Genomic DNA, 57,671 nt, shown 5'->3' with positions numbered 1-57,671 from the left:
CTGGACCGGGGCCCATTGGCCGGAGATGTCGCGGAAGACCTCGAGCCACTCGTCGTAGGTCCGCTTCGCGATCGCCTCGGCGAACCAGTCGCCGATTTCCTGGGAGTGCTCGAAAATCGCTTCCATCGTGGCGAATCGGGGGTCGTCGACCAGATCCTCGCGACCGAGCGCGCCAACGAACTCGTTCCAGTAGCGAGTCGGTTGCAGCATCGAGAACTGCAGCCACCGGCCGTCGGAGGTGCGGTACGAACCGCTCAGCGGGTTGCCGGGCGCGGCCGTCGTGCGTCGCACCTTGGGTAGCGGGCCGCCGAGAAACAGCGACAGGTTGACGGAGAACTGAGTTGCCCATGCGCCGACGGCGAGCAGCGACACATCCACGACGGACGGCTCACCGGTGCGTTCGCGCCCGGCGATCGCGGCCGCGATACCTCCGGCGATCGTCATTCCCCCGATGTTGTCGCCGTAGGCACCGGCCGGCATGAACGCCATGTGATCGGTGTCCGGCGGCATGACGCCGTCGGCACTGCCGGCGCGGGCCCAGAACGCCGTCGCGTCGTAGGCACCCTTGTCCGCGTCCGGACCCTCGGAGCCGAAGCCGTTGCCGGTGACGTAGATGATGTCGGGATTGATGGCGCGGATGTCGTCGACGGTGAGGCGGAGCTTGGCGAGCGGACCGGGCAGGTAGTTCGTCAGGAACACGTCGCTGCTGCGGACGAGGTTCTCGAGAATCGGTCGCGCCTCGGGCTTGGCGAGGTCGAGTCCGATGCTGCGCTTGCTGCGGTTCGGGCCCTCCATGATCGGCGCGAACGACGAACCGGCCTGGCTCGCGGCGAGTCCGAGCACACGGACCAGACCGCGTTGCGCGTCGCCGGTCTCGGCATGCTCCACCTTGATGATGTCGGCGCCCCAGTCCGCGAGTACCGCTCCGGCGGCCGGAACGAAGGTGAACTGGGCGACCTCGAGGATTCGGATGCCCTCCAGGGGACGGTCCATGACGACTCCTGATCGTGGATGGGTGGAATGGTGGCCGGGTGGTGAGGCGATCTAGCCGGTGCGGAGCAGGACGGCGCCCGACGGCACGCCGCCGCCGGCGGTGACGACTGCGACCTCCGGGTCGGCGACCTGCAGTCCCGGCGCCTGCCCTCGCAGTTGCAGCACAGCTTCTCGGAAGAAGCCGTAGCCGTGGGTGCGGCCGGCGGACAGCTGCCCACCGTGCGGGTTGAGCGGGAGGCGTCCGTCGATCGCGATGCCACGCCCGCCGTCGACGAAGTCCCGGGCACCGCCGAACTCGCAGAATCCCAGTGCCTCGAGCCACGACAACGCGTTGAACGTGAATCCGTCGTACAACAGGGCGACGTCGACGTCCTCGGGACGCAGGTCGGTGCGACTCCACAGGTGCGCCGACGGACCGAGGGATTGCGGCAGGTGCGTGAGCGTGCCCTGATCCCACGACAGGTTCTCGAGGATCTGGGTGCCCACCGCCTCGACGAACACCGGTGCGTGGGGCAGGTCCGGGGCGGTCTCGGCGGCGGAGACGATCACCGCGACCGCACCGTCGACCGGGACGTCGCAGTCGTACAGCCCGAACGGCGTGGAAACCGTTCGGGCGCCGAGGTAATCGGTCATCGTGATCGGATCACGATAGACCGCTTCGGGATTCGAGCCCGCATTGGTTCGCGCGTTGACAGCGATTGCGCCGAGCGTCTCCTTCGCGTCGCCGTAGCGGTGGAAGTAGTGCGACGCCTGGCAGGCGATCCAGTTGGCCGCCGAGATGGCACCGAACGGATGGCGGAACTCGAACATGCCCGCCGCCCGCCCGATTCCGGCTTCCCACTGTCCGGACCGCACCAGTTCGGAATGGGTCGACTCCCACACGGTGCGGTAGCACAGGACGTGCCGGCACAGTCCCGACGCGACCGCCAGCATCGCGGCGACGATGGACCCGTTCTGCCCGGGCAGGTCGCCGCCGCCGTTGACCCAGGTCGGGCGGATCCGCAGGGACTGCTCGACGGGCATGATTCCGCCCTCCGAGATGCCGCCGACGGCGGCACCCGGATAGGTGGACAGTCCGTCGATGTCGTCGACGGACAGGCCCGCATCCGCGATGGCCTGCAGGCACGCGTCGACCGTCAGCGTCAGCGGATCGACCATGAGCCGACGGCCGATCCTCGACTGCCCGACCCCCGAGATCACGACACGGTCCTCGAACTTGCCGGAGGTGACCGGCGGGCGCAACCGGGCCCGGTAGTTCTCCGGTTCCGGCAGCGGGCCGGGCTCACCGTCCGCGTTCGGGTCCGGTTCGAACAGCGGTAGCCAGATCTCGTCGCTCACCTGCTCGAACACGACCCGCACCTTCGTCCCCACGGACACGTCCGCGGGTTCACACCCGACGATGTTGGTCGTCAGGCGGACGCTCGAATCCTCTTCGAGCGCAACGATCGCGATGACGTACGGAGGTGGGAGATCCGGGAGCCACTGCTGCACGTTGATCGTCACACCCACGACGACCGCGCGGCCCGAGACCGCTTGCAAGGAGATGTCGCGCCCCCTGCACTGCGGGCACAGCACCGTCGTCGGGTGCATTCTCTTGCCACAGGTGCCGCACTGCGCCACTCGCAGGACCCCGTCGGCTCCCGAGGTCCAGAACTCGGACGTCGCCGGGGTCGGCTGCGGCAGGGGCCGTCCTGTGGCGACGACGGTACTTCGGCTCACGCATTCTCCATCACCCGGTTGTCGGAACTGCACGGTCGTCAGAATTCCACGGAATTCGGTGCGCTGACGCGCTTTCGAACTTCGATCATCGCCGCGAGCCGCCGCTCCATGTCGGCGCGGGACATGTGGATGTCGTCCCCACCCTCTCCCCTGTCCAGCCGTGCGAGCCGGTCGCGTTCGGCGGCGATCTCTTCGTCCAGCAACTCGCCGGCCAGGTTCCGCGTGAGCAGGTCCTGGTCGACCCAGTCGTCCTCCGGCAGCTGGTCGATCGGTTCGGCCATGTCGATCCTCCGAGAGTGCGCGGGACGCGCCGGTGTGCCTTTGTGGCGGTGGGAGCCGCCGTTTCGGCACACCGGCGGAAATTCAGAGACGGGGGAAGTTAAGCAGCCGGCGGGCGTTCAGTTCGACCATCTTGTGCACGTCCTCGTCCGGAACGTCGAGCATGGCGTCGTGCACGCGCTTGCGGCTGTTCGGCCAGTTCGAATCGGAATGGGGGTAGTCGCATTCCCAGGTGATGTTGTCGATCCCGATGGCGTGCCGGTTGTCGATTCCGAACTGGTCGTCGATGAAGCAGCCGAAGATATGTTCGGCGAACAACTCCGACGGCCGTGCCGACTGGTCGATGTTCTGGTAGAACCGGTGCTTCTCCCAGGTCTGATCCATCCGCTCCAGCAGGTACGGCGCCCAGCCGATTCCGCCTTCGGACATCATCACCCTCAGGTTCGGGTGCTTGTGGAAGACCGGGGAGAACAGCAGATCCGCCGTCGCGTACATCGAGTTGCACCCGAACAGTGCGATCATCACGGCCATCGGGGCCTCGGGAGCGGTGATCGGCGCCTGACCGGACGTGCCGAAGTGCATGCACAGCGGCATTCCCGCCGCCTCCGCTGCCGACAGCACCGGATCCCAGTGATCGGTATGGAACGACGGCAATCCCAGCGGCACCGGATTCTCGGGGAAGGTGATCGCTTTCGCTCCCTTGGCCGCCGTCCGCTCGATCTCGCGCACGCATTCCTCCACCGACCACAGCGGGAGCATCACGATGGGGATCAGCCGGTCGGGGGCGGTCGGAGACCACTCGTCGAGCATGTAATCGTTCCATGCCTTGACGCACAGCAGGGCGAGTTCCTTGTCCTCGCCTTCGAGGAACACCGTGCCCGCGAACCGGGGGAACGAGGGGAACGCCAGTGCCGCCTGCACTCCGTCGATGTCCATGTCCAGCACACGTGCGCTCGGGTCGTAGCATCCCGGAAGCATGTCCTCGTAGCGTGTGGGTTCCACGCCGTACTGTTCGGGCTTCTTACCCGCGACCGCGTTCAGGCCGATGTACGGGTAGATCCGGCCCTCGTACTCCCATACCTCCGCCAGCCGGGTTCCGGCGGGTGCGCCGGGGACCGGGAAAAGACCGCTCGGCATGGCCTTTTCGATGATCTTCGGGCCGGCCTCGAGGAACTTCGACGGCAAGCGGTCCGACCACAATCGCGGGTGTTCGATCAGGTGATCGTCGGTGGAAATCAAATGCATGTGATCTTGCAGTGGCATGATGCGTCTCCCGGGTTCGAAAGGTGAGCTGGTGGAAACGGCACGGCAAGTCGGACTAGCTGTCCCACAGGAGTGGGAGCGAGGTCAGACCGAGCTGACCACCGGTTTCGAAGAGCTCCGCGTCCGGAGCGAGCCGGTAGTCCGGAATCCTCTTGTGCCATTCCTCGAGTGCGATACGCAGCTCGCGCCGCGCCAGATGCGAACCGAGGCAACGGTGCGGGCCCGCACCGAAGGCGATGTGATTGTTCGGCGACCGCGTGATGTCGACCTCGGTGCCGTTCTCGAAGACGGCCTCGTCGCGATTCGCCGCGGCGAGTGCGAAATTCACCATGTCGCCGGCCTTCAACGGGCAGCCCAGCAGCTCGGTGTCCTTCATGACCTTCCGCGCCGGCACCACGATGGCGTACGCCCGCAGGATCTCTTCGACCGCATCCGGGATCAGTTCGGGATCCTCGACGATGCGGGCACGATCCTCCGGATGCGTCGCGAGGTGGTAGAACGCCCAGCCGAGCGTCACCGACACGGTGTCGAGACCGGCCATGAACATCAGCAGGCAGAACGAGAGCAGGTCCTCGTCGCTGACGGGCTTGCCGTCGATCTCGAATTCGAGTGCCTTGCTGACGATGTCGTCCTTCGGCTCGGCACGTCGCTCGGTGATGGTCGTGTAGAACCGTCCCATCACGGCCTGCATCGCCGCGACCTGAGCGGCCTCGCGCGCTGCGAGATCGTCGTCCGAGGCGTGGAGAATCGCGTGTTCCCACTCCATGAACTGCGGCAGTTCCTCGACGGGGAGCCCCATCAGTTCCAGGAAGATCGAAGTCGGGAACTGCTGGGCGAACTCGGCCATGAACTCGGTCGCGCCGCCGCCCTTCGCCTGGATCCCTTCGACGAGCTCGATCGCCCGCTCCCGCACCTTCGCGTCCAGCTTCTCGGTGGTCTTCGGGGAGAACAGCGGACCGAGTTGCTTCCGCCACTGCAGATGCTCGTCACCGTCGAGCATCTCCGGAATCCACTTGAACTGCGGATTGGGCTCGAGCGGGGTCACGACGCTGTTGGAGAACGTCTCCGCGTCCTGCATCACCTTGAGGATGCCCTCGTAGTTGGAGACCGTGTAGTACCCCGGTCCGAATTCGTTCCGGAAGATCGGCGACTTCTCCCGGAACTCGTCGTAGCGGGCGAACCACTCGCCCACCGGCTTGTACTCGGCGTAGTTGAAGTTGTGTACGGGGCACCTGCCCGCGGGTGGCGTCGTGGGTGTGGGTTCCGTCTGGGTCATGATCGTCCTTAGGTGGAAGTCGACGAGAGCGCGGGCCGTCAGCCGCGGGCTGCGCTCCAGGTGATGGCCTTGGTCTGCAGGTACTCCTCGAGGCCGGCCTCGCCCCATTCACGACCCAGGCCGGACTGCTTGTATCCCCCGAACGGAATGTGCGGGGTGACTCCCCCACCACCGCCGTTGAGCGAGACGAATCCGGTACGAATCCGCCGGGCGATGGCGAGTGCCCGTACGGGGTCGGAGGCGTACACGCTGCCGCCGAGGCCGTACTCGCTGTCGTTGGCGAGGCGCACCGCGTGGTCGTCGTCGTCGAACGGGATGATGACGCCGACCGGGCCGAAGAACTCCTTGCGGGCGATGTCCATGGAGTTGTCGACGTCGACGAACAGCGTCGGTTCGACGAAGAAGCCCTTCTCGAGCGCCGGGCGACCACCACCGAACGCGATCTCGGCGCCCTGTTCCACACCCCTGGCGATGAGCGCTTCGACCTTGCTGCGCTGGGCTTCGCTGATCAGCGGCCCCATCACGGTGTCCGGTTCGGCGGGATCACCCACCTTGACCATCGACAGTCCTGCGCTGACGGCCGCGACGAGCTCGTCGTACCGGGAGCGATGCACGAGGGTGCGCGTGAACAGCGCGCAACCCTGTCCCGCATGGGTGATCATGTTGCCGATCACGGATGTGGTGACGGCGGCGAGATCGGCGTCCTCGCAGATGATGTTCGGGGACTTGCCACCGAGTTCGAGGACCACCTTCTTGAGGCTCGGCGCGGCCTGCTCGTAGACCTGGCGACCGACGGTGTCGGAGCCTGTGAAGCTGACGAGATCGACCTTCGGATTCGTGGTCAGTTCCCGGCCGGCGTCGATGTCGCCCGTCACGATGTTGAGCACGCCCGCGGGAAGGCCTGCCTCGTCGGCGATCTCACCGAGGACGAAGGCCTCGAGCGGGGTGGTCGGGGCGGGCTTGAGAACCACGGTGCAGCCGGCGGCGAGGGCCGGGGCGAGCTTCATGATGTTGAGGAACAGCGGGAAGTTGTACGCCGAGATGAGCACCGCGACCCCCGCCGGTTCGCGGACCACGATGCCCTGACCGATCCCGTCACCGATGGTCGGCAGAACCCCGCGCTCGAACGAGAAAGTCGGCAGGATGCGGTCGGCCATGTCGCGGAAGTGCTGCAGCGGAATGCCCACCTGCAGGTACTCGGCGAGCATCCGGGTCGAGCCGGACTCTGCGATGTTCAGCTCCACGAGCTCGGCGCGACGCTTGTCCAGCGCGTCGGCCATTCTCAGCATCACCTGAGCCCGCTCGCGGGGCGACATCGTCGGCCACGGGCCCTCGTCGAATGCGCGCCGCGCGGCGTCGATGGCGCGGCTCACCTCTCCGACGGTGGCCTGCGGAACCCGGCCGATCACTTCCTCGGTCGCCGGATTCAGGACGTCGAGGACGACATCCGACTCACTGTCGACCCACCGGCCGTCGATGTAGAGCTTCGAGATGTTCTGTGCCACGGGAGTTCTCCGGATTCTCGGTGGATCTCGTTCAAAAGGAGGGCTGCTGCGGGCGGTTGCGGACGTAGCCGCCGGCGTCCACGCGCATCTGCATGCCGGTGACGTAGCGCGACGCATCGGAGAGGAGGTACAGCACCATCTCGGCGACATCCTCGGGTTCGACGTACGGCACACCCATGTTGGTCATCACGGGGAAGACGGGCTCGGCGTCCTCGCGCGTCGGCGACTCGAGATCCGGACGGAACTGCCGGTACATGATCTCGCTGTGGAGCATGGGGGTGTTGACGTTGGTCGGATGGACCGCGTTCACGCGAATTCCCTTGGGGCCGAGGACCACTGCCAGGTCGTTCACGAAGGCGGCGATCGAGCGCTTGGCGAGCGCGTATCCGAGGCCACCGGCCCCGTTCGTCGGGTTGTCGGTCGACCCGGGAAGCAGGGCGGCGAGGCTGCCGGTCGCGACGATCGAACCACCGTCGGCCAGGTGCGGGAGGGCGGCCTCGACGGCGTTGACGACGCCGACGAAGTCGATCGTGAACGCGTCGAGGAAGGCCTGCGGATCGTCGGTTCCGAGGGGGCAGATGCCGGCCTGCGCGACGACACCGTCGATCCGGCCGAACTCGGCGACTCCCGCCTCGACCGCGGCGGTCAGCGCCTGGCGGTCACGCACATCGGCGATCGTGGAGAGCATGCGGCCTCCGGCTTCTTCGACCAGTCGCACCGTCTCGGCGAGATCGTCCGGCGTCGCCATCGAGTAGGCGTTGGTCTTGATGTCCTCGCAGAAGTCGACGCCGACGATCTTCGCGCCCTCCTGCGCGAGCCGGACGGCGTGCGCTCGGCCCTGCCCGCGGGCAGCGCCGGTGATGAAGACGACCTTGTCCTGTACACGTCCCATAGTTGTTGTCCTTGTTCGGATTACGGTGGGTTCGAAAGACACTGGCGGTTGGAGACGGGGCACTGCAGTCCGATGGGCCGGGAACCGGGGCGATGAGCCGGTGTCGCCGCCCGGCGGGAGATGGATCAGTGGAGGTGGATGGCGCGTTCGGGGCATGCCGCGATCCCCGCGGCGATCCGCTCGTCGATCGGTTCCTCGACCTCGCGGTCGAGCGGAAGGGCGTAGCCGAGATCGTCGATATCGAACACTTCGGGAGCCACGGCGTAACAGCGGGCATGTCCGGAACATTTCTTCGTGTCGACCGTGAGCTTCATTGGATCCTGCCGTTTCGACGTGGGCGGTGCGCGCAGCGAGCAAGACACACGACCGCGAGAAATCCGACTCATCGTGAGACTCAAACCACGCAAGATCGCACAGCTTGAGACTTTCATGGTCGATCGTAGCGAGAATCGTCCATATTGTCGAGACTTAGGTCACATAGATAGATAGGTAGTGACCCCACACACTCTTCGCGTCGAGCAGACGTTCCGCCGCTTCCGCCGTTAGAGTGACCGCATGCCGTCGCAGACATCCAACTCGCTCCCCGACTGCGATGAGAGCGTGCGGACACGGCTCGTACGGGCAGCCGACGAGGAGATGCGCATCCAGGGCACCACGGCGATAACCATGGCGGCGGTAGCCGAGCGGGCAGGGGTCTCGCGGGCGACGGCGTTCCGTCAGCTCGGCAACACGTCCCGCATGATCATCCTGGTCGGTATCCACCGCGCCCGGAACCACATCGCCCGTACCCGCGAGATCATCGCGGCGCAACCCGACATCCTCGGGAAGATCGAAGACGTCCTGGTCTACACGACACGCGAACTGCCCGAGGACCCGGTCATCAGGGCATTGGTTGCGCAGCACTCCGCTGCCGTGCTGGACGAGGACATCCGGTCGCTGACCGACGAGATCTCCGGTCCGGTCCTGCTCGCCGGTCAAGCCGCCGGCATCATCCGCACCGATATCCCCGTCCGCGAGATGATCGACTTCCTCCTCGAGCAGACCTATCTCGCGGCGGAATATCCGGACCGCTCCGAAAAGGCCGCGCGCCATCGGTTCCGGACGTTCGTCGCGCCGGCCCTGCGCCCCCAGCCCGCGTCCGACACCACAGCCGGGCCACCGCTGCACCCGAATGCGGAACTCGATCGGGCCCTCTCCGCTGCCGCCGACGCGATCGCCACCGCCCGGGACGCGGCGGTACGCATCCGTTTCCGCCTCGAGGGAATCGACGAGCGGTTCGGCGACCGCTGATCGCCCGCCGGCGTGCCGACTCATGACCGGTTCGAACGCGCCCGGCGGAACAACTCGATCGACCACACGTCCTGGTCCTCCCCGTAGACGGTCCGGCCGTCGATCTCGAATTCGAGCAGCGTATTGATGCACACGTTGGTCGCACCGGGCAGGATCATCCGGCTCCGAGCGGTCCCGGTGGCAACGACCTCGCCCCCGTGCTCGTCGGTCACCGCGATCTCGAGCCTGTCCACCCAGGCACGAGCCGGATCCCGGACCACCGTCCGCTCGCCGCCCACCAGGCGCGAGACCTCGTTGCCGCGACGCACATACCCGGTGTGCACGCTGTCGGTCGTGTCGGTGGGTACCGAATAGGTGAGCAGGCTGCACTCGGGGTCGGCCAGCCAGGTGTATCCCACGCGACCGTATCCCCGCTCGGTGCGCGGACCCCACGATCGGTCCCGCATCGCGCAGCAGTCGACCTCGATTCGTTCGCCGTCGAGAATCAGGTGCCCGGTGACCCGGCCGGTCTGGTCGTAGTGCGACGCCGCCGGATAGGGCGGGGCTCCCCGGAGAAGCGGAACGGGCCGCTCGAATCCTCGGAACGACAGTTCGACGGAGATCCGGTTCCGATCGTCGTAGCGGACGTCGTAGACCTCCCCCGGCTCGATCACTGCGATCGTCGCGCCGGTCGGGCTGATCAGCTTCGGTCCGTCGAAGGTCGGCATCTTCAGTGCCGAAAAACCCTCGTAGAAGGGCAGATCCCACGGCTCCACCGCGGTGTCGTCCCAGATCCAGAGCCCGCCGTGCGTGATTCCCGCGTTCTGCCGCACCCCCACGTAGATCCACGCGCCGATATTGCGCTCCGGGACGAAGAAGGAGAACCAGAACGTCTCGTTCTCGTAGAAGTTGTCGGAGACCGGATGCAGGTAGTCGTCGGCTTCGACGAAACCGATTTCCTGTGCGGTCATCATGGCGCCTTTCGCTAACGTCGTCGACACCCTGTCAGTTGATATGACTGTGCTACTGCAGATCTCGGTGAGGATACGCGACGGACACGTTCCTGGAGTTCTGTTCGACGCCCCTAGGTTTTCGGGACGCCCGGAACACCTCCGTGCACCTCTATCCGCTGGCCGGTAATCTGCCGGGCCCGCTCCGAAACGAGGAACTCAATAGTCTCCGCCACGTCTTCCGGTCGGGTGACGCGCCCGAAGGGCATGCGCGCATCGAGCTCCGCAGCATCCGCGGCACCGGTGACGGCACGGGCCAGACGATCCCCCATCTCGGTGACGATCAACCCGGGAGCCACGATGTTCACTCGGATCCCATGGCGGGCCTCCTCGGCAGCGACAGTCCTTCCCAGTGCCTCGAGCGCCACTTTTCCGAGAGTGTAGGGCCCGTTGCCGGGGGCGGGAGTCGCCGCGGCGGTACTGGAGACGAGAACCACCGCTGCCCGGTCGGACTTGCGCAGCGACGGTATCGCCGCCGAGAGCAGATGAAACGCCCCGAAGGCGTGCACCCCGACTACGCGGGTCACCTCCGCCGGGTCCGTATCCGCCACGGTCTTTCCGCGACTGGCAATTCCGGCGTTGTGGACCAGCACATCGAGGTGCCCGAAGTCGGCGACGACCTCGGCCACGCATTCCGCAACAGCCGATGCGTCCGCCACATCACACCGGTACATCCGGCATCGCACACCGGCCGACTCCACGTCGGCCCGGGTGGTGTCGGCCGCGGCATCGTCGCGCGCATACAGCCCCGCGATATCGAATCCCTCGCGGGCCAGCCGTAGCGCGATGGCGCGACCGGTCCCGCGACCCGCGCCGCTGATCAAGGCGACGGGGGTCTGTTCTGTCGTGTTCTCGTCGGTCATCGCGATCGCCGGTTCCCGTAGACGGGTGACCGCTTTTCCACGAAAGCTGTCATCGCCTCGGACTGGTCGGCGGTCACGGACGTGAGTGCCTGCTGCCGGTTCTCGAATTCCACGGCGGTGTCGAACGAGGGAATCTCGAGCGACAGCCACATGCCGCGCTTGGTCAGCGTCAGCGACAGCGGCGGCGCCGCAAGCAAGTCGTCGATGCAGGCGTCGACACGTTCATCGAGTCGGTCGTCCGGAACGACATCCGCGAGCAGGCCGATCCGCAAGGCCTCGCCGGAGCCGAACTTGCGTGCGGTGAGCATGAGCTCGTGCGCGCGGCCTGCACCGACGATCCGCGGCAACATCCACGAGGTGCCGATATCGCAGCCGGAGAAGCCGACCTTGATGAACGACACCGCGAACACCGCACTTTCGGCGGCGATACGCACGTCGCTTGCACACACCAGGGCGAGCCCACCGCCGGCGGCCGGTCCGTTGACGGCCGCGACGAACACCTGCGGCAGCCTCCGCATCTTCTGCACGAGCGAAGCGATGTCCTCCTGGCGGGCCATCGTCCGGTGTACAGGACCGGTCTGCTCGGTACCCGGCACGTCACCGTAACCGTCGAGGTCTAGTCCGGCACAGAACCCACGGCCCGTCCCGGCGAGGACGACCACACGGGTCGTGCGGTCCGACGCGAGCGCGTCGAATTCACGGTGCAGTGCCGCGACGAGTTCGAGGTCCAGTGCATTGAGCTTGTCCGGACGATCCATCCGCAGCACCTTGACTTCATCGCGCGGATGCTCGATGGACAACACGTCGGTCATGATTTCCTCGGTTCCGTGACAGATCGATCGTCTTCTCGAGATTCGAGATTTGCCAGCCGCACATTGCCCCGGGCCACGAGCCGGCCGTCGGATCCGACGATCCGGACCTGCCACAACTGCTGGGTCCGGCCGCGGTGGATGGGCGTCGCTTCTGCGGTCAGTACACTTCCCACGCCCACCGCGCGTATGAAGTCCGTCGAGTTGTTCGCCCCTACAACGCTGCGGCCGGGGCCCGAGAAATATTCGCCGGCAGCGATACTCGCCAGCGTCTCGACGATCGCACAGTGCACGCCACCGTGAACGATCCCGGCGGGCTGTAGATGTTCCTCCGCGATCACGATCGTCGCGACTGCACGGTCGGCGGTAACTTCGGTCAATGTCATGCCCAGACGCGAGTTGAAACCGCTGAGGGTGCGTGGGTCCAGGACGTTCGTCATGCTTGTTTCGCTTTCTTGCGCGCCACCGACTCGGCGAGCGCGGTTCGCCAATCGATCGCTTCGCGGGCAGTATCGAATTCGTGGACCAGCCTGTCGACCACACCCGCCACCGGTGGAATGTCGTGGATCAGTCCGGTCGAATGTCCGCCGCTGAACACCGTCTTCCACGGCTTCACCCCGGCGGGTAGGTTCGGCCGATGCCGAGCCAGCGGTTTCGGGAGATCGGCAGGGTCGAGCCCGTTCGCGGCGATCGACGGCGCGAGAAAGCTTGCCGGCAGGCCCGCGATGGAATCGGTGAACACCACGTCCTCACTGCGCGAATCGACGAGCATCTTCTTGTGGTCGTCGACCGTTCCCGACTCGAGGGTGGCGATGAACCGTGTGCCCATCACCACGACGTCGGCGCCGAGCGTCAGAGCCGCCGCGATGCCGTTGCCGTCCGCGATGCCGCCGGCCAGCATGATGGGTCCGTCGAACATACGTCGCACCTGCGGCAGGAAGGCGAACGGTGACAACGTGCCCGCGTGTCCACCGGCACCTGCGCAGACGAGCATGAGCCCGTCGACCCCGGCTTCGATCGCCTTTTCGGCGTGCCGGATGGTCGTCACGTCGTGGAAGACCGTTCCGCCCCAGCCGTGCGCGGCGTCGACGACCTCCTTCGGATCGCCCATGTTGGTGAGGATCAGCGGCGCCTCGTGTTTTGCGACGGTCGCGAGCGCACGGTCGCGTTTGTCCTTGTCGAGCGCGGACGACGCGAGCATGTTCACGCAGAACGGTGCAAACGGCTTCCCACAATCGACGCTCTCGCGTTCGGCGGCACGGATGGCGCCGAGCCAGCCGTCGAGCGTCTCGGGAGCCCGCGGGTTCGCGGACGGGAACGCTCCGATGACACCGGCGCGGCACGCTGCGATCACCAGATCGAGATTCGAGACGATGAACATGGGTGCTGCCATCACCGGCAGCCGCAGGTCTTCCCAGCGCACGTTCATCGGCTGCCGGCCTTCGGGAAGTGCGCGGCGCGAAGCTCGGCCTTGCGGATCTTGCCGAGCGCCGTCCGCGGCAGCGCCTCGACGATGGCGAGTCGCTCGGGGGTCTTCTGCTTCGCCAGACCGGATTTCGCGAAGTGCTCCCGAATGCTGTCGAGATCGATGTCGGCACCCTGCACCGGGACGACCACCGCAGCAACGACTTCCCCGTATCGGGGGTCGGGTGCCGCGACGATCGCGCCCTCGGCCACGGCCGGGTGCGTCGTGAGAACATCCTCGAGCTGACCCGACGAGATGGTCTCTCCCGCGCGGATCACCACGTCCTTGATGCGATCGGTGATCGTGAGACGACCGTCCGCGTCGAGATGACCCAGGTCGCCGGTGCGCATCCACCCGTCGGCGGTGAACGCCGCAGCGTTGAGGCTCTCGTCCCGGTAGCCGACGAACTGGTCGGGTCCGCGAGTCACGACCTCGCCGTCGACACCGACGGGTACGTCGGCACCGGTCTCGTCGACGATGCGGACCCGCACGCCCGGTAGCGGCGCACCGTCGGTGCCGAGACGCGCAGCCTCGGGATCGCCGGCAGTGCTGGACGTGACGGTGGGTTGTTCGGTCGATCCGTAGCACCGAAACGTGCTGATACCCATGTCTGCCGCGCGGCGGACCAGGTCCTCGGGCACCGTGGCTGCTCCGATGAGGAATTCTCGCATCGTCGCGAGCTTTCCCGCGACGTCCCCGAGGTCGAGCATGCCTGTGAGGTGGAAGGGGGTGCCCGAGGTGGCGGTGACACGATGCTGCGCGATCAGATCGACGGCCAGCGCCGGATCCCACGTGTCCATGTAGACCGTGTCCTGACCGTGCAGCAGCGGCCGCAGCACGCTGCCGACGCCCGCGATGTGTCCGGGCGGGAACGACACGAGCTGCACGGCGTCGTCCCCCGAACCCAGGTACTGCGGCGCCGATCGCTGCTCGGCGAGCAGCGAATTATGGCTGTGCTGAACACCTTTGGGAGCCGACGTGGTGCCCGAGGTGTAGATGAGCAGTGCGACGTCGTCGGCGTGAACTGCGGGCCGCGTGTATTCCGCGGTGGTGGCGGCGAGGTCGTCCCACGAACATGCGCCGTGGGCTACGGTGTCGCCGACCACCACGACGTGTTCGAGTGTGGTGATGTCGGCGTATGCAGCGACGCGGTCGGCATAGTCGATCGACCTCCAGCGGTCGGGCTGGATGAGCATTTTGGCACCCGACTGCTCGAGGATGAACCGCACCTCGTTCGGCCCGTAGATGTGCACGATCGGAACCAGGACCGCACCGGCCAGCAGCACCGCCGCGTATGCGATGGATGCTTCGATCCGGTTGGGCAACTGGACCGCGACCGAATCTCCGGGGCCGATACCCCGTTCCTGCAGGGCCGCGGCCACGCACCGGGCACGGGCGTAGATGTCACCGACGGTTGTGACGAGCTGTTCGCCCTCGCCTCCGGCGTAGACGAGAGTGGTGGACGCCCCTGTCGCGCAGCTTTCGGCGAGCACATCGGGCCACGTACGGTCGCTGTAGAAGCCTTCGCGATACCACAGTTCCCGTAGGGCATCGGGGTCGTAGGTGGTGATCTCTGGTGCTGTCATTTCGTGACGCCTCGGTTCGGTTGGTGGACGGATGGACGCCGCAGTGGATGGGAACTACCGACCCCGCCAGACGGGTGGTCGCTTCTCGGCAAACGCGCGGGGACCTTCTTCAGCGTCCTTCGTGGCCCGGTTCGCAGTCACTTCGATCAGGTTCCGATCCCATGCCTCATGTTCGGTGACGAACTCGCGGTCGACGATTCCCGCCACCATCCGCTTGGTGGCCTGCACTGCAAGCGGAGCCTGCCGGCCGACGATCTCGGCCATCGCAAGTGCTTCGTCCAGGGCACTGCCGGGAGGCACGACACGGTTGACGAGCCCCCACGAATGCGCTTCGGCAGCGGTGAAGCGGCGACCCAGCAACAGGAGTTCCATGGCGACGGGCCTGGGCACCCAGGCAGGTAGACGTACTCCTGCCCCGGACGATGCAAGAAGGCCGTTGCCGACCTCGGGAAGGGAGAACACTGCGTTCTCGTCGGCGACGACGAGATCGCACGCGAGCACCATCTGCGCTCCCCCGCCCACGGCGAAACCGTTGACCGCGGCAATGATCGGCTTGTCGATGGCGTGGCGGCACACTCCGCCGAAACCCCACGCCGCCTTGACGGGATCGTCGGGTTCAAGAGACTGCCCTTCGGACATCGCCACGAGATCACCGCCGCCGCAGAACGCTCTGTCGCCGGCGCCGGTGAGGATCACGACCCGCACCGCCGGATCGTGGTGGGCGCGTTCGAGAGCGTCCCCGACCTGTTCGGCCATGTCCGCATTCATCGCGTTACGGGCACGGGGCCGGTTGAGGGTGATGACGAGGACTTCCCCGCGGAGTTCGGTCAGCACCGCCGGGGCGGCGAGGTCGGTTCGTGTCGAGGTCACAGCGTCTCGTCCTCCGTCCTGTACATAGCCGACGCGTGGACTCCCCTCATCCGGGCTCGCCACGTCTCGAGACGAGCCGGATTCGCACCGCGGTCGAGCATCCACTGCACCGGTCCCCCCGGTGCCGACGTGAGCTGCTCGACGATCGGTGTGATCGCATCCGCCGGGGCGCGGAGGAACTGTTCGGCGAGCGGAGGCGAGTTGCGGGTGCGAATGCCCACCTCGAGCCACCGGTCGATGAGATCGAACAGCGCTTCTTCACTACGCACGTAATCGTCGACGACTGCGTCCGGTTCGACGCCCGCGGCCAGCAACAGTACGGCGACGAGGACGCCCGTGCGGTCCTTACCTGCTGTGCAATGCAGCAGCACGGGACCCTCGGGTTCGGCAACGAGTTCGAGGATCTCCCCTGCGCGGGTTTCGTTGTAGTGGAGCATGCGCGCGTAGAGCGACTGCAGATCGACCGGTCGAGCTCCCGGCGCCGCCGAGTCGAACAGGGGCAGGGGGTTCACCACGGTGCCGCTCGGCCAGTCGTAGGCGAACCTCTCACGTTCGGATTCGCCGCGCAGATCGACGACGATGCGGGGTGGCCAGGGATCGAGATCGGGTACCACCGAGTCGCCCGGGTACGGCGCATCGCCGCGGTACAGCACTCCGTGGGCGGTCATCCCACCGCCCACGAGTGGTAGTCCGCCCACGTCCCGGAGATTGGCGAATCCGCGTGCGGTCACTGCGACCACCGTGCTGCAAGGAAAGAGTCGGGTGCCATCGTGTCGACCGCAGCGATGCGGTTGATCTCGAGTTTTCCGTCCAGCGTGAAGCACTCGGCAAGCTCGGCGAGCTTGCCGCGGTCACCGTCTTGCGTGTTCCGGGCAACCGTGCCGCGGACACATTCGCGGGCGTGCAATTCCGTAAGGTTCATCGTCACGACACGGTCACCGACTCGTCGCTCTCCTTCGGTGCCGGCCGGTAGCAGGTTCCGAGCAGGATACCGGCCGCAGCCAGCCCGCCGAGCAGCGCGATACCGCCGCCCGCCCAGCCATCGAGCAGATTCTCACCGAAGATCAGCTGGTCGAGGCTGGCGCTGCCGGCGCCCATGATCGCCACGACCACAGCTCCCCCGGCGAGCACGAGGTTGTACTCCCAGCCGTCGGCGGCGACGAAAAAGCCCTTGCCTCGGTGCACTGTCCACGCGGCGACAAACATGAGCGAGACGAATCCGGCGGCGGCGAACGGTGTGAGCAGACCCAGCGCAAGCGCGACGCCCGCACCCACTTCGGTGAGAGCGGCGAGCCACGCGTGCATCCTGCCGGGTCGCATGCCGATGCTGTCGAACCAGCCGGCCGTGCCCGGAATGCGACCGCCCCGGAAGAGCTTGCCGTATCCGTGGGCCGCCATCGTCAACCCCAGTAGCACGCGCAGTATCACCAGGCCGGTGTCGATCGTGTCCACTTCAGCTCCGTTCCCTCTAAGGCGTCGGGGATAGGGTGCTGCTGCCTGCGTCACGCCAATCCCGATACACAAGTCTTACCTGTATAACTAGGTTGTCGGCAAGGCCACCACCGGGGCCGTCATTGCGCGGGACGTCCCGCGGTCATCATCGACCTGCCGTCGGGGGACTACGATTCGTTCACCGAAAACCCACCCCAGCGACGGTTTCTGCGACTTCCGCATGGCGTCGACAGCGTTCGGCTCGCGGTCCCGGGTCCATGTCGATTCTCGATTGCTCGCTACGAAAGGGTTGTTTCAGCCGATGCCGGCGCCCCCGTCGACACGCACGGTCTGGCCGGTGATCCAGTCGCCACCCATCCCACACAGGTACGCGATCGCCTCGTACAGTTCGCGACTGGTGCCGACTCTCTTGATTGCGTTGCCGGCGACGATCGCCTCGGCGGCCTCGAGCTGTCCTTGCGCTGCTTCGAAAGCCGAGATACCAGGCGCAATGCAGTTGACCGTGATCCCGCAGTCGCCGACCTCGCGTGCCATGCCCTGGGTCATTCGCTCGACCACGTTCTTGGTGAGTCCGTATACATTTCCGCTGTTACGGGAAGCCATCGACGAAACGTTCACGATGCGTCCGAAGCCGCCCTCCCGCATGATCGGGACAGCAGCCTGGAAGCACTTCAGCGTGCCGGTGACATTGACAGCCCATGCCGCGTCCCACATTTCGTCGGGGCAGTTGATCAAGCCGGCTTCGGCAAGTCCACGCCACAATCCGGCGTTGTTCACCAGGATGTCGAGGCGGCCGAACTCCGCCCGCACTTTTCCGATCATCGATTCGATGCTTCCACGGTCGGTCACGTCGACTTCGATCCCGACACAATGCGGACCTTCCGACGACGCTTCGGCGGCAGCCGACCGGGTATCGCGCACGTCCGCAACCACGACGTTGGCGCCGTCCTGGGCGAAATACCGGGCGTAGTCCCGACCGAGCCCTCGGGCTGCCCCGGTCACGATCACCACGCGTCCTTCGAATCGTTTCACAGCAATCCTTCTCTCGGTCTTGCCCACCAAGGCTCAATTGAAGACATCAGCGCTCGCGTCCCACACGTCCGCGGACCGCCCAGCCATCAGGTGACCCCACCCGTCACATGACTACTCACTGCATTCGAATCTGGAGCCGCCTTCTCGATTCGCTCATCGTCGATCAACGAAGCAGGCAGTCGGGCCGGCACCAACCGGGCTCATCGTCTGCCGATGCGCTGCTGTACAAAGCAGTTCTCAGGCGAAGCCGGCGATCGGCCGCGGATGGTAGGACGACTCGAGTACTGCGCACTCTTCGTCCGTCAATTCGAGTTCGAGCGCCCCGAGTGCATCGGTGAGGTGCTTGGATTCGGTGGCGCCCACGATCGGCGCCGTTACCGCCGAGCGCCGGAGCACCCACGCGAGCGCCACCTGTGCGCGCTCCACTCCCCGTTCGTCCGCGATGCGGCCGACGGCGTCGACGATCGACCGGTCGCCCTCGTCGTACAACCCCTTGCCGAATTCGTCGCTCTCGGCCCGCACACTCGACTCACCGAAGGGTCGCGTCAGCCGGCCCCGGGCAAGCGGACTCCACGGCAGAACCCCGATTCCCTGGTCTGCGCACAGTGGCAGCATCTCCCGTTCCTCCTCACGATAGAGAAGGTTGTAGTGGGGCTGCATCGAGACGAATCTGGTCCAACCGTGCAGGTCGGCCGTGTACAGCGCCTTGGCGAACTGCCACGCAAACATCGATGACGCACCGAGATAACGAACCTTGCCGGACCGCACGAGATCGTGCAGTGTCTCGAGTGTTTCCTCGATCGGGGTGCGACCGTCCCAGCGGTGGATCTGGTAGAGGTCGATGTAGTCGGTACCCAGGCGGCGCAGGCTCGCTTCCACTTCGGTCATGATCGCCTTGCGCGACAAGCCACTTCCGTTGGGGCCGGAACGAACCCGTCCGTACACCTTCGTCGCGATCACGACGTTCTCACGCGTGGTGTATTCCTTCAGAGCCCGACCGACGATCTCCTCGCTGGTCCCGCCCGAGTAACTGTTCGCGGTGTCGAAGAAGTTGATGCCCGCCTCGACCGCGGCGCGGATGAAGGGCTTTGCGGCGTCTTCGCCGAGTGTCCACGCGTGTTGTCCCGCGCCGGGGGTGCCGTAGCTCATGCACCCCAGCGCCAGCCGGGAAACCTGAAGTCCGCTGTTGCCGAGTCGGACGTACTTCATGTCGCTCCTCTTATCCGTCGGTGCCGCTCGGGGTACGCCGAGCAATGAAGAGTCCTTCGGCAGAAGCACATACCTCCCCGTTGGCGACCAACTCCCCGATCGTGAATCGTTTCCGGCCTTCGTATCTCAGCTGCTTGGCACGCACGGTGATGGGGCGATACAGCGGGGTGGGTCGCCGGTAGCTGATTTCGAGTTTCGCGGTCATACCGTTGTTTCCGGCGCGATGGTTTGCCACGGCAAGCGCGGCGTCGAGCAGTGCGGCACAGACGCCGCCGTGCACCGCAGCCGGTGGCCCCTGGTAGGGCAGGCCGAGAGTGACCTCACCCTCGACCCATCCGTCCTCCACGACGTGCATGACCAGAGGTGGAGCGAGGGTGTTCTCCGGTCCGGTCACCGGGTCGTGCCGGGCCACTCCGTCGCCCTCCCACATCTCTGTCAGTCGCTCGGACGGCGACTCCGTGCGCGCTTCGAGCTCGTCGGCGATACCCCGAAGCTGTTCGGTAAGCGACGGAAGATGATCCGCGTCGGGATTCGTCAGCGACAACGCTTCGACGATGCGGCGGAGCTGGCCCGCAGTGTCGTCGAGCCGAGACTCACCGGGGAGGGCCGTCAGGCACTCCTCCTCACCGGTGTAGAACCGCGACAGGTCCTTTCGCGTTTCCGGAATCTTCCATGTGATCACGAGTCCTCCCGACCATCCGATCCAACTGGTGCCTGTGCAGGCGTCGGGCGCGGTTCGATGAACAACCCCTCGGCCGACACTGCGACCTTCCCGTCGACCACGATTTCTCCGGTAGCCCAGAGCTTGCGTCCCTCGCGTTCCTTCAGGCGTGCCACCACGGCGACGGGAACGAACAGCGGCAGGGGACGGTGGTACCGGACAGTGAGCTGCGCAGTGAAGATTGTTCCGCCATTCGGGGCGGTGGCCACGCTGAGCACGTGGTCCATGACCATCGCCGAGATGCCACCGTGTACGAAGGAGTTGGGTCCCTGATACGGGAGTCCGAATTCGACTTCTGCTGTCAAGGTTCCGTCGGGGCCGGCCTCGAGTACGATCGGCGGCGCTATCGCATTCTCGACTCCGCTGACCGGGTCGTGCCGCCAACCGGGATTGCGGATAGTTTCGGTCACCGTGCGGGTCGGGTTCTCCAGATGTTCGGAAAGCACATCCAGCTCGTCGGCGACGTCGAGAAGCAGCGGGTCGTCGACGTCGACGCGCAGGAGCAGATCCACAATTCGGCGCAACTGCGCGGCATCGCGTTCGAGGGCACCGGCGTACGCGAGTTCCACATCCGTGACCGGCAACGAGAGATTGTCGACGACAGTCACAGACCGGGCTCCTTCGCGATGAACAGGCCGTCGCAGACCACGGTCGGCTCGCCGTTCACTTCCAGTGTCCCCTGCGACCAGACCTTGCGCCCCTCGGCACGCACGTGTCGTCCGCGCACTGTCACCTCCGTATACAGGGGTGTCGGCCGCAGATAGCGCAGCGTCATCTCCGCGGTGACCCCGGCTCGACCCGCCGCACGGTTTGCGACCGCCATCGCGACGTCGAGCACGAGACCCGAGACACCACCGTGCACGATCCCGGGTGGGCCTTGGTACTGCCGAGGGAATTCGGCGTGTGCCAGCGACGATCCGTCCTCGCACTGCTCGAAGTGGAGCGGCACGGCGACAGGATTCTTCGAACCGCTCACAGGACTGCGTGCGAGCACTCCGTCCTGCGATCCGGTTTCGCCGGTGACGCATTCACGGGGCTCTGCTGCCACGTCCTGCAGACGGTCCGCGAGCGCCGAGATCTTCTTCGAGATATCAGGATTCGCTGCACCGCGCACTCGGGCATCGAGTATCGCGGTGGTGAGCCGACGGACTGCTCGAGCAGCGACCTCGACAGCACGCGGATCACAGGGTGCCGAATCGACCTCGTTCATCGAGTTCCCTTCATCCCGCCGTGATTGCAGGATCGTCATCGAAGTAGACCATCTCCTGTGCGAGGCTCGCGATGCGTCTGCCCGCCGCGTTGAAGATCGTCCCGGAGTACCAACCGCGATTGCCGCCGGCCGCTCCGGGTTCGTAGTCGACCCGGAGCCACCCGTCCCACTCGGGCACGTCGTGGAACCACAGCGCATGATCGAGACTCGGGCCGAGAACTTCTCCGCCGAGATGCTTCGGAAGTCCCGCCGAGAAGTCCGACATGTACGTCAACGCTGCCGCGTGAACGAGCACGTCCTTCTCCGGCAAGCCGCCGATCGGCCGGACATGAAATCGTGTCGGGAAGAACTGTGTGCGGTTCGGCCACTCGTCGACTCGCACTTCCAGCGGTAACTCACTCGGTATGTCGCGGCAGTTCTCCGGCGGAGACATCGGAGGAGGTTGCTTCCCTGCCAGTTCTGCACCATCGGCACGGAGGCGGAACGATGCTGCCATGTTGAAGAGAACCTGCCCACCTTGCAGGGCGACGACGCGTCGCGCGGAGTAACTCCTGCCGTCCCGATCGCGTTCCACCCGGTAGACCACCGGCTGCGACGAGTCACCGCGTCTCAGAAAGTAGCCGTGCAGCGAGTGCGGTTCCCGACCCTCAGGAACTGTTGCACCGCAAGCAAGTAGACACTGAGCTGCGATCTGGCCACCGAAGAGGGGCCTACCGTCGTGATGTACGGGGAGGGCGCGAAACAGATCCCGGTCGAGGTTTTCGACAGTCAGGATGTCCAGCAGCGTCGTGCGGTCTTCCACTTCGGTTCTACTTGTACAGGCTTTGGTCATGGCGGTCCTTCCACCTAGAGCGTCCGTTACATCACTGCCGCTCTGCGTGGCGGAAGACGGGCTCGCGCTTCTCCAGGAAGGCAGCCTTGGCCTCCTTGGCGTCTGCGCCGGTGATGTTGTTGGCCTGTGCGTGCGCTTCGCGTTGCAGCGCAGCTTCCATACCGCCGCCTTCCGCGCTCGCGTCGAGCAGCTGCTTGGTGAGTGAAATCGCCTGAGCAGGCCCGTCTGCAAGGCGGCGGGCCATCCCCGTGACCACCTCGTCGAGTTCGTCGGGTGACACGAGGCGGGTGACCAGTCCCAGTTCGGCAGCCTGGGCCGCCGAGTACATGTCACCGAAGAACGCGATTTCCTTGGCCTTCTGGATGCCGACGAGCTTGGGAAGGAGCCACGACCCGCCCATGTCCACCGACAATGCCCGGCGCACGAAAATCTGCGAGAAACGGGCACGATGGGTGGCGACCACGAGATCACATCCGAGTGCGAGATTCCAGCCGGCGCCGACAGCGACACCGTCGACCTTCGCGATGGTGGGAATCGTCAAGGCGTGCAAGGAACGGGCAGCCTCGCCCGCATCGGCCATGTAACGGAGAGCGTCCTCCCGCATGCCCGCGAGATCGGCCCCGGAACAGAAGTCTCCCCCTGCTCCCGTGAGTACGAGCACCCGGTCCTGTTCGTTGCGGCGGACGTCCGCGAAAGTCTCGGCCAGCTCGCGCCACATGGTCTCGTCGGCCGCATTCTTTTTTTCCGGGCGGGACATCGTTACCGTCACGACACCGTCGTGACGGTCCACCTTCAAAGTCTCCACGGATGAACTCCCCTCACACGTTGCAGTCAACGTAGTTTACTACGTTATTTATGTGGCCGTGGCTAGCATCCTGTCCACTCAAGCGAACGCTTCTCGAAGAAGGCCCGCACACTTCGGTAGCATCCTCCAAACCGGCGATTGCGCACTTCGCCCGCTCGGTCGACTCCCACCCGGCTTCGTCCGCTGCCGCAGCCGCCTCGTTGACGGCAGCCAGTGATGCCCGCACCGCCACGGAGGCATTCGCGCAGATTCCCCGCGCGAGGCGTACCGCTTCCGTGCGCGCTTCACCAGCGCGGACGAGGACGTTGACGAAACCTGCCGCGCAGGCGCGCGATGCGCAAACGGACTCGCGGGTGAGAATCAGTTCGCGCGCGAGATTCAGCGGCAGCGTGGCGCGCGGAACAGCCCGCGCACGTGGGGACCGGTCCGCGTGCCACCTCAGGGAGACCGAAGACGGCAGCATCCGAGGCGACGACGAGATCGCACGCGAGCACGATCTTGAACCCACCACCCAACGCAGGCCCGTCCGGAGCAGCAATGAGCGGCTTGGTCCGGTTGCGTCGGATGATCCCGTACCCACCGCCGCGTTCGGTGAAGTAGTCACCGCCCGAGGCAAGATCACTGCCGGCGCTGAAGACAGATCCTGCCGCGGCGAGAACCCCGGCCCACAGATCGTCGTCTTCGTCGAACAGGGTCAATGCAGCATTGATCTCGTCGGCGAGTGCCCTGTCGGCCGCGTTACGCTTTGAGCTGCGACGCATCTCGACGACGAGAACATGCCCGTCCCGCGTGAGGTGACCAGGGATGCCCCGCATCCGTCACGGCTGCCCCGGCTTGAGTTCGATGAACAAGCCCTCGGCTTCGGCACACAGGACGTCACCGTGACGAAGCTCGGCTCGCAGGAATCGCTTGCGCCCCTCCTCCCGTTCGAACCACCCGGCGACGGTCAGCTCGACGTCGATGGGTGTGATCGAACGGAAGTCCACATGCAGATAGGCCGTACGACACGGCGTGCGGTCGGTACTCGCGAGCCGTCCCAGCACTTCGTCGAACATCAGCGGGATCGTGCCGCCGTGTGCGGCTCCGTTTCCTCCGAGGTAGTACCTGCCGAAGGTGACCGTGCCGGCGAGACCGTCACGGTCCCATCGAGCGGCCAGTATCGGCGGCGACATGCACTGTGCACGTCCCGGTACGTCGAGGTGCCCGAAGGGGCGATGACGTTCGGACACCTGATAGTCGGCAACCAGTGCCTGCACATCGGCAAAGTGAGTCGCAACCTTCTCGACGACGTCGAGGGGCGGGTTTGCTCCTGCCAGATCGTCGAGCATGGCCCGGGCAGTGGCGATCATGGCGTCGTACGGGCCGGGCCGCTCACGGTGGACGCCGGCGTCGAACCCGCGGTGACTCACGGAACTCCAGCCACCTCCGACGTCCGTACTCTCGACTGCAGCGTCGGGATGATTCCTGGACATTCCTTACCTCCGTGCTCGTATGGCCGCTCGATCCGAACCTAGAATCCCAGGAGACGAGCGTCGGGCGCTACCCAAAACGTAGGTGACATGGTTAACTACGTCAGTAATCACGACGTTGGAGGAGTGTCATGGACTTCGCGCTGAGCGACGAACAAGAAGCCCTCGCCGAGGCCGAGCGCGCCTGGCTCACCAAGAACGACCCGATCGCAGCCCGACGACCGGGAATCGACGACGGCCCGGCCCGTATCACCCCCACAGGGGTGCGACACCTCGCCGAATCCGGCCTGATCGGACTCCTCACAACGGATATGGGCGGCACACACGTCGACCTTGCCGTACTCGTCGAAGAGCACGGCCGCGCGGGTAGTGCGCTGCCGGTCGCGGAACTCGCGGTCGCGGCACGTCTGCTCGAACAGCTCGACCATCCCGCTTTCGGCGCCACCGAATCGGGTATCGAGATCGTGGTGCCGGCACTCGCCTCCATCGAGAACCCCGCGCTGCACGCGCAACTCGAGGGCGACGCACTGCGCCTGAGCGGCACCACGGCACCGGCGACCGGGCTGATCGACGCACACAGCGTCCTGATCGTCGCAACGACGGACAGCGGGGCCGAAGTTGCCGCCGTATTGCCCATCGATACGGTGTCCGTCCGCACCCTCGAGAACCTCGACCTGACCCGTTCGTGGTCGGTCGCCGACGTGGACGCCACCCTCGATGCCGGCGCCTGGTCGGCACTGCCGTCCGGCACCGCCGCATACCTGCACGATGCCCTGGCAACATTCAGAGCCATGGATGCATTGGGCGCCGCCGCGCGGCTCGTCGACCTCACCGTCGAATACGCCGGGCAACGCACCCAGTTCGATCGTCCGATCGCAAGTTTCCAAGCTGTCAAACATCATTGCGCGAACATGGCTCTGTCCGTAGAGGCTTCGCGCGCAGCATTGTGGGCAGCGGCGGTCGCGCTGGACGGATACGATGCGGACACCCGCACTCGCGCAGTCTCGGCCGCTGCGGCATTCACAGGTGAGGGCGCGAGCACCACCGCACAGACCGCGCTCCAGGTTCACGGCGGCATCGGCTTCACGTGGGAACACGATGTGCATCTGCTCATCCGCCGCATCAAAGTCGACGAGCTTCTCGACGGATCGGTGTCGTATCACCGGCGGCGACTCGTCACCGCCTGAGCAGCGGCCGACCCAAGAGGCGGGCAACGGTTCCGGAAACCGTTGCCTGCCTTTTGTTTTTGCGCTCGTCAGGCGCCGTCTGCGAGTCGGCGGAAGTACTTCTCGGTTTCGGCGATCAGGGCATCGGCCTCGGCTTCGGTTTCGGTGCCGAACAACGCGATCGTCGCTTCGTTGCGCATCGCGATGAGGAAGTCGCCGAACAGCCGTTCCCTGCGCGTGGGTCCGAGACCGAGGATCGCGATCTCACTGTCGCTGCCCACCCGACTCGCCCTGCGACGCTGAGCGTCGAACCCGGGTGGCGTGTCCCCCATCGCGACGACCCGGGCTTGGGCACGGTTCTCCCAAATCAACGACAGGTATTCGCGGGTGCCGATGATGAACAACTCGAAGCCATCGGTCTCTCCCTCGTCCCGGGCCGTTCGAACAACCTCGTCGACCCGGCTGCGCAGAAGCCCGACGAAGTCCTGCCAGATGGCATTGAAGACTTCGGCCTTACCGCCGAAATGGTGGTAGATGCTGCCGACGCTGACGCCCGATCGCTCGACGATCTCGGCCATGGTCGCCGCCGAGAACCCCCGTTCGCTGAAGACCTCGACGGCCGCGTCGAGCACCTTCTCCTTCGTCGCCGACGTGCTCGTCCACGTACGGGCGCGCGCACGTCCCTTGCTCTGCAGCATCGTTCCTCCGTCGTTGCACTGCCCGGGTTGACTTACCTCCCCGTCGTGGCCATAATCACTGTACATCCTAAAACGGGATTCTAGAATTTCTTCCAACAAGGCGTGGTGCCAGCAGAAACCCCGCTCGGCACATATCCCCTCGCCGCAACACCGCACCAACGAATGGAGACCGAAGTGTCCGAGAAGCTGTGGGCCAATTCCGGTGATTCGCACTTCCTCGAGCCCGACGACCTGTGGCGGTCGCGTCTGCCCAGGGATCTGGCCGAGCTCGTTCCCCGGTCGGAGAAGGATCCCGACGGCAAGTGGGAGACGGTGTTCGTCGACGGCCAGGCGTTCCGTCGCCGGCTGCCGAGCATCGCCCAGGAGGAGTTCTACGCAGCCAGCCACCGCGCGCCCGGTGCCAGCAACGTCGAGCTGCGTTTGAAGGACCTCGACGAGGAGGGCATCTGGACCGAGCTCATCTTTCCGTCCCTCGGCATGTGGTCCAGCTCGTTCCGCACTCCGAAGGTCCTGCGTGAGGCACTGCGCGTGTCCAACGACTGGGCCAAGGAAACGATCATGGATTACTCGCCGCGCCTGATCCCGACTGCCCAGGTCTCGACACTCGACATCCAGGACGCCTGTGACGAGCTCAAGCGTTGCGGCGAGATCGGTTACAAGGCCGTGTTCATGCCGGTCGCTCCCCACCCGGCGCAGAAGGACTACAACCGCGACGAGTGGGAGCCCTTCTGGGCGCTCGCCGAGGACATCGGCATGGTCATCGCGTTCCACATCGGCACCGAGCCCATCGACTTCGCGACCGGCGGCGCCTCCGGCGTCGTATACCGCGGCCCGGGCGGCGCGGTCCTCAACTACACCGAGACGACCTTCGGCGGCCAGCGTGCCGTCATGAAGCTTGTCGCGTCGGGCGCGCTGGATCGTCACCCCAATCTGAAGGTCCTGGTCTCCGAGGGCGGCGCGACGTGGGTTCCGTTCGTCGCCGACCGCATGGAGGAGGGCTACCGCCAGCACTCGATGGCCGTGCGCCCCAAGCTGAAGCGCAGCCCGAAGGAGATCATCTACTCCCAGGTATACGCCTCGTTCCAGCACGACGAGTCGGCTGTCGCGGCGCTGACCTCCATGGGCTACAACAACGTGATGTGGGGTTCGGACTACCCGCACATGGAAGGCACCTTCGGCCACACCCAGATGACCCTCCACAACCTGTTCGACAAGGAAGACCAGCGGGTCAAGGACCGGATCATGCACGGCACGTTCCAGGAGCTGTTCCCGGACGCCCCGAAGATCCCCGCCGCCGGCACCGAAAAGCCGGCGACCGCAACCGTCTGACGTGCACCGGTGACCATTCGGCCGGTCCGCATCGAAACCCGTGCGGGCCGGCCGACCCACTTCATCTCCTGAAAGAGCACTCCGATGAGCGACAGCGTTCTCTACGATCTGCCGGGCGAGTTCGTCTCCTCGATGGCCGAGGCCTCCGGGTACTGCGATGCCCAGGCGGTCCTTCCGACGGAAGATCACTACATCGCCTTCTGCACTTGTGGCCGGTGGCATACCACCGTCTCGACGCGCGACGAGGGATTGACCCTTGCGCGGGCACACACGGCCGAGACCGAAGCCCAGTAGTCGATCAGCCTTTCCACATGCAACATTCGGGTCCGGAGCCACATTCAGGCTCCGGACCCGAATAGCGTTCCGGCCGAACTCTACTCGGAGACCGTCATCTCCTTCCCAGGAGCAGCTGGGTCACCGACAGGAGGAGTTCGTCGATGAACACGGCACGGCTCGTCCGCACCGCGTCCGGGGAATTCTGTTCTGCGGCTTCGCGCGAACCAGGCGGTCGAATTCCTCCACCGGGATCAGGCGACTCGACGAATCCCACGCGGCACACGTGTGGATCAACCACGACCCCGACGACTGGAACCACTACGGTCCGGGACCGGTTGTCCCCGCAGTTTCCACAGAACGAGGAGCGACATCATGACCGTACGCGAAACCGTCCACGGGCGAACACTTGTCGTGCACATGGAGCGCGAGGCGAAACGCAATGCCGTCGACCGGGCGATGTCCGAGAGGATCGGTTCGGCGCTCGACCGACTCGAGGACGACGACGACCTGCGGGTCGGCATCATCACGGGAACGAACACGGTGTTCTCCGCGGGTTCGGACCTGACGAGCGGCGGCGAAGCGAAGACCGAACGCGGCGGCGAGTACGGGGTGATCCGACGACAGCGACGAAAGCCGCTGATCGCCGCTGTCGAGGGACCCGCGCTGGGCGGCGGCTTCGAAATCGTCCTGGCGTGCGACCTGGTGGTGGCCTCGACTACCGCTCGGTTCGCACTGCCCGAAACGCGCCGCGGCGTGATCGCGACCTCCGGTGCGCTCTTCCGGGCGATGCGAGTGCTACCGCTGCCGGTTGTGAAACAGCTTCTCATCACCGGTTTCGGACTGTCCGCGGAAAGGGCGTATCACTTCGGTCTCGTGAATGCGATCACCGAACCGGGCAACGCGATGAGTGAAGCGTTGGCAATGGCCGAGGACATCTGTCTGTCGTCCCCTGTCGCAGTCCGGGAAACCCTCGTCGCTCTTGCGGAACAGTTCGAGGTGGCAGACGAAAAGGGGTGGGCTGCAACCGGTCGCGCAATCGACACAGTGATGGGTTCGGACGACTTGAAGGAAGGGGTACAAGCATTTCTCGAACGCCGCATCCCGGAATGGAGAGGACGATGACGGCGAACAGCACCACGAGATAGCAGAGGCGTGGACGCGCGATCGCGATGACACCACAGGAGGTCGACGCCTTCCTGGAGCAGGAAAAGACCTGCCGTGTAGCGACAATCTATCGCAATCGTGGTCGACGCCGGCGAGGGATTCGCGGAGCTGCGTGGCGTCGAGATTCGGGGGACCGCCAAGGCTGTGGGTTATGTACCTCGCAGATCGGATCCGGACGATGTTCTTGTCGTTCCCGAGTTGCTGTTTGCTCGCAAGTACACCGATACCGATCGATTCGCCGCAGACGGAAGACACGCGTGGCTTCGTGTGATTCCGAGTTCGATCCCGAGTTGGGATTTCCGAAGGAATCCGGAACCAAGAGTGCGGGTCCGGAGCCGTTTTCAGGCTCCGGACCCGCACTTGGTGGAACTGAGCGGAACTCACTCCGAGACGGTCAGGTACCGGAAGTCGAAGGGACCGAGAGTCGTGGAGTAGTCCATGTCGGTGCTGAAGTTGCCTACCTTGTCGCTCATGACCCACGGGTACGTGATCCACACCAACGGTGCGCCCCACGCCTGCTCGACGAGGTAGCGGTTGAGCTCGGCAGCGGACGCCTCACGCTCGCCTTCCGATCGACGTGAATCGTTTGCCGCGGCGAGCATCTGGGTGTACTCGGGGGTCACACCTGCGGGGTTCAGCCGGGGACCCCACCGATACGACGAACCGGACGTGAAACTGGTACCCAGTGGCGAGTAGTGCAGCAGAGCTGACGCCTCACCGCGCCCGAACGATGTCGGACCCTCGAGGCCGTCCTTCACGATCGGCGTGATCTTGATACCTGCCTGAGCGAATTGCTCCTGCATCGCATCCCCCACACCCGGGGTGATGACGTTGGTGATGATGACCTCACCCAGATCGATGCCGTTCGGATGCCCGGCCTCGGCGAGCAACTGCTTCGCCTTGGCCGGGTCGTAGGTGTAGGTTTCGTCGAGCTCCGCGTCGTATCCAGGCAATCCGGGGCGCGAGTACTGGTGGCGCACTTCCGATCCCAGGTACAGGGCCTCGATGATCTCGTCACGGTTGTACGCGTAGTTGATCGCCTGGCGGACCTTCACATCGTCGAGGGGCGCGATGTTGCGGTTGAGAAACAGCTCGACGCCGGTGCCGGTGGGCACGTCGACCGTTGTGAGGCCCTTGCGCCCCTCGACGGCGTTCACGGTACCCGGCAGGAACTGGCCGAGTTCGATCTGACCGGCGGCCATGGCATTGGTGAACGCCTGGGTGTCGGAGATGGCCTTGTACTCGATCTTCGCGAGCTTCGCCGCGTCGGCGTCCCAGTAGTCGGAGCGGTCGCGCACGATCGTGAGCTCCTCACCGGGAGCGAAGCTCTCGACCGAGTACGCGCCTGAACCATTGGTCTCCGTCGCCGGATTGCCATTGGCGATCAGGTCGGGATGCATGACGAAGCCGGCCATCTCGGCGAGCACGTAGGGCACGACCACGGTCGGCTCGGCCAAGGTCAGCGTCACCTGATAGGGGCCGGTTACGGCAACGTCGACCACGGGCGCCATGCGAGACTTCACGGACGGGCTGTCGACGGTGCGCGCCCGGTCGAGATTGACCTTGACGACCTCGGCGTCGAGAGGCGTCCCGTCACGGAAGGTGACGTCCTCACGCAGGTTGAGGATCAGGCCCAGGCCGTCCGGCGAGTAGGAGTAGTCCTGAACGAGCATTCCGTCCACCGTGCCGTCCGCCTTCACGGTGAACAACCGGTCGTAGATCTCGTTGAGCCCAAAGCGGAACGAGGCGATCTCGCTGGTTGCCATATGGGGGTCGAGGCTGGTGATTCCGGTGGTCCAACCGGTGCTCAGGGTGCCCTCGACATCCGGGGCGCCCGAGCCCGATGCAGTCGAACCGGAGTCGCTTGTACCGCATGCCGCCAGCAGCCCTACTGCGGCGATCGCAGCGGCGGCACGGAGGGTGTGCCGTCGAAACATGATGGAGCCTTCCTACAGGGGACATGGAACCTTCCAGCCCCCTGGCGAACACACCGCGGGACCGGAATGTGCTCAGGCTAACATTTTTCTTAGTAAACGTATACCACTTGTATTACTACGTTTAGTTTCACGTATCGCGTTTGCCGTTCAGATACTCGACGAGCACCGGCACCTCCGCCATCGCGCGCATTGCATCGTTGAGGTGCGTACAACCCGCCGTTCCCGGAAACGTCTCCAGCACAGCAGCTCTCAGTGCACGAAGCGGCGTCCCCACGATCCGATCGACCGACAGCGAGGCCAGTGGACATTCCCGGTAGGGCAGAACCCTGGGGTCGGCGGACATCGTCAAGATTTCGCCCGTCATAGGATCGGCCGTCGCGGTCACCCGGTATTCGTGGACGACAACGCGTCCTCCTTCCGGAACGGTGGACGAATCCTGGAACATCGAGTCGATCTCGATGACGTCGCCGATCGTCACGTCGATTCGCCGAGCGCGCCGCATCGAGATCTCGGTGATCTCATCGAGTTCGTGCCATCCGATCGGATCGTCGTCGCGTGGCAGTGGGCCCACCGGCTGGACGAGGTGGTTCCACTTCGACGACCCGTCCGGCATCAATGCTCCCGAACCCGGCTGGAATCCCGTACAGATGCCCTCCATGTTGCGACGCGGCGTTCCCCCGGCGGCAGCGATCAGCTCCTCCACCGGCACCCACCGCGAGTAGGCGAAACCGGCGATCAGTGTCGCGCCCGCGATGTCGTCGAGCAGCAGATAGAGCGGCGTCCCTGCAGCGGCCTCCTCCGCCATCACCTCGGCGAGGACCGTCCGCGAACTCCCTCCGCCGCGCGCTCCCACCATTCCCACCACCGCGGGACGCGGCGGATCCGCGGTGATCTCCTCGATCGTGCGAGTTCCCGGGTCCACCCCGACCGACATCGAGTCGCATGCCAGGACGACCGGTGATCCACCGTCGCCAGGAGTGAGAAGATCCCGCGCACGGCCCGTCAGCCGTAATTGCGTGCCGGGCCCGGCCGGCCAGCGCATGTCGATCGTGGAGGTGCGGCGCACCGAGTTCGGACGCCGTTCGGGCGCGGGACCCGACGGGCCCCGCGCTGCCAATCCGAACGGAATGTCGATTGCCATCAGTCGTGTTCCCAGAACTTCGGAACCGAGGGGCCGCCGGCGACCCGATCTGCGTACATCGCCTCGATCGCCTCGTCGGAGTAGCCGAGCTCGGAGAGGATCTCCCGGGTGTGCTGACCGATCACCGGGGCGGCGCGATCGAACGTGAGGGTGAGGTCGTCGAAGTTCCAGTACGCACCGGGCTGTTCCATCCGGCCGAAGTGCGCATGGTCGTAGGAAGCGATGAGCTGTCCGGTGCGGTTTGCTTCGTCGTCGAAGAATTCGAATCCATACTCTTCCCGGACCGGCTCGCCCGCGATTCCGGCAGATGCCAGTTCGACCAGTAGCTTCTCGGATTCGAACGCGGCGAGACCGGCCTCGATTCCCTCGTCGTCGGTCGCACCCGCCAATGCACGCAGAGCGGCCAGTTGCTCCTCGCCCTCGGTGACGATGGCAACCCACCCGTCCGCAACCTCGTAGATTCGATGGCCCGGCCCGTATCCGGTCTGGGTGGCGTCGAATCGTGGGTACTCGGCGATATCACCGTCGGCGAGCCGGATCAGCGTTTCGCTCTGCGTCACGGTCGCCGACGCGAGCAGCGAGCCCGACGCCTTGGTTCCGCGGCCGGTACGTTGCTTGTAGTACACCGCGAGAAGAGTTCCGATGAGGGAGCCAAGGGCCGTCTGGACATCGAGAACGCCGAACCGGGAGAACTGCGGAGGATTGCCGACTCCACCGTTCTCGACCTCCCAGCCCCCGAGGGCCTGGAAGATCGAGTCGAAGCCGGGACTGTCGGCGCGATTGCCCTTCTCGCCGTAGCTCGTCACGTAACCGAGGACGACATCGGGCTTGATCGCGCGCAACCCGGATTCGTCGATGCCGAGCTTGGCGGACGCCTTGGGCCGCTGGTTGTGGTGGACGACATCCGCCCATCCGACCAGCCTGCGCAGCACCTCCTGGCCCTGCTCGGTAGTGAGGTCGACCGCGAGTGAGCGCTTGTTGCGGGAGCAGGCTTCCCAATAGCTGGGCTTGTACCGAAGCCTGTCGCCGACGACGGGCTCGACCTTGATGACTTCGGCGCCGAGGTCCGCCATCAACATCGGGGCCATCGGGCCGGCGAGGAAGCTTCCGAGGTCCAGGACCTTCAAGCCCGCGAGCGGGCGTGGATCGGCAGGCTCATCCGCGGGGATCTCGGAGCCGGTCCGCGAGGATTCGAGTTCGGCGAAGACCTCGTCGGTGTGCTCGCCGAGAAGCGGCGCAGGGCGTGTGACGGCGCATTCGGGCTCGATCGCGAACGGGTTGCCGGCCTGGATAGTCTTTCCGTACGTCGGATCGTCGACCTCGACCACGTAACCGTTGGCCATGACCTCCGGGTCTCGCAACAGCTCACCCATGGCCAATGCCGGCTCGATCGCAAGATCTGCAGCCCGGAAGACGGGCAGCCATTCGGCGCTCGGCCGTTGCGCAATGACGGTACGCAAGTCGTCACTGGCGTTTCTGGACAGGTCGGTCAGGCCGAGGCCCAGTTCCGCGGCAACTTCTCGAACGAGCGGTATGGCGCTCACGTCGATGCGCTCACCGGGGTTCATCATCTGCAGCCAAACACCGTCGCTGCACTGGTACATCGCGAGCTGCGGGGGCGCCTCGTACTTGTTGAGAATCAGTTCCGGGATCGGGTTCTCGGCGTTGTTCCAGGCGAGTGAAGCCGTGTTGAGCATGCCCTGCAGGAGCGAGGTGTGCACTGCCCCGATCCGGCCGGTACGGTCACGCTGAATGAGTCGGGCAACGATGCCCGCGGCAGCCAGCGAAGCGGCTGCCCAGCTGGGCAGCGGGAAGCGCATGGCGATCGGGCCCTCGCGGTAGCCCCAGAGTTCGCCCATGAGCCCGGAACGGGCCTGGACGAGCAGGTCGTGGGCCGGGCGGTCACGGTCCGGGTGGTCGATGGGGTATCCGGTGACCGAGGACACGATGAGGTGCGGGTACCGCGAGTGCAGGGCGGCGTCGGTGAGGCCGAGTTCGGCGGCCCGCGACGGGGAGAGGTCGTGGACGAACACATCGGCAGTGTCCAGCAGTTCACCGAGTCGGATCGCTCCTTCGTCGTCGGCGACATCCAGAACGACACTCCGCTTACTCCGGTTCCACGACGCGAAAGCCGCACTCCTGCGGACCGGGTCGCCGTTCGGAGGTTCGACCTTGACGACGTCTGCTCCGGCTTCCGCCAGCATCCGAGACGCAACCGGGACGGCCAGTCCAGAAGCGAGTTCGACGATGCGTATCCCGTCGAGAATCCGATCGGACATGGATGTATCCACCTTTCCTGACTGCCGTGCGCATGCCGGCCACACAATGGTGCTTGTGACGTCCGACACAACACTAATACACATAAGGCAACCTGACCTACTTGGTTAACCTTGACTGGATACGAGGCAGCCCGGGCCGCTTCCCCTCCGGGAACGGCCCGGGCTGTGTCACCGACGCATCTCCAGCGCGTCAGCGCGCCTTCCAGACCGGCTCGCGCTTTTCAGCGAAGGCGAGCGGCCCTTCCTTGGCGTCCTCACTGAGAGCGAGGCGGTCCCATTCCGCAGCGGAGAGCGCCCATCGGGAGTTCTCATCGGCACGGACACCGTCCACGACGCCGTATGCCACGCGCTTGCTGGCCTGAACCGACAACGGCGCGTTCACGGCGATACGCTGGGCGAGATCGATCGCCGCCTCGACGGACTTGCCTTCGGGGGCGACCTGGTTGATCAGGCCGACCTCGAGTGCGCGAGCCGCGGAGATCGGCTCGCCGGTGAAGATCATCTCCATCGCGAGACGCTGCGGGATCTGCGCCGGCAGCCGGAACACACCTCCCGCGCCGGCGATCAGGCCGCGCTTGACCTCGGGCAGGCCGAACGTGGCGTTCTCCGCGGCCACGATGAGATCCGCCGACAGGGCCAACTCGGTCCCGCCACCGAGCGCGGTGCCGTTGACCGCGGCGATGGTGGGCTTGTCGACGTAGTGCTTGACGAAACCCGCGAAGCCCCAGTCCTCATGTCCGGGAGCGTGCAGGCCCTCGCCGCGCGAGATCGCCTTGAGGTCCGCACCGGCGCAGAACGACTTGTCACCGGCACCGGTGATGACGATCGCCCGGACCTCGGGATCGTTCGCCGCCTCCTCGAGGGCACCGCCCACTCCGATGCTCACCGACGAGTTCACCGCGTTGCGCGCCTCTGGACGGTTGATCGTGATCACCATGACATTGCCCACGCGCTCGACGAGCGCGCCTGCCGGGGTCACCTCGGTCATCGTCGACTCCTTCTCAGTTCTCGACCAGCTCGAGGATCGTGGCGTTGGCCTGGCCGCCACCCTCGCACATCGTCTGGAGGCCGTAGCGAATCTTGTTGCGGCGCATGTGATACACCATGTCGGTGAGGATGCGGCCACCAGATCCGCCGAGCGGGTGACCGAGGGCGATCGCACCGCCGTTGGGGTTGAGCCGCTCGGGGTCGGCGCCGATCTCCTTCAGCCAGGCGAGGGGGACGGGCGCGAACGCCTCGTTGACCTCGAATACACCGATGTCGTCGACGCTCAGGCCGGACTTCTCGAGCGCCTTTGCCGTGGCCGGGATCGGCGCGGTGAGCATGATCACCGGGTCGGCGCCGACGACGGTGGCGGTGTGGATCTTGGCGATCGGCGTCAGACCGTACTTTGCGGCCGCCTCCTCGCTCATGATGAGCAGCGCCGACGCGCCGTCGGAGATCTGCGAGGCGTTGCCGGCATGGATGACACCGTCTTCCTTGAACACCGGCTTGAGCTTGGCGAGCGTCTCGACCGACGTGCCCCGGCGGATGCCCTCGTCCTTCGAGACGACTGTGCCGTCGGGAGCCGTCACGGGCACGATCTGGGCGTCGAAGAGCCCGGCGTCCTGTGCGGCCGCGGCACGCTCGTGCGAGCGAGCGGAAAACTCGTCGACCTCCGTGCGGCTCATACCCCACTTCTCGGCGATCATCTCGGCACCGATCCCCTGATTCGGCGCGACACCGTCGTAGCGGTCGAGGAACGATTTACTGTAGGGCTTGCCGGCGACCTGGACGGACGAGCCCATCGGGACGCGCGACATGGACTCGACTCCACCGGCGACGACGACGTCGTAGTGGCCGGCTTCGACGCTCGCGACCGCGAAGTTCAATGCCTGCTGCGACGAACCGCACTGGCGGTCGATGGTGACGCCCGGGACCGTCTCGGGCCATCCGGCCGCGAGCAGCGCGGTGCGGGCGATGTCCTGGGACTGTTCCCCCACCTGCTGGACACAGCCCCAGATGACGTCGTCCACTACTGCCGGGTCGATACCCGCACGCTCGACGAGCGCGTTGAGCACAACCGCGGAGAGATCGGCCGGGTGAATCCCGGACAATCCGCCGTTGCGCTTACCGACCGGCGTGCGCACGGCCTCCACGATTACTGCAGTCACGATGTACTCCTTCTAGTCGGCGTTTGCAGGGTCAGACCCGCGTGGATTCGAGTTCGGCGACCATTTCGAGCAGGCGCCGCCGATCGACCTTGAGGGACACACTGCGCGGCAGAGCATCCACAGTGTGAATGGCGACCGGCACTTCGTAGCCGGTCAGCTGGTTGCGGACGAACTCTTTGAGCTCGGCCTCGTCGACCGGCTGCGCGCCCTCGGCGAGTTCGATCACGGCGACGGGCACCTGGCCGAGCCGCTCGTCAGGCTTCCCGTACACCGAGGCATCGAGTACCGAACCGTGCGCGCGCAACGCGTTGCACACGGTCTCCGGCTGCACCTTGAACCCACCACGGATGATCGCGTCGTCGGCGCGACCGTCGATGTACAGGAAGTTGTCCTCGTCGAGATGGGCGAGATCGCTCGTGCGCACCCACTCGTCCGTCCCGGTACCGGTCTGACGCGAATTGACTTCGAGGCGACCGGTCGTGCCGACAGGCAGCACCTTTCCGTTCTCGTCGACCGTGCGCATCTTCACACCGGGGAAGGGACGGCCGACGCTGCCGCGCTTGCGCGTCCACCACTCGCCGATGAGCGGCTTGGTCCACCCAGCGACTGCACCACCGAACTCCGTGGCGCCGTACATGATCATCACGGGAATGCCGTACCGTTCGGTGAATTCGTCGGCGAGGTCGGGGCTCACGAAGGTCGTGCCCGCAGTCACCGCCCGCAGACTCGCGAGTTTCTCCTTGGGCACCTCCGCATTGAGTACCGAGCGCATCGCGGCCGGCGGCAGACCGGCTACGCGCAGCTGATGCTCGTAGACAGCGTCGACCCAGCCCTCGACGGTGAAGCGTGGCAGCAACACGATCGGGCGCGCCTCGGAAAGAGCCTGGACGACACCCCAGAGTCCACCGATGTGCACGATCGCGAGCGACACGAGCGAGACCCTGCCGGTCAAGGGTTCACGGCCGTCACCCCCTTTGCCGGTATGGCCGTGCACGGCGTCGAGAGCGGCTTCCAGCTGACGCCAGGTCAGCGGGATGCGCTTCGGCGGCCCCGTGGTGCCCGAGGTGAACATCTCGACCGCGACCGGATCCTTCTCGTCCGTCGCGACCTCGATGGTGACCTCCGGCCCCCCGGCGCGCTGCTCGACTTCGATCCCGTCGACAGAGAAGCCGACGATGCCGGCCTCGGCGATGGCGGTTGCGAATTCGGCCTCTTCCCACCATGTTCCCGGGGCAAGGACAACCTGGGGACGAGATGCCACCGCGTCCGCGGCGACCCGCGCGGTCGGTTGCATGGGGTTGAGGGTGATGATCGTGCGGCCCTTACCGAGGATCGCGATCAGGGACGAAATGGACTCGGTCCGATTGCTGAGCACGACGCCGATACGTGCCCCCTCCCCGCAGCCGACGCGGGTGAGTTCGGAGTCGATTCTTTCTGCGAGGGAACGGACTTCACCCCACGTGTGCCACGCTTTGCCCTCCTGGACCATCTTCGCGTCGTCGGATGCCGACCACAGCAAGCCCAACGCTTCCCTGATACCCGTCATTCGATACCTCCCACTCCTGCCGACGGGAAAAATCCGCGTTCTTCCTGCATCGGTACCGGTTCATGACGTTTCGCGTACCGCATCCGGCGACACCGAGCGAAACGTCTCACCCAAAGATAGATCACATAGTTAACTACGTCAATCTGGTTTGCATTCGATGTCTCCGACACGGTGTCGCATCCGAGCACGAAAACGGGGGAAGACCTTCCGGTCCTCCCCCGCTCGGTCCAGCGGATTCAGCGCGGCATCCCCAGCCCGCGCTCGGCAATGAGGTTGCGCATGATCTCCGAACTGCCGCCGGCGATCGTGTATGCCCGCGCGTACAGGAACTCGTCCTGCCACCGCCCGTGATCGACTGCCCCCGAATCACTCTCGACGAGAATCCCGGCCTCACCGGCGAGCTCGAGCGCGAAACGTGCGATGTCCACACCGAGCTCACTGAACATCAGCTTGGCCATCGGTGCGTCGTAGGGCCGTTCGGTCTTGCGTGACCATCGGCTGATATTCGCGTACACCATCGCCGATAGTGCAGCGACCGCCGCCGACAACTCGCCGATCCGCTCCTGAACTGCGCCGTCCTCGATTGCCGGACGTCCGTTGCGGATCACGTTCTTCGCCAGATCTTTCAGCGCCTCGACGTTCTGCTGCAACCGCACAGCACTCGTCGCCACACCGCTGCGCTCGTGCGCGAGACTCGAATTCGCGATTCCCCAACCCTGGTTGACCTCACCGATCAACGCGTCGGGCCCGAGCTCGACATTGTCCAGGAACACCTCGTTGAAGTCCGAGGTCCCGGTCATCTCGCGTAACGGACGCACATCGACACCGGGCAGTCGCATATCGACGATGAAGGCGCTGATTCCCTTGTGCTTCGGCGCGTCCGGATCGGTACGGGCGAGAAGATAACCGTAGTCGGCCCAGTGTCCGTTGGTCGTCCATACCTTCTGACCCGTAACCCGGAACCCACCGCCCTCGGTGGGCACGGCCTTGGTGCGCAGCGACGCGAGGTCGCTACCCGAACTCGGCTCACTGAACAGCTGGCAGAAGATGAGCTCGCCGGAACGGATGCCCGGCAGGTACTTCTGCCGCTGCTCCTCGGTGCCGAAATCGATCAGGGCGTGCGACACGAGATGCGCGGCCCCCTGGATCGCCGCCGGGGCGCGCCCACGCGCGAGTTCCTCCCCGACGACGACATCTTTCTCCGACGAATGCCCGGAGCCCTTGCCTCCGTACTGCTCGGGCCAGTCCGCCCCGACGTAGCCGGCCGCGAACAGCTTGCCGGTCCACTGCTTGAGCAACGCCAGTTCTTCTGCGTCCTCCGCGCTGCGCACACCCGCCTTGACGGCGACCGGCGGCTTGTTCGCGGCGACGAATTCGCGCACCTCTGCCCGGAATTCCTCGAGCTCCGGAGTCATTCCGTAGTCCATGTCAGCGCACCTCGTAGTTGCGGGTCGGCACCTCGGAACGGACGACCTGCGCCTTGCCGATCGGGTTTCCGAGATCGGTGTAGTACATGCCGGTGGCGAGCGCCGCGGTGCGGCCTGTGTTCTTGGACTCCCAGATCGCCCGGAGGCTTCCTTGGATCGCAGCCGGAGGCTTCGCGGCGATCCGCTCCGCGAGTTCCTGCGCCCGGTCCCACAAGGTGTCCCGGGTCACGATCTCGCTGATGAACCCGATCTCCAGCGCCCGCTTGGCAGACATGCGCTCGTCGAGGCCGAGCAGGACCATGCGGAGCACCTCGCCGATCGGGATGCGATGCGCCAGGCCGATCGGCTCGAGTGCAGCGACCATGCCGTACGACACGTGCGGATCGAAGAACTGGGCGTCCTCGCTGGCAATGATGATGTCGGCCTCGTTGAGCCAGTAGAGTGCACCGCCCGCTGCCATTCCGTGCACCGCGCAGATCAGCGGCTTCCAGCACCCGTTGTGCTTGGGGGAGAGATCGATGCCCGGATCGCGGCGCATGAAGACATTGTCCGAAAGGAATGTGCCCTCCTTGACGTCGACGCCGGTCGAGAAGGCGCGGTCTCCGTTGGCCCGCAGCACCATGACGTGAACGTCGTCTTCCTCGCGTGCGTAGGCCCACAGCGCCGCGAACTCTGCCCGCATCGTGTCGGTGAACGAGTTCAGTTTGTCGGGCCGGTCGAGCGTGATCGTCAGAACATGGTCTTTCAGCTCTGCGATCACCGTGGTCAAGCCGCTCAGATCCACAGTTCCTCCTGGAAAATACGGGCGTGCGCCCTCACAAATATTACTAAGTCATCCATGTTCGCGTCCAGTCTCCCGGTCGGTACACGTCAACGCGCGTGGGTAGCAGCAGCGGCCATCGCCGGTCGTCGCCGGGCGGGATCGGCCTTCACCTCCACGACCAGAGGGTAGGACCCGTCCTCTACCAGCGCCGCAACCTGCGTGAACTCCCCGACATCCCGCACCGTCACCGCGCGCGCACCGAGCGCCCGCGCCGTCTCGGCGAACCCGGGCCAGTCGACCTCCGAGTGCACCGGCGACAGACCCAGGCCTTCCAGCTTGAGATATTCGGCGCCATAGCAGTGATCGTCGAGCACCACCAGCACCAGCGGCAGCCGATGCCGCACCGCCGTGCTCAACTCCACCAACCCCATCATCGCGCCGCCGTCCCCGGCCACACACACCGTCGGCACCTCGCGCCGGCCTGCCGCGACACCCACCGCCGTTGCGATACCCAGCCCGATCGAACCGAACGCGCCGGGCACCGCGAAGCGACCCGGATCGACCCGCAGATATTTCCACGCCGCGAACGAGAATCGCCCGATGTCGGTGACCACCTGCACTCCCGAGGGGAGTATCCCGCCGAGCTGGACCATCGCATCGCGCATATCGACGGTGCCGCCACCGGAAATACTGCGGTAGCCCGTCTCCCCCACCGCGCGCACCGCCGCGGCGAGCTGCGCGACCCGACGACCGGACCGGGCAGAGTCACCCGCCTCCGTCAGCCGCTCGTACAACGCGCGCACCACACCCGCGGCGTCGCCGGAAATCGGCAGATCGACCGGCGCGAACCGCCCGAACGCATTCGACCGATCGTCGACCTGGATGACGAACTTCCCGGCGAGCAGCGCCGTGTTGTCGGTCGTGAACGACGACAGGGAGGCACCGACGGCGAGCACGCAGTCCACCCGGCCGAGCTCCTCGATCGCCACCGCATGCGACAGCGAGCCGTGCACACCGAGGTCCTCCGGCTCCCCGGCGAACAGGTCCTTCGCGAGCAGCGTCGTCATCACCGGCGCGTCGAGTGCCCGCGCCAGAGCCAGAATGTTCTCGCGGGCCCCGGACAGCACCGCGCCGCGGCCGGCGAGGATCAGCGGTCGCGCGCTGCCCAGCAACGCGCCGAGCGCTTCGTCGACCATCTCCGGGTCCGGCGCACCGGGTACCGGCGGTGCGGGCACCGCACGCGGCGACTCGCCTGTCACGGTGACCTCGAGCAGGTCGTAGGGCAGATCGAGCACCAGCGGAACCCGGGTGGCGGTCACCCGCGCCAGCGCACCCGCGATGTCGCACGCGACGGCGTCGGCGTTGCGAACCCGGCGGTACTCGGCACCGGCGAGTCTGGCGAACCCCTCCAGGTCGAAGTCCTGGAAATGATCGCGCACGTCCGGGGTGCTGCCGGTCAGCAACAGCACGGCGCTGCGCGAGCGCACCGCCTCCACCAGCGCGGTCGTGCAGTTCGTCACCGCCGGACCGTGCGTCACCGACGCGACACCCACCCGGCCGGTCATGCGGGCGTAGCCGTCCGCCATCGACACCGCACCGCCTTCGACCGCGGCCGCGATGAACTCGCCGCCGTGGTTTTCGACGAAGTCGCCGAGATACGCGAGGTTGGCGTCCCCCATGAGCCCGAACACGGTACCGATTCCACACTCGGAAAGCGCCTGCGCGGCAAGTTGATAGGTCTTCACAAGGAGCTCCTCCAGGATCGGGATGTGCGGTCAGATGGCGGGACAGAAGCCGCCGTCGACGTGCACGGCCGTGCCCGTCAGGTAACCGGCCCGGGGAGAGAGCAGAAACGCCGCGGTATCACCGAACTCACGGGGCTCGCCCACCCGGCCGAGCGGGATCTTCATCCGGTCGGCGACCGTGGCGAGGTACTCCTCGACGTCGCGGCCCGCCTCGACGGCCGGACGCACAATCTGGCCACTACGGATGATGCCGACGAGTATCGCGACCACCCGAACCCCGTCGGGGCCGAACTCGTTGGCCAGTGCCTTGGTCAGGCTCAGACCCGCCGCGCGCAGCGGGGAACTCGGCATGCCACCACCGGCGCCCGGGGCACGCGCACCGGTGCTGAGCACATTGAGGATCACGCCTTTCGATTCCTTCAGGTACGGTACTGCCGCGCGGCTCGCGCGCACCGCCGCAAGGAACTTCAGGTCGAAATCGTCATACCAGGCCTCGTCGGTGAGCTCCTCGAACCCCCCGCCGGTGTGCACCCCGGCCGAGTTGACCAGCCCGTCGAGCCGGCCCCACCGCGCATGGGTCTGCTCGACGAGTCCGTCGAGGTCGGCGGCGACCGTGACGTCGGCTCGCACCCCCACCGCGGAGCCGCCGCCGAGGGCACACAGGGTCCGTACGGCGTCGTCGAGACGCTCGGCATTGCGACCGCAGATCGTCACGTCGGCGCCCTCCACAACGAGAGCCGCGGCTGTCGCGTATCCGAGGCCGTCGGATCCGCCGGTGACGAGGAAAGCCTTGCCCTGCAGGCCGAGATCCATACGGCTCCTTCATGCATCTACTTAGTAAACTATGTAATCTGGGTTATAATACACTGGGCGGGTTGGCGACAGTCAACGGAGGACACCATGAAGGTTCTGATCTACGGTGCGGGAGGCTTCCTCGGCTCCGCGCTCGTCCGGCGGTTCCTTGCAGGAGGACACACCGTACGAGGCCTGGTCCGCACCAAAGACGCGGCTGCCGCACTCCGTAAGGAGGGCGCCGAGCCCGTGCTCGGCGACCTGCTCTCCGATCCCGCGGGCACCGTCGCACTCGCGATCGACGCAGATGTCGTCGTGTACGCCGCGCAACTTCTCCTGGAACCCGAGCGGCACACCATCGAGGCCCTGATCGATCACCTCGCGGAATCGGGAAAGACGCTGATCTTCACCTCTGGCACAGGAGTGCTCTCACAGCGCACCGACGGCGAGTGGAGCGAAGACACGTTCGCCGAGGACGACGAGTTCGTCCGATCCAAGTACATCGGTGCCCGCGTCGACACCGAGAATCTCGTGCGCGCCGCCGGCGCACGGGGCATCCGGGGCATCGTCGTGCGACCCTCGATGATCTGGGGCCACGGCCGCTCCCCCATGCTCGACGGCTTCCGCACCGCGATCGAGAAGACCGGTTCGGTCTGCTACATCGGTCGCGGACTGAATCTGTACTCGAACGTGCACGTCGACGACGTCGCCGAGATCTACCACCTCGTGGCGGAAAAGGGCGTCACCGGCGCGCTCTACCATGCAGTCTCGGGCGAGACGAATTTCCGCACCCTCGCCGAGGCCCTCGCCCGGCGGCACGGTGTTACGGCCCGGAGCATCGACCTCGCCGAGGGAGTGGACATCTGGGGCACCTTCGCCGCACTGATCGTCTTCTCGACCTGCAGTCGCACGCGCGCACCCCGCACCCGGCGCGAACTTGGCTGGCAGCCCCATCCCGAACGGCTCGATGTAGTCGCCGAGATCGACGTTCCGACGAGTGTGATCTGACGGCCGTCGCACCCGGTCCACAAGGATCGGGTGCGACGCGCGGACAGTGCCGACAGTCAGTGACGCCCGCCGGCGACCACGAGAGTCTCGCCGGTGATGTAGGACGATTCGTCGGACAACAGGAATCGCACGACGGACGCGATCTCCGCCGGCGCCGCACCACGACCCAGCGGGACCGTCCCGACCATCGCGGCGCGCTGCTCTGCCGTCACCGTCTGCGATTGCTCGGTCAGGACAAGACCGGGAGCGACGGCATTGACCCGGATGCCGTGCTTCGCGAACGCGAGGGCGCACCCGCGAGTGAAGTTGTTCAACGCTGCCTTCGTCGCCCCGTACGCGATCGTCGACGCGTTTGCCGAGACACCGCTGATCGACGAAATGTTGACGATTGCACCGCCTCCCGCCGCGATCATCTCGTCCTTGACCGCCCACGTCGTGAGATACGGCCCGCCGGCGTTCGTGCGGAACAGCAGATCCCACCGCCCGGGGGTGAGTTCGTCGACCTCCAGCAATCGCGAGTAGGCAGCATTGTTCACGAGAAACCCGACAGGTCCGCCGAGTTCACGGCGCGCGGTGGCCATGAACTCCGTCACGGATTCCTGATCCGCCACATCGACCTGCACGGCGACGGCCTCTCCGCCGCGGTCGCGGATGCCGACGACCGTAGCGTCCGCCTCGCCGGCCCGGGAACGATATCCCACCGCGACCCGAGCTCCAGCAGCTGCGAGGTTCTCACAGACGGCGCGCCCGATACCCCTGGCGCCACCCGTGACGACGGCGATTCTGCCCTCGACCCCCCGCGCCTCCGTCATCGCTCCAGGGGATCGAAGTGCCGGTCGGCGAGTACACCCATCGCAGGGCGCAGCGCCTGCGTCTCGCCGGCAACCTGGCGCAGGAGAACACCCACCGCGACCCCGAGCGGCACCGAGCCTTCGAGGCACCGTTTCACCAGCTTGGCAGTACCCGCCGCCACGGACGACGGCCTGTACTCGAGCACCGCTTCGAGATCGTCCAAGTCTCGCTGCTCGACAGCCGCCGACACAGAGGATGCCTCACGCAGGTACTTCAGAATCCTCGCCAGGCCCTTGCTGCGCTGGATCACGAACGGATCCTCGCTCCGCGGAACGATGATCTGCCGGATCTGCTCGAGCGCGGCGTCGTAGAGCCAGTCCCGCTCTCCCGGAGTCGACGGCACCGGATCGACGTCGACGATCTCCACACCCACGACGTCGGCCAGGGCCTCGAGGAACAGCCTCCGGTGCAGCAGTCCGTACACGAGACCGTTACCCACCTCGCCCAGCAGGTCGGGCTCCGCGCGCGTGCGGTGCCCGAGGATCACGATGCGCAGTTCGGCGAGCACCCGGTAGTAACGTATCCGGTCGAGATCGACGGTGGTTCCGGCTGCACGTGCGTAGTCGTCGAACCGCTCCATCAGGTCGGTGAACGGTTCCTGTACCGCACGGACCGAGACCCAGGCGAGATCGTCGTGCGGGTCGCCGAGGTGTCCCAGCTCGAGGTCGAGGACGGCGGTGACCTTGCCGTTCTCGTAGAGGAAGTTTCCCGGACCGGTGTCCCCCTGCACGATCGCTACGGGTCCGTCGACGTCCGGCACGTGGCTGCGCACCCAGTCGAGCCCGAGGTCGATCAGTGGATCGCTGGTCCCGGAGTCGCGGTAGATCTCTTCCCACGTGTCGATCTCGCGGTGGACGAGCACCCGCAGATCCGCGCCGGGGTCCTGGTCGGGCAGCCCGAGCCGGTGCGGATCCACCCGGTGCATCTCGGCGAGGATGCGCATGAAATCCGATGCGACGGAGACTCGTTGGCCCTCGTCGTGCAGTCGGGAGAACCACGGCTGCCCAGGGACGAGTCCCGACAGGATCGCCTGTTCGGTCGGATGCACTCCGACCACCTCCGGGACCGGGACCGCGGTGCCGCTCAGCGCCCGGAAGAATGCCGCCTCGCGGTGCAAGGTGAAATTGTCACCCTTCTCCACGGGGTCGAGACGGTCGTAGCGCAGGAACAGAGGGCGGACCACGCCGTCCTCACCCCGCACCTCCACCACCCACGCTTCCCTCCGGCCGCCACCCGGGCGCCGGTCGGCCGAAACCACGGTGCCGTTCGCCGTCTCGCCGATCCATTTCACGAGATCGCGGGAAAGGTTGCTCGCTTCAAGATCGGTCGTGCTCTGTGTCGCAGTCGCCATCACTTCGTCCTGACCTCGGGCGGTCACGTATACCGCACCCCCCAACTATGGTACAGATCACTTATATCACTTAGTTCTCTTTCCGCAAGATCACATCGATCCCGGAGCGTGCCCATGACCTCGAACACCGTCGCCGACGCACCATTCCTCCCCGAAGACGACACCTACCACCGACTCAGCGACGACCCCTACGAAACCGAAACGACGTGGTGGTCGTTCAACGTGCCCGAACGCCGGATCGGCGGGTGGCTCCACGCCGCGCATCTGCCCAACCAGGGCACCGTCAGGTGGCGTGTGTTCGCGTGGAACCCGCGCGGAGCCGACCCCGGACGCCTCGCGTACTTCCGCAACTCGGGGCCGGCTCCGATGATCGACAATCCCGACCTCCGCGACATCACTTTCCCTGCGGGCGGTTTCAGCGTCAAAGCCCTGAAGCCGACCATGGACTACCACATCGCCTACTCCGATCCGGCAGCAAAGTTCGCCATCGAGTTCGAACACCGCAGCGCGCACCCGGCGCAGCGGTTCACACCCGGTGAGGCGCCCGCGATGTTCAATCCCCACTTCGATCAACTCGGTCACCTCACCGGCGAACTCGTACTCGACGGCGAGCGCATCGAGATCGACTGTCACTCCGTCCGGGACCGTACGTGGGGTCCGCGCGGCGGCGCGCACCTGCAGAGTCGCAAGCCCGAACATCTGCGTGGCCAATACACGGTTCGCGAACCCGGTGGACCGTCGTGGCGGCAGGTCGAGCGGCAACGCGGCCGCGGCCGCATCCAGTACATCTTCGGCCACGCCGGCGCCGAGACCGGTTTCCTGAGCTTTGTTCGTCCCCAGGACGGCGACGCCGCAGGATTCTCGCCGCTCAATGTCGGCTGGCTGTTGAAGGATGGACGGTTCGAGCGTCTCGACAAGACACGTAGCCGCATGCGGAACTATCGCGACCCCCGTACCGTGGAGCGCTCACATGGAGGTGCAGCTCGTCGACGTCACGGGTCGCACCATGGATGCCGAGGGTTTCGCCGTGAGCCACATGTGCGAACACGGCACCGGCGCCAACGCGCTGATGCGCTGGGATTTCGACGGGAAGATCGGCTGGGGTGAAGATCAGGACGGGTGGAAGCCCGACCACTTGGCCGAGCTCATGCGTGCCCTGCGCGATACGGGCCGGACAGGGCACGCACGCCGGTAGGGAACCTCAGTGGGATGGTGAACTGTGCCCGATCTGTAGGTTGCGCAGCATTTTTCGAGCGAAGTCCGGTATCGGAACAGGGCCGCCGTCACCGACCGCGACAAGTACGGTGTCGCAAACACTGATGCACACTCCGTCACGAAAGAGTGCCGAGGACGCCACGAACGAGGTTCGGCCGATCCGGCCGACGCCGACGCCGGTGTCGATGACGGCGGGCCAATGCGCTTCGGCAAGGAAATGGACGGCGTTCTGGGACGTGACCAACCGCAGTGGACGCATTCCCGAGTCGTACACACCTGGGAAGACCTGCGCATTCAAAACCGCACGAGCATCCTCGTGCATCGATTCCAGGGCGAGATTGTTCAGGTGTGCATTTGCATCCATGTCGGCGTAGCGAGCCTGCACCTTCCCGACAAGGGGATACAGGTCGGGGCGCGAACGGGCCGGATGCGGCCGACCGGTGGTTTCCACCAGCGCATCAACGGATTCGACGCTACTGCTCATGGTCTTGCCTTCTTTCATCTCGCCGTGATCGGAAATCAATAATGTTGCCTGGTAGGCAGCGCCGTGAGCGGTTCACCGCCGGCCGGCGGCCGTCCGGACCGGGTCCACGGGGTCATCGCCTATTCCGTTGCCAACCGAATTGCGGTTCGTATCCCAACACCCGGCGAGCCTTGTCGATGCATAGAAGCGTCTCGTTCTCATGGAAGACGCGGCGGGTCGGCACACCCGGAAACTGCTCGGCGACAAGGTCGGTGGTCGACCTGGACATCACCGTGTCGGCGTTTGCGATCACGAAGGTGTCGAGGCCCGTGTTATCCCGCTCGAGCGCTTTGCGCACCGCCTGCGCGCCGTCGCGACTATCGATGTACGCCCACAAGTTCCAACGCCTCAGCGTTGGATCGGTGTCGTATTCCGGGAACCGCTCGTAGTCGCCCTCATCCAGAACGTTCGAGAACCGTAGAGCGGTCAGCGACAAGTCCGGATTCCACCGAGCCAACTCGGTTGCCATAGTCTCCTCGAGATGCTTCGCGAGTGAATACGACGATTCCGGGCGCGCTGGATAATTCTCGTCCACCGGAAGGTACGGCGGTGGTGTAGTGAACGGGATGCCGAGCAACGTCTCGCTCGACGCCCACACCACCTTCTTCACCCCGGCGCGGATCGCGGCCGTGAAGACATTGTAGGTGGTCATCAGGTTATTCTCGAAAGTCTCCGAGTCGGTAGCCAACCCGGGCCCGGGAATAGCAGCCAGGTGGACGACCGCGTCCACTCGGCGATATCTGCTGTCCACGGACGACATCGCGTCGGTGGCCTGACCGAGATCACGCAAGTCGGCGATCACGGTCGGAGCAGAGGAATCTGTGGGCCGGATGCGATCGATGCTCGTCACCTTCCAGCCGTGACGCTGCAAATCTGCCACCACCGCACGGCCCAACTTCCCACTGCCACCCGTTACCACCACCCGCCCCGTCATGTCGCTCCTGTCATCGCAGTCCGTTGATATCTTGTATCACCTAGTAATCTACCGCTCTCCTACGTGCCATCATGTCCCCGAAGCAGCGGTCACGTCGAATCGCGATGAGCGGTCGAGGATGCCGCACCGACCATTCCTTCCCGGCTATGCACGCAGCGGAGAGAAGAGAGCAATACTGTCGAGTGCTTAGGTTGCCCGAACCTGCGACGCGAACCCAGGTTGCCCGGCAACGACGTTGAGGAAAGGAACAGCAAGTGTCCGCATCACCCCTCGTCGCCATGGCCACCGACCCCGCCTCGGTACTGCCGGTCCAGCTACGCTCGCGCGCCCGATCGGAACCCGATCGACCGTTTCTGCTGGAAGTGACGGGCGGTAGCGCCACCTACGGCGCGACATGGGACGGCGTATGCAAGTGGGCCGAGCAGCTGAGAAGCCTCGGTGTCGGGCCCGGCTCCCACGTCGCGACCTGGCTGCCACCTTCGATCGATGCCGCGATGGTGTGGATCGCCCTCGGTTGCCTGGGTGCGGTGGAGATACCGGTCAACCCCGATCTGAACGGCGCATTCCTCGAGCATGTCCTCGACGATGCCGCGCCGATGCTGTGCCTGGCGCGACCAGAATTCGTCGACCGCATTCGAGACACCCGACCCGCCTTACCGGTTCGGGCTGTCGAGCGTGGCGCGTGGGAAACACTGGCTGCGGCCACCACCGAAATCCAGGTACTGCCGAGACCGAGCGACATCGCGTGCGTGATCTACACCTCCGGCAGCACAGGTCCGGCCAAGGGAGTGGTGCTGGATTGGGCGCAGTTCGCCACCACCATCGACCGGATTCCCCTCGGCCCGGACGATGTGACCTACGATTGCCACCCGATGTTTCATGTGACCGGAAGAAGCCCCTTGGTCACCATGTGCAACACAGGTGGCAGAGTCGTTTTCCGCGAGAAGTTCTCGGCCAAGGCCACGATGGATGACGTGCGTAGGTTCGGATGCACCACGGGCACCTTCCTCAGTTCTCTCCTGCTGGCCTTGCCGCCGCGGGCCGACGACGCCGACAACCCACTGGAGGCCGTGTTCGCCGGACACAATGTCGCTCTCGCTGCGGAATTCGCGAAGCGATTCGCCGTGAGGTGTTACGACCTCTACGGTTCCACCGAAGTCGGCTTCCCGCTCGTCCTGAGCGACCCGCCCGATCTCGAGCACACGTGGTGCGGACGCGTCCGCGACGGCTATCGGGCACAGGTGGTGGACGAGGAGGGGCACCCCGTCGCCGACGGCGAACCGGGCGAGCTCTGGATCCGGCCCGACGACCGACTCATAATCATGGTCGGTTACCTCAACCAACCGGAGGCGACCGCACGTGCCCTGGACGGCGGCTGGTATCACACGGGCGATGTCGTCATTCGCCATCCCGACGGCAACTTCGAGTTTCTGCATCGGGCCGGGGACACGATTCGACGGATGGGCGAGAACATTTCGACCACCGCCGTCGAGGCAGTGATCGACGAGCACCCGCAGCTTTCCGGATGCGCGGTACTTGGAGTTCCCGATTCCATTGCAGGACAAGAGGTTTTGATCGCCGCGGAGGTCGTCGCGAACTCCACACTGGACGAGCCTGCGCTCTACGAGTGGCTGACAAGTCGCCTACCCAAGCACAGCCTGCCGAAGTACCTCACCCTGACCGACGCGTTGCCACGCACCCCGACCAACAAGGTTCTCAAGAGCGGACTGCTCGGCGCCATCGACCTGACCGGCGCGTGGAGCCCTCCGAGCCGGCGACGCTGACTCGCAGGACTCAGCAGCGCCAGCACTCCCGCGGATCGGCCAATACACGTCGCAGACCCTGGCGATGCGTGTCCTGCCGGACCGTCTGATGATCGGACCGGCTCCGGCCGAGCTCTTTCGCGCCTTCGCGCCGGCGTGGCAGCCGCGCGGTCCCGAACTCGGCAAGCACCGGGTGTCGCCGACGTGCCACAGAAGGGGCGGCACATACCGAAGAGAACCAAGTAACATAAGTGGCCTGTAGAATACCTGGTAGACCGCGGTATACGTGACCCCAGAGGGAGTGCGAAGCGGTGGCCACTGCGACCGAGAGCGCAGACGAACTCGACGCGAACAGCCTTTCCCTCAATCTCACGTACGCGTGCGGGCGATCCGGCGAGCGGCACTGTGACACTACACATAGTTCACTTAGTTAGTTATAAGGTTCTCACCTACCTCGTTCGCCGACCCCTCCTCGAAAGGTCCCCTGTGAACGCCACCGATCCCCGATCCTCCTCACCCCTCAATGGTCTGAGCGTGATCGATCTGTCGACCACCACTCCCGGCGCATACGCGAGCGTGTTTCTCGCCGACGCGGGTGCCGACGTCCTCATGGTCGAGCCGCCGACAGGCAGCCCCTTGCGCGAAGTTGCCGGTTGGCCTGCTCTCGCCCGTGGCAAGAAGAGCGTCGTATTAGACCTGCATACCGATGACGGCCGTGCTCGATTGGAAGACCTGCTCCGCAGCGCAGATGTCCTCGTCACGACGTCTCGGCCCGCGGCGCTCGAACGCCTGGGGCTCGGGCCCGCACGTCTCGGCGACTTGAACCCGCGACTGGTCAGCGCCTCGATCACCGGCTGGGGCAGCACCGGACCGTGGGCGAACGACAAGGGATACGAAGCACTTGTCCTCGCCCGGATGGGTGTCTTCCACGGAAAGGCCCGGATGACACCGCGTCCAGGTCCTGCATTCCTGGCCACCCCGTGGCCCTCGTGGGGTGCCGCACACACCGCAGTACACGGCATCCTCACAGCGTTGTACGAACGCGAGAGCAGCGGTATCGGCCAGCACGTCGAGGCGGATCTGCTTCGGGGCACCGCTTCGATGGATCCATACAACTGGTTCTTCGAACTCGTCTGCAGGCGCTGGCCCGAGGCGTACCAGCCCCGGTACGCATTCGACGACGAAGGCCGACCCAGTGCTCCACTGATCTATCCGCTGCTCGTTGCACAGACGAAGGATGATCATTGGCTCCAATTCGCACAGACGGAACCACGGCTCTTCCACGCGATGATGACCGAATTCGGACTCGCCCATGTCTTCACCGATCCCTACTGGCAGGGAATTCCATTGTTCGAAGACGTCGAGCGTCGGGTCGAACTGTGGGAGCTGATGCTCGAAAAGGTACGGGAGCGCACCCTCGCCGAGTGGCAGGACGTGTTCGACAAGAACCCGAACGTCACAGCAGAGATCCTCAATACTCCAGAATCGGCACTCGATCATCCGCAACTCGTTCACGACGGTCGTGTGGTGGTTGTCGACGACCCCGAGCTTGGAGCAGTTCGGCAACCGTCAACTCTCGTCCACGTCGACGGAGCACCGCTGACAGAACTTCGACCCGCGCCCCGCCTCGGTGACACAGAACCGTCACTCGACGCCATGGTGTCCGTCCCGTCAGTTCGCGAAAGCAACGCTGCTGGTTCGGCACTTCCACTCGCCGACGTCACCGTCCTCGAACTCGGTTCGATGTTTGCAGCTCCCTACGGAGCGACCCTGTTGACAGACCTCGGCGCCCGCGTCATCAAAATCGAGCCTCTCGCGGGTGACACGATACGGTCACTCATGGCGTTCCCCGAAGCCGGCGGCGCCAAGGTTCTCCAAGGCAAGGAATCTGTCGCTCTCGACATCAACACACCCGAGGGCCTCTCGATCGTTCATGACCTCGCGAAGAAGTGCGACCTGGTCCTGCAGAGCTATCGTGCGGGGGCGGCCGAACGGATCGGAGTAGACGCAGCAACCCTGCGCGCGCTCAATCCTGATCTGATCTACCTCAACGCCCCGGGATACGGTACCGACGGACCGTTCGGGAAGAGCCCCGCCTATGCACCGTCCATCGGTGCCGCGAGCGGGTTGGCCATCAGCGATCTCGGACGGAACGATCTCATCGGCTCCAACCTCGACGAAATCAAGCGCTTTGTCCCACTCTTCCAAGCCGCAGGCGCGAGTCCCTCGGTTCAGGCCGACGGCGTCGCTGCCCTCGGCGTCGCTTCAGCGCTTCTTCTCGGGTTGCTGGCCCGCAAGCGGGGACGTCCAGTCGGCGAGATGACCACAACGATGCTGGCGAGCGCAACCCACGTGTTGATGGATCGCAACATCGACTACGCCGGCAAACCCACAACACCGGCTGCCGGTCCTGACCTGTACGGACTCGACGCCCTCTACCGTCTTTACGAGACGAACGACGGCTGGATCTTCCTTGCCGCTCCGCAGGAGTCCGAATGGGCAGTTCTCGTCGATGCGATGAAGTCGTATGTGGATCTGGACCAGCACGAGTATGCGACGGCGGAACTCCGCCGGGCCAACGACGCGGGCCTGACCGAAGCGCTCGCCGAGGTTCTCCGCACCCGATCGAAGTCGGAGTGGGAGAAAGAACTTACCTCAGCCGATGTCGGATGCGTTGCCGTGACAGAGAAGACCCCGGAGGCACACCTTCAGGAGGATAAGTACTTCGATGCCGGATACACGGTGATCGCGGACAGTCCGATCTTCGACGAGCATCGCCGGCTCGCACCGCTCACGCGGTTCTCACGCTCGGCGGTGAAGGCGGATGCCGGTTGCACGATCGGAGAACACACAGATTCCGTCCTGGCCGAGATCGGACTGTCCACCGAGCGGATCGCGGAACTACGGAGCAAGAACATCGTGGCCTGACCGCAACGAAGACCGAACGCGCACCGCGACCTGATATTGCACAGGGGGGTGGGTTCCACGGGAGCCCACCCCCGTGTCGTGGCGTTCATGGGTATGCCTTGTTTCGACCGAGTTCAGATTGACGAGAACAGAGCAATGAGCGATCGATCCATGACCGATACCACATCTGTCAGCGGTCATGTAATTCCCCAGGTTGAGGGGTTGGTCCGTCACGTAATTGGATCTGTCGCACTTTCCGTGAAGTCGCTGCCACGCTTCGCTATTCGAGGTGGATGACGCGTTTGCGGAGCAGGTCGAGGTTGGCTCGCCCGTACATCTGCCGTTTGAGCATCTTAGAAGTTACGTGGAATCTGGCCCGCGGAGATGATCATGTCTCCTCGGTGTCGACCACGGAACTGAGGAGACGGCTTGAACGGCACGGTGGTGTTGGAGGAGAAGTGGCCGGTGCTGGGCCGGCATGCGCAGGCGGCCGGGTGGCTGCGGGTATGGACCGATCTCGGGAGGGCGCCGCGGACGATCGACGCCTACGCCCGGGGGCTCGCCGAGTACCTGGAATTGTGCGAACGGGAGGGCGTCGACCCGCTCACGGCGAGTAAGGCGCATGTCGGGATCTATGTGCGGGAGTTGACCGAACGGCCAAGTCGTCGCGGCGCGAACGTGGTCTCGATCGACTCCGGCTCCGGCCTGGCGAATGCCACCATTCAACAACGTCTCGTGTCGGTGCGGTTGTTCTACGACCACCTCATGGAGGAGGGCCTGCGCGAGTCCAATCCCGTTGGCCGGGGCCGTTTCACGCCAGGTCAACGCGGTGGCGGGCACCAGCGCGGGTTGGTGCCCCGATTGACGAAGCTGCCCTGGATTCCCACCGAGGAGCAGTGGGTGGACATCTTGGCCGTCGCCGCCGCGGAACCGGTCCGCAACCGGGTGATGCTTGCCCTGGCCTACGATGCCGCGCTGCGCCGTGAGGAGCTGTGCTCGCTCCGCACCGACGATGTCGACCCCGCCCACCGCACCCTGCGGATCCGAGCGGAGACGACGAAGAACCGGCTCGAGCGGGTCGTGCCGTATTCGGCCGCGACCGGTGTGTTGCTGTCGGACTATCTGACGCACCGGGCGAGCCTGAGCAGAGCCCGCGGACCGCTGTTCCTGTCGGAGTCCCACCGCAATCACGCCCAACCGCTGACCCTGTGGACGTGGTCGAAGGTGGTGCGACGCATCGCCCTGGCCGCCGATGTTCCGCGGTTGTCCACGCACACCACCCGGCACCTGTGTCTGACCGATCTGGCCCGGATGGGCAGGGAGCTGCACACGATTGCGGCCTTCGCCGGTCATCGCCACACGGACTCGACGCTGCGATACATCCACCTGTCGGGGCGGGACCTGGCCGACAAGCTCGGCCGCGGCATGGACCACATTCATGCCTGGCGGATTTCGATGCTCACCGGCATGGATGCCGCGACGGCGGGAGCGCCGCGGTGACCGCGCCCCTGCCGGGGACACCCGAACCTGGATCCGAATCACGTTGGTGCTCACCGCTCGTCGCGTATGGATTCGACACCACACTCGAGGTCCGAGACGATGAGGTGCGGGCCATCGACGAACTCGGCGTGCGCAACCTGCGGCGACTGCACGATCACGATCCGCACGCGCCGGGATGGCTCCTGATCGAACGACTGCTGCGACCGCTGGAGGCAGTCAACGCAGGACTGGATTCACCTGCCACCGCGCATCGACGGCGAACCATGGCCGATGCGGTCGCGGTGCTGCTGGTGCGATGCGCCGAGATGGAGCAGACCTTCTGGGGCTGGAGCACGCAGGAATGGGTCGAACTGCTCGGCCGCGATCAGGCCGAGTTCCGCCGGAACGCACCCGCCTGGGCCGGCGACGAGGTCCGCCCCTACCTCGCCGCGCACGCCTACCTGCTGGGCTCGTTCACCGAGTTCCATCGGCTCGGCAGCTTCCAGCGCTTGACCTTGTCCTGGCGGATCTTCGGGCGCGACCGAGTCAACGGCGAAATCGGCCGGCTCCGTGCAGTTCTCGCCGTGTGGGGCTACCGCCTTGGCCGCGAAGGCGACACGCTGCTACCGATGGTGCTCAGCCAGCTGTTCCTGCTCAACCGCAGCCCACACATCGAGGACCTCGGCACCGACCTGTTCGATCGGATCCGCCGTGACCGTCTGCTCGGCGGTGCCCGGCTCAACACGGTCCATGCCGTGCAGCGGGCCGTGAATGCCCTGGGATTCTGTGACCCTCCACCACGCAGCCACGATCGTCGCTCGGCTCGAGCGGTCGGCGGTCCGCAGGTCTGGCAGCAGTGGGTCGACCGCTGGTACGCGACCTCGACATTGACGCCGCGGGCACGCGGCAACGTCCGGTCCCGCCTGGTCAAGGTCGGCCGCTGGATCGCAGCCGAGCATCCCGACGCCGCAGATCCGGCGGCGTGGACGAGGCAGACGTGTGCGGCCTGGGTCGCCGCAGTGGACCGGATGAATGTCGGCGACTACGTGCACCGCACCACCGGACTCGACGAACGCGTTGGTAAGCCGCTGCAGGCCTCGACCAAAGATGGTCACCTGTCGTCGATCCGAAGGTTCTTTTCCGACTGTCAGGAATGGGAGTGGCTGCCGCGTCGTTTCGATCCGGGGCGGGCGCTGGCCACTCCGCGCAGCATCACCGCCCTCCTCGGCCCGAACCCGAGGGTGATCGCCGACGACATCTGGGCCAAGCTGCTGTGGGCGGGACTGAACTTGTCGCAGGCCGATCTCCCCGAGACGAGATCCGGTCACTTCTACCCGTTCGAACTGGTCCACGCGATCACCCTGACCTGGCTGTTCTCCGGACTACGCAGCGACGAGATCGCCCGCCTGCGGGTCGGCTGCATCCGTTGGCAACATGACGACACCCCCATCGACGGCGACTCCGATCAGATTCTTGCCCGCGATGCGGTCTGCCTGCTCGATGTTCCGGCGCACAAGACCGGCACCGCGTTCACCAAGCCTGTCGACCCGATCCTCGGCCAGGCCCTCGACACGTGGCAGGCGATGCGCCCCTCCCAACCGCAGTTTCACGACCGCCGCAGCGGCGAGCGAGTCGACGTACTGTTCGCCTTCCGCGCCCGCCGAATCTCTTCGTCTTACATCAACAACACGGTCATCCCGCTGCTCTGCCATAAGGCGGGTGTCCCGACCGCCGACGTCCGCGGGAATATCACCAGCCACCGGGCCCGATCCACGATCGCCAGCCAGCTCTACAACGCCAAAGAGCCCATGACCCTGTTCGAGCTGCAGGCCTGGCTCGGCCACCGCTCTCCACAATCGACGCAGTACTACGCGAAGATCACCCCGACCGCGCTGACACGGGCCTACACCGACGCTGGCTACTTCTCCCGCAACGTCCGCACCATCGAGGTCCTCATCGACCGCGACGCCGTCACCTCCAACACAGTCGGAGATGAAACACCATGGCAGTACTACGATCTCGGGCACGGATACTGCACCTACACTTTCTTCGAGCAATGCCCGCACAGGATGGCCTGCGCCCGCTGCGACTTCTACGCACCCAAGGCATCCGGCAAAGCTCAGCTGCTCGAAGCCAAGGACAACCTGCAGCGCATGCTCGTCGCGATCCCACTCAGCGACGACGAACGCGCCGCCGTCGACGACGGCCAGCGCGCCCTCGACAACCTCCTGGAGCGGCTGGTCGACGTTCCGACGCCGACCGGTACGACGCCACGAGACATCGGTGTTCCAGCGACCGCCACACTGCTACCGATCACCTCGGTCAACCAGCCCACACGCAAATGAACTTGACACACCCAGATTCCACATAATGATCCGGTTCACATGGCCTTCGACCGGCCCGGAGTTGTGTTCGAGGGTCAGTCCGGCGGTGACGGCATCGAGGTCACGGCGCAGACCCGCGGCGAAGGACCGCAGGGCCGGTGATCCGGTGGCGTCGATGCCGTTCATCCAGTCGGCGAGTTCGCGTCCGCGCCGCTCTGTCATGAGCTGCGCGAAGCCGCGCACGTGCTCGCGCAGGGCGGTCAACGCCGGACTGTGTTCGAGGATGTCGGTGAGGCGGCCGCTGTCGGCGTCGGTGAGGCGGTCGGGTCGGCAGGTCAGCCATCCGGTGACCTGCCGGACGGACGGTGCC

Annotated in this window: 54 protein-coding genes and 1 pseudogene (1 of these 55 running past the window's edge); 12 read left to right on the top strand and 43 right to left on the bottom strand. The window is 65.6% G+C overall.

Going from position 1 to position 57,671, the window contains the following annotated elements:
- The 8 genes from ACWDUD_RS13825 to ACWDUD_RS13790 all read right to left on the bottom strand — a co-directional run.
- On the bottom strand, nt 1-993 hold the 5' portion of the coding sequence (locus ACWDUD_RS13825; RefSeq protein ID WP_450109660.1) for a CaiB/BaiF CoA transferase family protein. Its footprint begins 237 nt before the window's first position; 993 of the gene's 1,230 nt are visible here — the first part of the coding sequence; the start codon lies at nt 991-993; its stop codon lies off the left edge, out of view.
- Nucleotides 994-1,044: 51 nt separating this feature from the next.
- Nucleotides 1,045-2,712: a thiolase C-terminal domain-containing protein gene (locus tag ACWDUD_RS13820; RefSeq protein ID WP_450109659.1), complete on the bottom strand. Its 1,668-nt coding sequence runs from the start codon at nt 2,710-2,712 to the stop codon at nt 1,045-1,047.
- Between the two features lie 38 nt (nt 2,713-2,750).
- Nucleotides 2,751-2,993, bottom strand: coding sequence for a hypothetical protein (locus ACWDUD_RS13815; protein ID WP_197255048.1), 243 nt, complete (start codon nt 2,991-2,993; stop codon nt 2,751-2,753).
- Between the two features lie 82 nt (nt 2,994-3,075).
- Nucleotides 3,076-4,254, bottom strand: coding sequence for an amidohydrolase family protein (locus tag ACWDUD_RS13810; protein ID WP_248673125.1), 1,179 nt, complete (start codon nt 4,252-4,254; stop codon nt 3,076-3,078).
- Between the two features lie 55 nt (nt 4,255-4,309).
- Complete coding sequence (locus ACWDUD_RS13805) at nt 4,310-5,530, bottom strand: cytochrome P450 (RefSeq protein ID WP_248673124.1); 1,221 nt, start codon at nt 5,528-5,530, stop codon at nt 4,310-4,312.
- Nucleotides 5,531-5,568: 38 nt separating this feature from the next.
- On the bottom strand, nt 5,569-7,035 hold the full coding sequence (locus ACWDUD_RS13800) for an aldehyde dehydrogenase family protein (protein ID WP_248673123.1): 1,467 nt from the start codon (nt 7,033-7,035) through the stop codon (nt 5,569-5,571).
- Nucleotides 7,036-7,066: 31 nt separating this feature from the next.
- Nucleotides 7,067-7,927 carry a mycofactocin-coupled SDR family oxidoreductase gene (locus ACWDUD_RS13795; RefSeq protein ID WP_450109658.1) on the bottom strand — a complete coding sequence of 287 codons (861 nt, stop codon included), beginning with the start codon at nt 7,925-7,927 and terminating at the stop codon, nt 7,067-7,069.
- A 125-nt stretch (nt 7,928-8,052) separates the two neighbouring features.
- On the bottom strand, nt 8,053-8,241 hold the full coding sequence (locus ACWDUD_RS13790) for a ferredoxin (RefSeq protein ID WP_248673121.1): 189 nt from the start codon (nt 8,239-8,241) through the stop codon (nt 8,053-8,055).
- A 241-nt stretch (nt 8,242-8,482) separates the two neighbouring features.
- Between ACWDUD_RS13790 and ACWDUD_RS13785 the strand changes: the two genes are divergently transcribed.
- Nucleotides 8,483-9,217, top strand: coding sequence for a TetR/AcrR family transcriptional regulator (locus ACWDUD_RS13785; protein WP_248673120.1), 735 nt, complete (start codon nt 8,483-8,485; stop codon nt 9,215-9,217).
- Between the two features lie 20 nt (nt 9,218-9,237).
- Here the strand turns inward: ACWDUD_RS13785 and ACWDUD_RS13780 are convergent, their stop codons facing one another.
- The 19 genes from ACWDUD_RS13780 to ACWDUD_RS13690 all read right to left on the bottom strand — a co-directional run bounded on the left by ACWDUD_RS13780 (nt 9,238) and on the right by ACWDUD_RS13690 (nt 24,469).
- Complete coding sequence (locus ACWDUD_RS13780) at nt 9,238-10,167, bottom strand: DUF7065 domain-containing protein (protein WP_248673119.1); 930 nt, start codon at nt 10,165-10,167, stop codon at nt 9,238-9,240.
- A gap of 113 nt (nt 10,168-10,280) precedes the next feature.
- On the bottom strand, nt 10,281-11,069 hold the full coding sequence (locus tag ACWDUD_RS13775; RefSeq protein WP_248673118.1) for an SDR family NAD(P)-dependent oxidoreductase: 789 nt from the start codon (nt 11,067-11,069) through the stop codon (nt 10,281-10,283).
- Nucleotides 11,066-11,881, bottom strand: a complete 816-nt coding sequence (locus ACWDUD_RS13770; protein ID WP_248673117.1) for an enoyl-CoA hydratase/isomerase family protein — start codon at nt 11,879-11,881, stop codon at nt 11,066-11,068. Before ACWDUD_RS13770 ends, ACWDUD_RS13775 begins: the two co-directional genes overlap by 4 nt.
- On the bottom strand, nt 11,878-12,369 hold the full coding sequence (locus ACWDUD_RS13765) for a PaaI family thioesterase (protein WP_450109657.1): 492 nt from the start codon (nt 12,367-12,369) through the stop codon (nt 11,878-11,880). Before ACWDUD_RS13765 ends, ACWDUD_RS13770 begins: the two co-directional genes overlap by 4 nt.
- Nucleotides 12,315-13,307 carry an NAD(P)H-dependent flavin oxidoreductase gene (locus ACWDUD_RS13760; RefSeq protein WP_248673115.1) on the bottom strand — a complete coding sequence of 331 codons (993 nt, stop codon included), beginning with the start codon at nt 13,305-13,307 and terminating at the stop codon, nt 12,315-12,317. Before ACWDUD_RS13760 ends, ACWDUD_RS13765 begins: the two co-directional genes overlap by 55 nt.
- On the bottom strand, nt 13,304-14,929 hold the full coding sequence (locus ACWDUD_RS13755) for an AMP-binding protein (protein WP_248673114.1): 1,626 nt from the start codon (nt 14,927-14,929) through the stop codon (nt 13,304-13,306). Before ACWDUD_RS13755 ends, ACWDUD_RS13760 begins: the two co-directional genes overlap by 4 nt.
- A gap of 54 nt (nt 14,930-14,983) precedes the next feature.
- Nucleotides 14,984-15,799 (bottom strand): enoyl-CoA hydratase-related protein, encoded by an 816-nt coding sequence (locus tag ACWDUD_RS13750; RefSeq protein WP_248673113.1) that lies wholly within the window; start codon nt 15,797-15,799, stop codon nt 14,984-14,986.
- Complete coding sequence (locus ACWDUD_RS13745) at nt 15,796-16,530, bottom strand: tyrosine-protein phosphatase (RefSeq protein WP_248673112.1); 735 nt, start codon at nt 16,528-16,530, stop codon at nt 15,796-15,798. The genes ACWDUD_RS13750 and ACWDUD_RS13745 overlap by 4 nt, the downstream gene beginning before the upstream one ends.
- Complete coding sequence (locus tag ACWDUD_RS13740; protein ID WP_450109656.1) at nt 16,527-16,727, bottom strand: hypothetical protein; 201 nt, start codon at nt 16,725-16,727, stop codon at nt 16,527-16,529. The genes ACWDUD_RS13745 and ACWDUD_RS13740 overlap by 4 nt, the downstream gene beginning before the upstream one ends.
- Nucleotides 16,724-17,251, bottom strand: coding sequence for a DoxX family protein (locus tag ACWDUD_RS13735; protein WP_248673110.1), 528 nt, complete (start codon nt 17,249-17,251; stop codon nt 16,724-16,726). Before ACWDUD_RS13735 ends, ACWDUD_RS13740 begins: the two co-directional genes overlap by 4 nt.
- Before the next feature lie 294 nt (nt 17,252-17,545).
- On the bottom strand, nt 17,546-18,310 hold the full coding sequence (locus tag ACWDUD_RS13730) for an SDR family NAD(P)-dependent oxidoreductase (protein WP_450109655.1): 765 nt from the start codon (nt 18,308-18,310) through the stop codon (nt 17,546-17,548).
- Nucleotides 18,311-18,520: 210 nt separating this feature from the next.
- Nucleotides 18,521-19,492 (bottom strand): aldo/keto reductase, encoded by a 972-nt coding sequence (locus ACWDUD_RS13725; RefSeq protein WP_248673108.1) that lies wholly within the window; start codon nt 19,490-19,492, stop codon nt 18,521-18,523.
- 10 nt (nt 19,493-19,502) lie between these two features.
- The gene (locus tag ACWDUD_RS13720) at nt 19,503-20,174 is read right to left on the bottom strand and encodes a PaaI family thioesterase (protein ID WP_248673107.1); all 672 of its coding nucleotides are present in this window, start codon (nt 20,172-20,174) and stop codon (nt 19,503-19,505) included.
- Nucleotides 20,171-20,821: a PaaI family thioesterase gene (locus ACWDUD_RS13715; protein WP_248673106.1), complete on the bottom strand. Its 651-nt coding sequence runs from the start codon at nt 20,819-20,821 to the stop codon at nt 20,171-20,173. The genes ACWDUD_RS13720 and ACWDUD_RS13715 overlap by 4 nt, the downstream gene beginning before the upstream one ends.
- Nucleotides 20,818-21,423 carry a PaaI family thioesterase gene (locus ACWDUD_RS13710; RefSeq protein ID WP_248673105.1) on the bottom strand — a complete coding sequence of 202 codons (606 nt, stop codon included), beginning with the start codon at nt 21,421-21,423 and terminating at the stop codon, nt 20,818-20,820. Before ACWDUD_RS13710 ends, ACWDUD_RS13715 begins: the two co-directional genes overlap by 4 nt.
- 10 nt (nt 21,424-21,433) lie before the next feature.
- Nucleotides 21,434-22,255 (bottom strand): acyl-CoA thioesterase, encoded by an 822-nt coding sequence (locus ACWDUD_RS13705; RefSeq protein WP_248673104.1) that lies wholly within the window; start codon nt 22,253-22,255, stop codon nt 21,434-21,436.
- A gap of 31 nt (nt 22,256-22,286) precedes the next feature.
- Nucleotides 22,287-23,060 carry an enoyl-CoA hydratase/isomerase family protein gene (locus ACWDUD_RS13700; RefSeq protein WP_248673103.1) on the bottom strand — a complete coding sequence of 258 codons (774 nt, stop codon included), beginning with the start codon at nt 23,058-23,060 and terminating at the stop codon, nt 22,287-22,289.
- 284 nt (nt 23,061-23,344) lie between these two features.
- Nucleotides 23,345-23,821: an enoyl-CoA hydratase-related protein gene (locus tag ACWDUD_RS13695; protein WP_248673102.1), complete on the bottom strand. Its 477-nt coding sequence runs from the start codon at nt 23,819-23,821 to the stop codon at nt 23,345-23,347.
- 57 nt (nt 23,822-23,878) lie between these two features.
- Nucleotides 23,879-24,469, bottom strand: coding sequence for a PaaI family thioesterase (locus tag ACWDUD_RS13690; RefSeq protein WP_248673101.1), 591 nt, complete (start codon nt 24,467-24,469; stop codon nt 23,879-23,881).
- A gap of 191 nt (nt 24,470-24,660) precedes the next feature.
- On the opposite strand from ACWDUD_RS13690, the gene ACWDUD_RS13685 reads away from it, so the two are divergent.
- Complete coding sequence (locus ACWDUD_RS13685; protein ID WP_248673100.1) at nt 24,661-25,716, top strand: acyl-CoA dehydrogenase family protein; 1,056 nt, start codon at nt 24,661-24,663, stop codon at nt 25,714-25,716.
- 68 nt (nt 25,717-25,784) lie between these two features.
- Here the strand turns inward: ACWDUD_RS13685 and ACWDUD_RS13680 are convergent, their stop codons facing one another.
- Complete coding sequence (locus ACWDUD_RS13680) at nt 25,785-26,393, bottom strand: TetR/AcrR family transcriptional regulator (RefSeq protein WP_248673099.1); 609 nt, start codon at nt 26,391-26,393, stop codon at nt 25,785-25,787.
- 162 nt (nt 26,394-26,555) lie between these two features.
- Between ACWDUD_RS13680 and ACWDUD_RS13675 the strand changes: the two genes are divergently transcribed.
- From ACWDUD_RS13675 to ACWDUD_RS13665, 3 genes are all read left to right on the top strand, one after another.
- On the top strand, nt 26,556-27,722 hold the full coding sequence (locus ACWDUD_RS13675) for an amidohydrolase family protein (protein ID WP_450109654.1): 1,167 nt from the start codon (nt 26,556-26,558) through the stop codon (nt 27,720-27,722).
- A gap of 84 nt (nt 27,723-27,806) precedes the next feature.
- The gene (locus ACWDUD_RS13670) at nt 27,807-28,016 is read left to right on the top strand and encodes a hypothetical protein (RefSeq protein WP_248673097.1); all 210 of its coding nucleotides are present in this window, start codon (nt 27,807-27,809) and stop codon (nt 28,014-28,016) included.
- Nucleotides 28,017-28,370: 354 nt separating this feature from the next.
- Nucleotides 28,371-29,120 (top strand): enoyl-CoA hydratase-related protein, encoded by a 750-nt coding sequence (locus ACWDUD_RS13665; protein ID WP_248673096.1) that lies wholly within the window; start codon nt 28,371-28,373, stop codon nt 29,118-29,120.
- Nucleotides 29,121-29,542: 422 nt separating this feature from the next.
- Here ACWDUD_RS13665 and ACWDUD_RS13660 read toward each other — a convergent pair whose 3' ends face one another.
- The 10 genes from ACWDUD_RS13660 to ACWDUD_RS13615 all read right to left on the bottom strand — a co-directional run bounded on the left by ACWDUD_RS13660 (nt 29,543) and on the right by ACWDUD_RS13615 (nt 42,966).
- Entirely contained in the window at nt 29,543-31,099 is a 1,557-nt protein-coding gene (locus ACWDUD_RS13660) for an ABC transporter substrate-binding protein (protein ID WP_248673095.1), read from the bottom strand.
- 127 nt (nt 31,100-31,226) lie between these two features.
- Nucleotides 31,227-32,240 (bottom strand): DUF2889 domain-containing protein, encoded by a 1,014-nt coding sequence (locus ACWDUD_RS13655; protein ID WP_248673094.1) that lies wholly within the window; start codon nt 32,238-32,240, stop codon nt 31,227-31,229.
- Nucleotides 32,240-34,519: a CoA transferase gene (locus tag ACWDUD_RS13650; protein WP_248673093.1), complete on the bottom strand. Its 2,280-nt coding sequence runs from the start codon at nt 34,517-34,519 to the stop codon at nt 32,240-32,242. The genes ACWDUD_RS13655 and ACWDUD_RS13650 overlap by 1 nt, the downstream gene beginning before the upstream one ends.
- Before the next feature lie 190 nt (nt 34,520-34,709).
- The gene (locus ACWDUD_RS13645) at nt 34,710-35,507 is read right to left on the bottom strand and encodes a crotonase/enoyl-CoA hydratase family protein (RefSeq protein WP_248673092.1); all 798 of its coding nucleotides are present in this window, start codon (nt 35,505-35,507) and stop codon (nt 34,710-34,712) included.
- 13 nt (nt 35,508-35,520) lie between these two features.
- Nucleotides 35,521-36,675, bottom strand: coding sequence for a thiolase family protein (locus ACWDUD_RS13640; RefSeq protein ID WP_248673177.1), 1,155 nt, complete (start codon nt 36,673-36,675; stop codon nt 35,521-35,523).
- A 28-nt stretch (nt 36,676-36,703) separates the two neighbouring features.
- The gene (locus ACWDUD_RS13635) at nt 36,704-38,218 is read right to left on the bottom strand and encodes a class I adenylate-forming enzyme family protein (protein WP_248673091.1); all 1,515 of its coding nucleotides are present in this window, start codon (nt 38,216-38,218) and stop codon (nt 36,704-36,706) included.
- Between the two features lie 236 nt (nt 38,219-38,454).
- Entirely contained in the window at nt 38,455-39,645 is a 1,191-nt protein-coding gene (locus ACWDUD_RS13630; protein ID WP_248673090.1) for an acyl-CoA dehydrogenase family protein, read from the bottom strand.
- Nucleotide 39,646: 1 nt separating this feature from the next.
- Nucleotides 39,647-40,429: an enoyl-CoA hydratase/isomerase family protein gene (locus ACWDUD_RS13625; protein WP_248673089.1), complete on the bottom strand. Its 783-nt coding sequence runs from the start codon at nt 40,427-40,429 to the stop codon at nt 39,647-39,649.
- An 86-nt stretch (nt 40,430-40,515) separates the two neighbouring features.
- Entirely contained in the window at nt 40,516-42,153 is a 1,638-nt protein-coding gene (locus tag ACWDUD_RS13620) for a thiamine pyrophosphate-binding protein (RefSeq protein ID WP_248673088.1), read from the bottom strand.
- A 30-nt stretch (nt 42,154-42,183) separates the two neighbouring features.
- Nucleotides 42,184-42,966 (bottom strand): SDR family NAD(P)-dependent oxidoreductase, encoded by a 783-nt coding sequence (locus ACWDUD_RS13615; RefSeq protein ID WP_450109653.1) that lies wholly within the window; start codon nt 42,964-42,966, stop codon nt 42,184-42,186.
- Nucleotides 42,967-43,053: 87 nt separating this feature from the next.
- Here ACWDUD_RS13615 and ACWDUD_RS13610 point away from each other — a divergent pair, with 87 nt between their 5' ends.
- Nucleotides 43,054-43,953: an NAD-dependent epimerase/dehydratase family protein gene (locus ACWDUD_RS13610; protein WP_248673087.1), complete on the top strand. Its 900-nt coding sequence runs from the start codon at nt 43,054-43,056 to the stop codon at nt 43,951-43,953.
- A gap of 56 nt (nt 43,954-44,009) precedes the next feature.
- Here ACWDUD_RS13610 and ACWDUD_RS13605 read toward each other — a convergent pair whose 3' ends face one another.
- Together ACWDUD_RS13605 and ACWDUD_RS13600 are read right to left on the bottom strand one after the other, a co-directional pair.
- Nucleotides 44,010-44,765, bottom strand: a complete 756-nt coding sequence (locus tag ACWDUD_RS13605; RefSeq protein ID WP_248673086.1) for an SDR family NAD(P)-dependent oxidoreductase — start codon at nt 44,763-44,765, stop codon at nt 44,010-44,012.
- Nucleotides 44,762-46,156, bottom strand: a complete 1,395-nt coding sequence (locus ACWDUD_RS13600; protein WP_248673085.1) for a phosphotransferase family protein — start codon at nt 46,154-46,156, stop codon at nt 44,762-44,764. The genes ACWDUD_RS13605 and ACWDUD_RS13600 overlap by 4 nt, the downstream gene beginning before the upstream one ends.
- Nucleotides 46,157-46,270: 114 nt before the next feature.
- On the opposite strand from ACWDUD_RS13600, the pseudogene ACWDUD_RS13595 reads away from it, so the two are divergent.
- A pseudogene (locus ACWDUD_RS13595) lies at nt 46,271-46,759 on the top strand (hypothetical protein); the annotation flags it as partial.
- A gap of 367 nt (nt 46,760-47,126) precedes the next feature.
- A complete protein-coding gene (locus ACWDUD_RS13590; protein ID WP_450109696.1) occupies nt 47,127-47,351 on the top strand; it encodes a hypothetical protein in 225 nt (74 codons plus the stop codon).
- A gap of 6 nt (nt 47,352-47,357) precedes the next feature.
- On the opposite strand, the gene ACWDUD_RS13585 is transcribed toward ACWDUD_RS13590, so the two are convergent.
- Both ACWDUD_RS13585 and ACWDUD_RS13580 read right to left on the bottom strand, forming a co-directional pair.
- Nucleotides 47,358-47,873, bottom strand: a complete 516-nt coding sequence (locus tag ACWDUD_RS13585) for an acyl-CoA thioesterase (protein WP_248673083.1) — start codon at nt 47,871-47,873, stop codon at nt 47,358-47,360.
- Nucleotides 47,874-47,967: 94 nt separating this feature from the next.
- The gene (locus ACWDUD_RS13580) at nt 47,968-48,828 is read right to left on the bottom strand and encodes an NAD-dependent epimerase/dehydratase family protein (RefSeq protein ID WP_248673082.1); all 861 of its coding nucleotides are present in this window, start codon (nt 48,826-48,828) and stop codon (nt 47,968-47,970) included.
- A gap of 278 nt (nt 48,829-49,106) precedes the next feature.
- On the opposite strand from ACWDUD_RS13580, the gene ACWDUD_RS13575 reads away from it, so the two are divergent.
- The 4 genes from ACWDUD_RS13575 to ACWDUD_RS13560 all read left to right on the top strand — a co-directional run bounded on the left by ACWDUD_RS13575 (nt 49,107) and on the right by ACWDUD_RS13560 (nt 57,322).
- Entirely contained in the window at nt 49,107-50,612 is a 1,506-nt protein-coding gene (locus ACWDUD_RS13575; RefSeq protein WP_282581745.1) for an AMP-binding protein, read from the top strand.
- Between the two features lie 384 nt (nt 50,613-50,996).
- Nucleotides 50,997-53,519 carry a CaiB/BaiF CoA transferase family protein gene (locus tag ACWDUD_RS13570; RefSeq protein ID WP_450109652.1) on the top strand — a complete coding sequence of 841 codons (2,523 nt, stop codon included), beginning with the start codon at nt 50,997-50,999 and terminating at the stop codon, nt 53,517-53,519.
- Between the two features lie 408 nt (nt 53,520-53,927).
- Nucleotides 53,928-54,998, top strand: coding sequence for a tyrosine-type recombinase/integrase (locus ACWDUD_RS13565; protein ID WP_248673079.1), 1,071 nt, complete (start codon nt 53,928-53,930; stop codon nt 54,996-54,998).
- Nucleotides 54,995-57,322, top strand: a complete 2,328-nt coding sequence (locus tag ACWDUD_RS13560) for a tyrosine-type recombinase/integrase (RefSeq protein WP_248673078.1) — start codon at nt 54,995-54,997, stop codon at nt 57,320-57,322. The genes ACWDUD_RS13565 and ACWDUD_RS13560 overlap by 4 nt, the downstream gene beginning before the upstream one ends.
- Here ACWDUD_RS13560 and ACWDUD_RS13555 read toward each other — a convergent pair.
- The coding region (locus ACWDUD_RS13555; RefSeq protein ID WP_450109651.1) for a DesA/ISL3 alpha bundle tail domain-containing protein at nt 57,284-57,671 on the bottom strand (388 nt) is incomplete at its 5' end. The two genes, ACWDUD_RS13560 and ACWDUD_RS13555, sit on opposite strands and share 39 nt — an antisense overlap.

The sequence above is a fragment of the Rhodococcus sp. NPDC003382 genome (assembly GCF_053589135.1).
This window is presented reverse-complemented; position numbering and strand designations above follow the sequence as displayed.

What these genes read in the sequence shown, in the direction of transcription:
- ACWDUD_RS13815 (WP_197255048.1), bottom strand. Translation starts at nt 2,993, where the DNA reads ATGGCCGAACCGATCGACCAGCTGCCGGAGGACGACTGGGTCGACCAG.
- ACWDUD_RS13810 (WP_248673125.1), bottom strand. Translation starts at nt 4,254, where the DNA reads ATGCCACTGCAAGATCACATGCATTTGATTTCCACCGACGATCACCTG.
- ACWDUD_RS13805 (WP_248673124.1), bottom strand. Translation starts at nt 5,530, where the DNA reads ATGACCCAGACGGAACCCACACCCACGACGCCACCCGCGGGCAGGTGC.
- ACWDUD_RS13795 (WP_450109658.1), bottom strand. Translation starts at nt 7,927, where the DNA reads ATGGGACGTGTACAGGACAAGGTCGTCTTCATCACCGGCGCTGCCCGC.
- ACWDUD_RS13790 (WP_248673121.1), bottom strand. Translation starts at nt 8,241, where the DNA reads ATGAAGCTCACGGTCGACACGAAGAAATGTTCCGGACATGCCCGCTGT.
- ACWDUD_RS13785 (WP_248673120.1), top strand. Translation starts at nt 8,483, where the DNA reads ATGCCGTCGCAGACATCCAACTCGCTCCCCGACTGCGATGAGAGCGTG.
- ACWDUD_RS13780 (WP_248673119.1), bottom strand. Translation starts at nt 10,167, where the DNA reads ATGACCGCACAGGAAATCGGTTTCGTCGAAGCCGACGACTACCTGCAT.
- ACWDUD_RS13775 (WP_248673118.1), bottom strand. Translation starts at nt 11,069, where the DNA reads ATGACCGACGAGAACACGACAGAACAGACCCCCGTCGCCTTGATCAGC.
- ACWDUD_RS13770 (WP_248673117.1), bottom strand. Translation starts at nt 11,881, where the DNA reads ATGACCGACGTGTTGTCCATCGAGCATCCGCGCGATGAAGTCAAGGTG.
- ACWDUD_RS13760 (WP_248673115.1), bottom strand. Translation starts at nt 13,307, where the DNA reads ATGAACGTGCGCTGGGAAGACCTGCGGCTGCCGGTGATGGCAGCACCC.
- ACWDUD_RS13755 (WP_248673114.1), bottom strand. Translation starts at nt 14,929, where the DNA reads ATGACAGCACCAGAGATCACCACCTACGACCCCGATGCCCTACGGGAA.
- ACWDUD_RS13725 (WP_248673108.1), bottom strand. Translation starts at nt 19,492, where the DNA reads ATGAAGTACGTCCGACTCGGCAACAGCGGACTTCAGGTTTCCCGGCTG.
- ACWDUD_RS13710 (WP_248673105.1), bottom strand. Translation starts at nt 21,423, where the DNA reads ATGAACGAGGTCGATTCGGCACCCTGTGATCCGCGTGCTGTCGAGGTC.
- ACWDUD_RS13705 (WP_248673104.1), bottom strand. Translation starts at nt 22,255, where the DNA reads ATGACCAAAGCCTGTACAAGTAGAACCGAAGTGGAAGACCGCACGACG.
- ACWDUD_RS13695 (WP_248673102.1), bottom strand. Translation starts at nt 23,821, where the DNA reads ATGCGTCGCAGCTCAAAGCGTAACGCGGCCGACAGGGCACTCGCCGAC.
- ACWDUD_RS13685 (WP_248673100.1), top strand. Translation starts at nt 24,661, where the DNA reads ATGGACTTCGCGCTGAGCGACGAACAAGAAGCCCTCGCCGAGGCCGAG.
- ACWDUD_RS13680 (WP_248673099.1), bottom strand. Translation starts at nt 26,393, where the DNA reads ATGCTGCAGAGCAAGGGACGTGCGCGCGCCCGTACGTGGACGAGCACG.
- ACWDUD_RS13675 (WP_450109654.1), top strand. Translation starts at nt 26,556, where the DNA reads ATGGAGACCGAAGTGTCCGAGAAGCTGTGGGCCAATTCCGGTGATTCG.
- ACWDUD_RS13670 (WP_248673097.1), top strand. Translation starts at nt 27,807, where the DNA reads ATGAGCGACAGCGTTCTCTACGATCTGCCGGGCGAGTTCGTCTCCTCG.
- ACWDUD_RS13665 (WP_248673096.1), top strand. Translation starts at nt 28,371, where the DNA reads ATGACCGTACGCGAAACCGTCCACGGGCGAACACTTGTCGTGCACATG.
- ACWDUD_RS13660 (WP_248673095.1), bottom strand. Translation starts at nt 31,099, where the DNA reads ATGTTTCGACGGCACACCCTCCGTGCCGCCGCTGCGATCGCCGCAGTA.
- ACWDUD_RS13655 (WP_248673094.1), bottom strand. Translation starts at nt 32,240, where the DNA reads ATGGCAATCGACATTCCGTTCGGATTGGCAGCGCGGGGCCCGTCGGGT.
- ACWDUD_RS13650 (WP_248673093.1), bottom strand. Translation starts at nt 34,519, where the DNA reads ATGTCCGATCGGATTCTCGACGGGATACGCATCGTCGAACTCGCTTCT.
- ACWDUD_RS13645 (WP_248673092.1), bottom strand. Translation starts at nt 35,507, where the DNA reads ATGACCGAGGTGACCCCGGCAGGCGCGCTCGTCGAGCGCGTGGGCAAT.
- ACWDUD_RS13635 (WP_248673091.1), bottom strand. Translation starts at nt 38,218, where the DNA reads ATGACGGGTATCAGGGAAGCGTTGGGCTTGCTGTGGTCGGCATCCGAC.
- ACWDUD_RS13630 (WP_248673090.1), bottom strand. Translation starts at nt 39,645, where the DNA reads ATGGACTACGGAATGACTCCGGAGCTCGAGGAATTCCGGGCAGAGGTG.
- ACWDUD_RS13615 (WP_450109653.1), bottom strand. Translation starts at nt 42,966, where the DNA reads ATGGATCTCGGCCTGCAGGGCAAGGCTTTCCTCGTCACCGGCGGATCC.
- ACWDUD_RS13610 (WP_248673087.1), top strand. Translation starts at nt 43,054, where the DNA reads ATGAAGGTTCTGATCTACGGTGCGGGAGGCTTCCTCGGCTCCGCGCTC.
- ACWDUD_RS13605 (WP_248673086.1), bottom strand. Translation starts at nt 44,765, where the DNA reads ATGACGGAGGCGCGGGGGGTCGAGGGCAGAATCGCCGTCGTCACGGGT.
- ACWDUD_RS13600 (WP_248673085.1), bottom strand. Translation starts at nt 46,156, where the DNA reads ATGGCGACTGCGACACAGAGCACGACCGATCTTGAAGCGAGCAACCTT.
- ACWDUD_RS13590 (WP_450109696.1), top strand. Translation starts at nt 47,127, where the DNA reads ATGGAGGTGCAGCTCGTCGACGTCACGGGTCGCACCATGGATGCCGAG.
- ACWDUD_RS13585 (WP_248673083.1), bottom strand. Translation starts at nt 47,873, where the DNA reads ATGAAAGAAGGCAAGACCATGAGCAGTAGCGTCGAATCCGTTGATGCG.
- ACWDUD_RS13580 (WP_248673082.1), bottom strand. Translation starts at nt 48,828, where the DNA reads ATGACGGGGCGGGTGGTGGTAACGGGTGGCAGTGGGAAGTTGGGCCGT.
- ACWDUD_RS13575 (WP_282581745.1), top strand. Translation starts at nt 49,107, where the DNA reads ATGGCCACCGACCCCGCCTCGGTACTGCCGGTCCAGCTACGCTCGCGC.